This window comes from Streptomyces albospinus, assembly GCF_014648695.1.
Taxonomy (GTDB): Bacteria; Actinomycetota; Actinomycetes; order Streptomycetales; family Streptomycetaceae; genus Streptomyces; species Streptomyces albospinus.
Genome location: NZ_BMRP01000040.1, coordinates 1 through 50,296, shown reverse-complemented (window position 1 = coordinate 50,296; position 50,296 = coordinate 1). Strand labels below are relative to the sequence as shown.

41 protein-coding genes and 3 tRNA genes are annotated in these 50,296 nt (G+C 72.0%); 19 read left to right on the top strand and 25 right to left on the bottom strand.

The features are described from left to right. Positions 1-935: 935 nt before the first annotated feature. A complete protein-coding gene (locus IEZ17_RS33445; protein ID WP_189306796.1) occupies positions 936-1,343 on the bottom strand; it encodes a GntR family transcriptional regulator in 408 nt (135 codons plus the stop codon). 188 nt (positions 1,344-1,531) lie between these two features. On the opposite strand from IEZ17_RS33445, the gene IEZ17_RS33440 reads away from it, so the two are divergent. From IEZ17_RS33440 to IEZ17_RS33415, 6 genes are all read left to right on the top strand, one after another. Continuing rightward, on the top strand, positions 1,532-1,897 hold the full coding sequence (locus tag IEZ17_RS33440; RefSeq protein ID WP_189306794.1) for an SCO3933 family regulatory protein: 366 nt from the start codon (positions 1,532-1,534) through the stop codon (positions 1,895-1,897). Positions 1,898-2,094: 197 nt separating this feature from the next. Further along, positions 2,095-3,507 carry an FtsK/SpoIIIE domain-containing protein gene (locus tag IEZ17_RS33435; RefSeq protein ID WP_189306792.1) on the top strand — a complete coding sequence of 471 codons (1,413 nt, stop codon included), beginning with the start codon at positions 2,095-2,097 and terminating at the stop codon, positions 3,505-3,507. A gap of 48 nt (positions 3,508-3,555) precedes the next feature. After that, on the top strand, positions 3,556-4,287 hold the full coding sequence (locus tag IEZ17_RS33430; protein WP_189306790.1) for a DUF2637 domain-containing protein: 732 nt from the start codon (positions 3,556-3,558) through the stop codon (positions 4,285-4,287). Positions 4,288-4,427: 140 nt separating this feature from the next. Then, the gene (locus IEZ17_RS33425; protein WP_189306788.1) at positions 4,428-5,900 is read left to right on the top strand and encodes a replication initiator; all 1,473 of its coding nucleotides are present in this window, start codon (positions 4,428-4,430) and stop codon (positions 5,898-5,900) included. Further along, the gene (locus tag IEZ17_RS33420; protein WP_189306787.1) at positions 5,882-6,064 is read left to right on the top strand and encodes a helix-turn-helix domain-containing protein; all 183 of its coding nucleotides are present in this window, start codon (positions 5,882-5,884) and stop codon (positions 6,062-6,064) included. The genes IEZ17_RS33425 and IEZ17_RS33420 overlap by 19 nt, the downstream gene beginning before the upstream one ends. Continuing rightward, on the top strand, positions 6,064-7,350 hold the full coding sequence (locus IEZ17_RS33415; RefSeq protein ID WP_189306784.1) for a site-specific integrase: 1,287 nt from the start codon (positions 6,064-6,066) through the stop codon (positions 7,348-7,350). Before IEZ17_RS33420 ends, IEZ17_RS33415 begins: the two co-directional genes overlap by 1 nt. A 102-nt stretch (positions 7,351-7,452) precedes the next feature. Here IEZ17_RS33415 and IEZ17_RS33410 read toward each other — a convergent pair. The 3 genes from IEZ17_RS33410 to IEZ17_RS33400 all read right to left on the bottom strand — a co-directional run bounded on the left by IEZ17_RS33410 (position 7,453) and on the right by IEZ17_RS33400 (position 8,310). Further along, positions 7,453-7,525: transfer RNA gene (locus tag IEZ17_RS33410), tRNA-Arg, on the bottom strand. Between the two features lie 48 nt (positions 7,526-7,573). After that, the gene (locus IEZ17_RS33405) at positions 7,574-8,101 is read right to left on the bottom strand and encodes a hypothetical protein (RefSeq protein ID WP_189306782.1); all 528 of its coding nucleotides are present in this window, start codon (positions 8,099-8,101) and stop codon (positions 7,574-7,576) included. Positions 8,102-8,219: 118 nt separating this feature from the next. Next, positions 8,220-8,310: transfer RNA gene (locus tag IEZ17_RS33400), tRNA-Ser, on the bottom strand. 243 nt (positions 8,311-8,553) lie between these two features. Between IEZ17_RS33400 and IEZ17_RS33395 the strand changes: the two genes are divergently transcribed. Then, a complete protein-coding gene (locus IEZ17_RS33395) occupies positions 8,554-9,066 on the top strand; it encodes an SSI family serine proteinase inhibitor (protein WP_189306780.1) in 513 nt (170 codons plus the stop codon). A 191-nt stretch (positions 9,067-9,257) separates the two neighbouring features. Beyond that, complete coding sequence (locus tag IEZ17_RS33390) at positions 9,258-13,334, top strand: PAS domain-containing protein (RefSeq protein WP_189306778.1); 4,077 nt, start codon at positions 9,258-9,260, stop codon at positions 13,332-13,334. Positions 13,335-13,385: 51 nt separating this feature from the next. On the opposite strand, the gene IEZ17_RS33385 is transcribed toward IEZ17_RS33390, so the two are convergent. After that, on the bottom strand, positions 13,386-15,041 hold the full coding sequence (locus IEZ17_RS33385) for a long-chain fatty acid--CoA ligase (RefSeq protein ID WP_189306776.1): 1,656 nt from the start codon (positions 15,039-15,041) through the stop codon (positions 13,386-13,388). A gap of 202 nt (positions 15,042-15,243) precedes the next feature. Next, positions 15,244-17,094 carry a SpoIIE family protein phosphatase gene (locus IEZ17_RS33380; RefSeq protein ID WP_229852874.1) on the bottom strand — a complete coding sequence of 617 codons (1,851 nt, stop codon included), beginning with the start codon at positions 17,092-17,094 and terminating at the stop codon, positions 15,244-15,246. Between the two features lie 197 nt (positions 17,095-17,291). Here IEZ17_RS33380 and IEZ17_RS33375 point away from each other — a divergent pair, with 197 nt between their 5' ends. Further along, on the top strand, positions 17,292-21,764 hold the full coding sequence (locus tag IEZ17_RS33375; protein ID WP_229852873.1) for a HAMP domain-containing protein: 4,473 nt from the start codon (positions 17,292-17,294) through the stop codon (positions 21,762-21,764). Beyond that, a complete protein-coding gene (locus tag IEZ17_RS33370; protein ID WP_189306772.1) occupies positions 21,761-22,531 on the top strand; it encodes a response regulator in 771 nt (256 codons plus the stop codon). Before IEZ17_RS33375 ends, IEZ17_RS33370 begins: the two co-directional genes overlap by 4 nt. Before the next feature lie 75 nt (positions 22,532-22,606). Here the strand turns inward: IEZ17_RS33370 and IEZ17_RS33365 are convergent, their stop codons facing one another. The 7 genes from IEZ17_RS33365 to IEZ17_RS33335 all read right to left on the bottom strand — a co-directional run bounded on the left by IEZ17_RS33365 (position 22,607) and on the right by IEZ17_RS33335 (position 28,935). After that, on the bottom strand, positions 22,607-23,143 hold the full coding sequence (locus IEZ17_RS33365; RefSeq protein WP_189306770.1) for a SigE family RNA polymerase sigma factor: 537 nt from the start codon (positions 23,141-23,143) through the stop codon (positions 22,607-22,609). A 197-nt stretch (positions 23,144-23,340) separates the two neighbouring features. Next, positions 23,341-24,504: a lipid-transfer protein gene (locus tag IEZ17_RS33360; RefSeq protein WP_189306768.1), complete on the bottom strand. Its 1,164-nt coding sequence runs from the start codon at positions 24,502-24,504 to the stop codon at positions 23,341-23,343. Next, positions 24,501-24,944, bottom strand: coding sequence for a MaoC family dehydratase (locus IEZ17_RS33355; RefSeq protein WP_189306814.1), 444 nt, complete (start codon positions 24,942-24,944; stop codon positions 24,501-24,503). Before IEZ17_RS33355 ends, IEZ17_RS33360 begins: the two co-directional genes overlap by 4 nt. Positions 24,945-25,027: 83 nt before the next feature. Further along, positions 25,028-26,128, bottom strand: a complete 1,101-nt coding sequence (locus IEZ17_RS33350) for an acyl-CoA dehydrogenase family protein (protein ID WP_189306766.1) — start codon at positions 26,126-26,128, stop codon at positions 25,028-25,030. Further along, positions 26,128-27,138: a bifunctional MaoC family dehydratase N-terminal/OB-fold nucleic acid binding domain-containing protein gene (locus IEZ17_RS33345; protein WP_189306812.1), complete on the bottom strand. Its 1,011-nt coding sequence runs from the start codon at positions 27,136-27,138 to the stop codon at positions 26,128-26,130. Before IEZ17_RS33345 ends, IEZ17_RS33350 begins: the two co-directional genes overlap by 1 nt. A gap of 32 nt (positions 27,139-27,170) precedes the next feature. Then, positions 27,171-28,376 carry an acyl-CoA dehydrogenase family protein gene (locus tag IEZ17_RS33340; RefSeq protein ID WP_189306765.1) on the bottom strand — a complete coding sequence of 402 codons (1,206 nt, stop codon included), beginning with the start codon at positions 28,374-28,376 and terminating at the stop codon, positions 27,171-27,173. A 256-nt stretch (positions 28,377-28,632) separates the two neighbouring features. After that, on the bottom strand, positions 28,633-28,935 hold the full coding sequence (locus IEZ17_RS33335; protein WP_189306764.1) for a hypothetical protein: 303 nt from the start codon (positions 28,933-28,935) through the stop codon (positions 28,633-28,635). 687 nt (positions 28,936-29,622) lie between these two features. On the opposite strand from IEZ17_RS33335, the gene IEZ17_RS33330 reads away from it, so the two are divergent. Then, on the top strand, positions 29,623-30,465 hold the full coding sequence (locus IEZ17_RS33330) for a bifunctional DNA primase/polymerase (protein ID WP_229852878.1): 843 nt from the start codon (positions 29,623-29,625) through the stop codon (positions 30,463-30,465). Positions 30,466-30,511: 46 nt separating this feature from the next. Here IEZ17_RS33330 and IEZ17_RS33325 read toward each other — a convergent pair whose 3' ends face one another. Together IEZ17_RS33325 and IEZ17_RS33320 are read right to left on the bottom strand one after the other, a co-directional pair. Continuing rightward, complete coding sequence (locus tag IEZ17_RS33325; RefSeq protein ID WP_189306763.1) at positions 30,512-31,276, bottom strand: methyltransferase domain-containing protein; 765 nt, start codon at positions 31,274-31,276, stop codon at positions 30,512-30,514. A gap of 192 nt (positions 31,277-31,468) precedes the next feature. Further along, entirely contained in the window at positions 31,469-31,999 is a 531-nt protein-coding gene (locus tag IEZ17_RS33320; protein WP_189306762.1) for a GNAT family N-acetyltransferase, read from the bottom strand. Between the two features lie 201 nt (positions 32,000-32,200). Here IEZ17_RS33320 and IEZ17_RS33315 point away from each other — a divergent pair, with 201 nt between their 5' ends. Next, positions 32,201-32,581 (top strand): DUF8825 domain-containing protein, encoded by a 381-nt coding sequence (locus IEZ17_RS33315; RefSeq protein WP_189306761.1) that lies wholly within the window; start codon positions 32,201-32,203, stop codon positions 32,579-32,581. Positions 32,582-32,672: 91 nt separating this feature from the next. Here IEZ17_RS33315 and IEZ17_RS33310 read toward each other — a convergent pair. Continuing rightward, positions 32,673-32,759 (bottom strand) — tRNA-Ser (locus IEZ17_RS33310). Positions 32,760-32,802: 43 nt separating this feature from the next. Then, positions 32,803-34,335, bottom strand: a complete 1,533-nt coding sequence (locus IEZ17_RS33305; protein WP_189306760.1) for a S1C family serine protease — start codon at positions 34,333-34,335, stop codon at positions 32,803-32,805. A 509-nt stretch (positions 34,336-34,844) separates the two neighbouring features. On the opposite strand from IEZ17_RS33305, the gene IEZ17_RS33300 reads away from it, so the two are divergent. Next, the gene (locus tag IEZ17_RS33300; RefSeq protein WP_189306759.1) at positions 34,845-35,711 is read left to right on the top strand and encodes a glycerophosphodiester phosphodiesterase family protein; all 867 of its coding nucleotides are present in this window, start codon (positions 34,845-34,847) and stop codon (positions 35,709-35,711) included. Positions 35,712-35,769: 58 nt separating this feature from the next. Here IEZ17_RS33300 and IEZ17_RS43985 read toward each other — a convergent pair whose 3' ends face one another. Next, entirely contained in the window at positions 35,770-35,895 is a 126-nt protein-coding gene (locus tag IEZ17_RS43985) for a hypothetical protein (RefSeq protein WP_268249877.1), read from the bottom strand. On the opposite strand from IEZ17_RS43985, the gene IEZ17_RS33295 reads away from it, so the two are divergent. Both IEZ17_RS33295 and IEZ17_RS33290 read left to right on the top strand, forming a co-directional pair. Beyond that, positions 35,852-36,475 carry an ATP-binding protein gene (locus IEZ17_RS33295; RefSeq protein ID WP_229852872.1) on the top strand — a complete coding sequence of 208 codons (624 nt, stop codon included), beginning with the start codon at positions 35,852-35,854 and terminating at the stop codon, positions 36,473-36,475. The two genes, IEZ17_RS43985 and IEZ17_RS33295, sit on opposite strands and share 44 nt — an antisense overlap. 197 nt (positions 36,476-36,672) lie before the next feature. Continuing rightward, positions 36,673-37,641 carry a DUF5926 family protein gene (locus tag IEZ17_RS33290; RefSeq protein WP_189306755.1) on the top strand — a complete coding sequence of 323 codons (969 nt, stop codon included), beginning with the start codon at positions 36,673-36,675 and terminating at the stop codon, positions 37,639-37,641. Positions 37,642-37,877: 236 nt separating this feature from the next. Here IEZ17_RS33290 and IEZ17_RS33285 read toward each other — a convergent pair whose 3' ends face one another. Together IEZ17_RS33285 and IEZ17_RS33280 are read right to left on the bottom strand one after the other, a co-directional pair. Continuing rightward, on the bottom strand, positions 37,878-38,519 hold the full coding sequence (locus tag IEZ17_RS33285; protein WP_189306753.1) for a hypothetical protein: 642 nt from the start codon (positions 38,517-38,519) through the stop codon (positions 37,878-37,880). A gap of 240 nt (positions 38,520-38,759) precedes the next feature. After that, positions 38,760-39,470, bottom strand: a complete 711-nt coding sequence (locus IEZ17_RS33280; protein WP_189306751.1) for a bifunctional DNA primase/polymerase — start codon at positions 39,468-39,470, stop codon at positions 38,760-38,762. Between the two features lie 757 nt (positions 39,471-40,227). Here IEZ17_RS33280 and IEZ17_RS33275 point away from each other — a divergent pair. Then, positions 40,228-41,748, top strand: a complete 1,521-nt coding sequence (locus IEZ17_RS33275; protein WP_229852871.1) for a PP2C family protein-serine/threonine phosphatase — start codon at positions 40,228-40,230, stop codon at positions 41,746-41,748. A 128-nt stretch (positions 41,749-41,876) separates the two neighbouring features. Further along, positions 41,877-43,343: an aminopeptidase P family protein gene (locus IEZ17_RS33270; RefSeq protein ID WP_189306747.1), complete on the top strand. Its 1,467-nt coding sequence runs from the start codon at positions 41,877-41,879 to the stop codon at positions 43,341-43,343. Positions 43,344-43,379: 36 nt separating this feature from the next. Here IEZ17_RS33270 and IEZ17_RS33265 read toward each other — a convergent pair whose 3' ends face one another. From IEZ17_RS33265 to IEZ17_RS33250, 4 genes are all read right to left on the bottom strand, one after another. Beyond that, positions 43,380-44,000, bottom strand: coding sequence for a TetR/AcrR family transcriptional regulator (locus tag IEZ17_RS33265; protein WP_189306745.1), 621 nt, complete (start codon positions 43,998-44,000; stop codon positions 43,380-43,382). Positions 44,001-44,286: 286 nt separating this feature from the next. Continuing rightward, on the bottom strand, positions 44,287-45,099 hold the full coding sequence (locus IEZ17_RS33260) for an SDR family oxidoreductase (protein ID WP_189306743.1): 813 nt from the start codon (positions 45,097-45,099) through the stop codon (positions 44,287-44,289). Continuing rightward, complete coding sequence (locus tag IEZ17_RS33255) at positions 45,096-46,757, bottom strand: FAD-binding dehydrogenase (RefSeq protein ID WP_189306741.1); 1,662 nt, start codon at positions 46,755-46,757, stop codon at positions 45,096-45,098. Before IEZ17_RS33255 ends, IEZ17_RS33260 begins: the two co-directional genes overlap by 4 nt. Positions 46,758-46,766: 9 nt before the next feature. Then, complete coding sequence (locus IEZ17_RS33250) at positions 46,767-47,447, bottom strand: TetR/AcrR family transcriptional regulator (protein WP_189306739.1); 681 nt, start codon at positions 47,445-47,447, stop codon at positions 46,767-46,769. 54 nt (positions 47,448-47,501) lie between these two features. Between IEZ17_RS33250 and IEZ17_RS33245 the strand changes: the two genes are divergently transcribed. Then, positions 47,502-48,131, top strand: coding sequence for an MmyB family transcriptional regulator (locus tag IEZ17_RS33245; protein ID WP_308427738.1), 630 nt, complete (start codon positions 47,502-47,504; stop codon positions 48,129-48,131). A gap of 51 nt (positions 48,132-48,182) precedes the next feature. On the opposite strand, the gene IEZ17_RS33240 is transcribed toward IEZ17_RS33245, so the two are convergent. Further along, entirely contained in the window at positions 48,183-48,920 is a 738-nt protein-coding gene (locus IEZ17_RS33240; RefSeq protein WP_189306737.1) for a GbsR/MarR family transcriptional regulator, read from the bottom strand. Positions 48,921-49,201: 281 nt separating this feature from the next. Between IEZ17_RS33240 and IEZ17_RS33235 the strand changes: the two genes are divergently transcribed. Further along, complete coding sequence (locus tag IEZ17_RS33235; protein ID WP_189306735.1) at positions 49,202-50,200, top strand: hypothetical protein; 999 nt, start codon at positions 49,202-49,204, stop codon at positions 50,198-50,200. The last annotated feature ends 96 nt before the right edge of the window (positions 50,201-50,296 follow it).

The window sequence follows — 50,296 nt, the reverse complement described above, 5'->3', positions numbered from 1 at the left end:
GGCCCGCGAAGCGGGCCGCCTTGATCCAGTAAAGAAACTTTGCACAGCTCCACTGCGCTGCGCCCTGGTCAGCTGGCAAGCCTTGCGCCGACACAGCCTTCCACCCCGGATGCCGCAATCCACGCCTCTTGGCGCGTTAGATCAGCATTCACACCCATACGTCCTGGCAGTCGTCGGAATCTATCCACAGGCAGGGGATTGCAAGATGCCAGTGCGGGTCGTCCGGGGCTTACCGGGCCGTTCCGTGACCTGTTCGTGACCTTGGGTGGTCGCTCGTGGTGAGTGGGGTGGTGAGCGGTGAGTGCTGAGCTGGATTGCGTCGGCCAACTGGTGCGCCGGCCAGTTCTTCGGCGCCGATGGCCAGTGAACGCCCGGCGAGCCCTGGCGCCAGAAGAAGGGGACATGATGCGGATCACCAGGAAGAGGTGTCACACCGGCGCGCTTTTCGGGACCTCTATAGGCAGCTCGCGGCACACCGGCGGGCGAAACATAGACCACAAACGCCGGTTACCCAAACCGGCCGTTCTCCGGACTATTAATGCAGCGGCCCGAACCACTGAGAGGAGGCGAGTGATGTGTCCGTGTCGATGTGCATGACCGCCTGGCGGGAGGCGGAGAAAGGTTCTTGCTCTCCAGATGGGACTTCGATGCCGCGCGCCTCTAACGTGCCTGATGCGGCCGGAAGGTGTAGGGAAGCGCCCGCGGTGATGGCTTGCCAGACGGCATGGGCAAGCCCTGATCCGGCGGCGGGCAAGCGCTGGGCAAGCTTTTGGGCAAGCCCTGCGGCGTTGGATGTGGAGCACGAGGAACCGGCACGGAAGCAAGGCGGGGAACGGAAATGACGGAACACGAGATAGCGGTGCTGGAAGAGGAGTTGACGGACCTCTGCGTGTCCATTGCCCGCCTGGACGCGGCGGTCCGGCAACTGGCTGCCGCTATTTCTCCTGCTGCTGAGCCTGCACCATCGCAGCAAGACGCATCACAGTGGCCTCAAGCTGCTTGACGGCGTTCTTGAGGTCCTGGACGTCCTCGGCGAGGGCTTCCGCGGTGAGGCCGGAACTGGGAGAGGGGGCGGGCGACTGCTCCTGGCCCTCCTCGACCGGCGCGCCGATGTTGCGGACGAAGCTGCCCCGACCCTGGACGCTGTAGATCAGACCTTCGCTCTTGAGCAGCCGCAGCGCGTTCTGCACGGTGCCGCTGGCGATCCCGTACTGATCTTGCAGCGCCCTGGCCGACGGCAACTTGTCGCCGGGCTTCAAGCGGCCCGTGGCGATCTCCCGGCGTAGGACTTCGGCGGTCTGGATGTACGGCGGCCGGGAGTCGTCTTCGAGAGGCAGGGTCATGCCCGCAGGATACGGCGATACCGCCGCGGGCGACACACCTACTACGCCTAGGACACCTCTATGAGCCATGTGTATCAACACTCCTCTGTGGTCATGCGTGCGTGCAGGTGTTGCATCTGTATCAACCCTGTGGTTGCGTAGTGATCGCGGCCGGAGCCACCGGCCCACGTAGGAAAGGAAGTTCACCCATGGCGCGCATTCGCGTTGGCCTGCTCGACTCGACCCGTTTCATGGTCGGAACGATGCCGGTGCCGAAGTTCACGGACCCGGAGAAGACCCAGATGGCCACCGACCGTGAAAGCAACCAGCCGCTGTACACGGTGACGGTCTTCCTGATGGAGGACGAGCGGGCGGAGGCCCTGAAGATCACCGTTCCCAAGGACGGGCTCCCCGACGGGCTCATGCCGGGTGCCGCCGTGCGGCCGGTGGACCTGTTCGCCACTCCGTGGGCGCGGATCTTCAACGGCCAGCTCTCGGACGGCATCGCCTACCGCGCGGCCTCGTTCCAGTTGGCCGCGCCGCTCGTCCCGGATGCCGGGGCGATGGCTGCGTGACGGGCTTCATCGACGGCTGGGACCGGGCGTATCCGGTCCCGGCCTCCCTCCCCGATCACCGCTTCAGCGAAGAACTGGTGAACCAGGTGGCGGGCCGTGCTGGTCGACCACGGGTATCCGCCGGTCTCCAACCCCTTCGACTGGGGCGATCTTGACGTGGCCCTCGCGGCCTACCTCTACGGAATGAAGGAAACGGAATGACGCTCCAAGAGCTCTACGAAATTGCCCCGTACGTAGCGGTGGCGGTCCTGCCGGTGTTCGCCGTGCGGGCACTGGTCTGGGGCGTTCGCTACCTCACGGCGGATCCCATGATGCGGGCCAGCCTCCGACAGGCGGTGCGCGTGCGCCGGACCTGGAAGCGCTTGGCACAGATGGCCGGCTTGTCGGTCACGGACAAGATGCCCACTGCGCTGGCGGCCCTGACCACCGACACGGACAAGACGCCGAAGCCGCGGGTCCTGACACCTGCACTGAAGGTGAAGCCGGATAGGTTCGGGGTCGTGGCGCAGGCGAACTGCCTGCCCAAGGTGGGCTTGGAGGAATTCCAGAAAGCCGCGCCGTACCTGGCTGATGCCTGGCGCTGCGCCCGCGTCTCCGTCCTGCCTGATGGTCCGGGGCAGGTGGTGATCCGCGGCGTAAGGGTTGATCCCCTGCTGACGCCCACCGACCACGTTCCGACGGGAGAGGCGCCGGAAGATCTGGCGACCTGGTTTCTGGGAGTGGACGAGTACGCCCAGCCGGTAACGGTGGGCTTGAGCAATGTGCCGGGCGTGACCGTGGCCGGCCTCCCCGGGTATGGAAAGACCTCCCTGATCAACAAGTTCATCTGCGACTGCGCTCCCGCACCGGAGATCCAGTTCGCGGTGGCCGACGGGAAGGTGTCGGGTGCCCACGAGGGTGACTACGCCGACCTGATGGACCGCCTGTTCGCCTTCGTCGGTGACGATCTGGAGGAGGCGAACGCGCTGTTCAAGCGGCTGGTCAAGCTCCGCCGGGGGCGCTCGACCAGCATCCAGGAGGTGCTTGGCGTCAAGAACATGTGGCACGTCGGGCCCTCGGAGAACTGGCCGCTGACGGTGCTGATCATCGACGAGGCGCACACGTACTTCCGGGACTACAAGGGCAACGACCCGGCCACCAAGAAGTTGGCCGCCCTCGCGTCCGAGAACGCCCGGCTCGTCGAGGACCTGGTCAAGAAGGGCCGAAGCGTCGGCATCCTCGTCATCCTCGCCACGCAGAAGAGCACCGGGGATGCCATCCCCACCTTCATCCGCGACGTGTGCCCGGTCGGCCTGAGCTTTGCGCAGAAGACCGCCGAAGCTTCCGTTGCCGCACTGGGCGAGGACATCCGCAACTGGCCGGACGCCAACCCGGTGAACCTGCAAGACCCGGCCTACGTGGGCGTCGCCTCCATGACGGCACAGGATCGTCCCGGCTTCACTCGCATCCGCACCCCGTACGTGGACGACGCGCACGCCGCGAAGATCGCCAACGGCACCGCCCACCTCGCCTACGACCCACAGATCCTCCTCGACCACTACGCCGGGGCCTACCTCGAAACGGGTGTCGACCTGGACAAGGGAGAGGAGGGCCGCCCCGAAGCAGCCTGACCCCAACTGGCCCGGATCTGGACCCACTTGGAAGGAGGTGAATCCTCAATGTCTGAGGCTCGGATCACTCAGCGCACGGTGACCGTGGTCATGGGCATCATCGCCACCCTGGCGTTCGTCTTCTCCTTCGGCAACGTCTGGACGCTGGCCCTGCGCCTGGGCGTCCCCGGCCCCGTCGCGCCCGTGATCGCCCCCATGGTCGACCTGTCCGTCGTCGGGCTCCTGGTGGCCCTGCGCTACCTCTCCCTGCGTGGCGTCCCGCCCGAGCAGATGAAGGCGGCCTCGCGTCTGATGCACGTCTCCGGCCTGCTGACCCTGGCCCTCAACGTCGCAGAGCCCATCGTCGCCGGGCACTACGGTCGTGCTGCCGTGGATGCCGTGGCGCCCCTGCTGCTCCTGGGGTGGGGAGCGGTCGGTCCGCAACTCCTGCACTCCTTCCACGCGGTTGCCTCCAGTGCCACCGCACCGGCCACGACAGCCGACACAGCGCCGGTCCAAGAGCCCGCTCCGCGCCCCACCGGCCAGGAACCTGCCTCGGCACCCGCGTACTCCGTCGCCCCGGAACCGGCCCTGGCCGCTCCTCCCGTCGCCCCGGCCCCCGCCGCGACCGTGCCTGCGCCCGTACCTTCGGTCAAGGTCCCTGAGCCGCTGTTGGCCGAAGCACGCTCCATCGCCGCGTCGCACACCGCCGAACACGGCGAACCCATCACCGCGGCTCAGCTCAAGAGGCGGCTCGGTATCGGCCTCCCCATGGCCACCGCTCTCCACGCCGCCCTGTAGAGCCGCGCTCTCCGCCGACCTCCCGGCACCCCCCTCTCGCCCCCTGGGCCAGCCCTGCCATGCCTGCGGGCAGCAGCTCCGTGCCGGATCGCTGCTGCCCGCAGGCCCCAACCCCCGCGTCAGAAAGGACTCCGGCCCTCATGCACCACCCCCTCGACCTGAGCCACGTGATCAGCCCCGGCCTGCGGGACCTGGTCGAACTGGCCAACACCCACGGCTTCGACCGCGTCACCGAACAGGTCCGCAACCTGCGCGGCTGCACCAGCCCCATCAACCTCCAGGGCTGGAGCACCACCGCCGACCGGACCACCGGGGAAGTGATCCGCTCCTACCGCTCCGAGGACGAACCGTCCGGGCGCCTGCTGACCACCTGCGGCAACCGCCGCGCTTCCCGCTGCCCCGCCTGCTCCCGGCTGTACGCAGCCGACACCTACCACCTGATCAAGGCCGGCCTTTCGGGCGGCAAGAAGGTCGCCGAATCCGTCCGCCACCATCCCCGCGCCTTCGTCACCCTCACCGCCCCCTCCTTCGGCCCCGTCCACAACCGCGAGACCGACAACGGCAACACCCGCCGCTGCCGCTGCGGCACCCGTCACACCGAGAACGACCCGGCGTTGGGCACGCCGCTCAATCCGGCCACCTACGACTACACCGGCGCCGTGCTCTGGAACGCCCACGCCGGAGCCCTGTGGGCCCGCTTCACCACCTACCTGCGCCGCGCCCTGGCCGAACACCTCAAGAAGACACAGAGCACGCTCAACGCCGCGCTGCGCCTCTCCTTCGCCAAGGTCGCCGAGTACCAGAAGCGTGGCCTGGTCCACTTCCACGCCGTGATCCGCTTCGACGGACCCGACGGCCACTCCTCCCGGCCCCCGTCCTGGGCCACCTTCAAGGCCCTCCGTGTCGCCGTGGGCATGGCCGTCGAGCGCACCCGGCTCACCATCGAGTCCGATGCCGTCGGCGAACGCCACATCACCTGGGGCAAGCGCTTCAAGGTCGACCGCATCGCCGCCCTGGCCGACGGCGAACTCACCGATGCCAAGGTCGCCGGGTACATCGCCAAGTACGCGACCAAGAACGCCGAAGGCGCCGGCACGGTGGATCGCACCCTCGTGTGCCGCCCCTGCTCCGGACGCGGCTACGTGCGCGGCCCCGACCGATTCCACGGCCTGTGTGCCGACTGCGAAGGCACCGGGCAGGCCGAACTCCTCGCGTCCCTGCCCGTCCAGCAGCACGTCCGACAGATGATCCGCACCGCCTGGGCCCTCGGCCACCTACCGGAATTCGCAGACCTCAAGCTCTGGAAGTGGGCTCACATGCTCGGCTTCCGCGGCCACTTCTCCAGCAAGTCCCGGGCCTACTCCACCACCCTCGGCGCACTCCGCGAGGTACGCCGTGCCTGGCGCCTGGCCCAAGCCGAAGCGGCCCGCGTCCGCGCCGGCCTCCCCGGCCGCAACGACGCGACCACGCTCGTCACCGACTCCTCCTGGGCGTACCTCGCCTCCGGCTACCGCCCCGGCGAAGAACTACTCGCCGCACAGACCCGCCACGAAATCGAGCACCAACGCCGTTTCCGACACGAAGAAGGTGACCTGTGCCTACTTCCCTCCTGACCGTCGACCAGGTCGCCGGACGACTCCACGTGAGTCGCTGGACGGTCTACAACCTCATCCGCTCCCGCCAGTTGGCATCACTCACGGTCGGCCGCTGCCGCCGCATCACCGAAGCCGCCGTGGACGCCTACATATCCCTCCGCACCGAACAGGAAGCCGCCTGATGGCCGCCAAGCCGAAGAAGAACGCCAACAACGAGGGCACGATCTACCAGCGCAAGGACGGCCGCTGGGAGGGCAGCGCGTACGTGCTCACGAGCGACGGCACGTACAAGCGGCGCAGCGTCTACGGCAGGTCCTGGGACGACGCGCACGAGAAGCTGACCAAGCTCAAGGCCGACTCCCTCAACGGCCTCCCGGTGGCCACCAGCAAGATGACGCTGGGCCAGTACCTGACGTACTGGCTGACGAACGTCGCCAAGGGCAAGGTCCGCAGGACGACCTACGTCAACTACGAGTCGCTGATCCGGAACTACGTCACCCCGGATTTCGGCAGGAAGAAGCTGTCCCGGCTCACCGCCCGCGACATCCGCGCCTTCCTCGCGAAGACGGCGGCCACCTGCCAGTGCTGCGCGCAGGGCAAGGACAAGAACCGCCCGAAGCACAAGCAGCGCTGCTGCGCCCTCGGCAAGTGCTGCAAGAAGCTCCCGTCAGACCGGACCGTGCGCTTCCTGCTGGTGCTCCTGCGCGCCGCTCTCCAGCACGCCGTTAGAGAGGACGAGTTGCCGCGCAACGTGGCCCGGAACGTCGAGCTGGGCATGGGCACCAGGCGCGAGATAGAACCGCTCACGACCGAGGAGGGGCGTCGCCTGCTGGCAGCCGCTCGTGACAACCGGCTGTGGGCCGCGTACGAGCTGGCCGTCCGCATCGGACTGCGGCGCGGTGAGCTGTTGGGGCTGCGCTGGTCGGATGTCGACCTCTACGAAGGCGTCGTCACTGTTCGGCAGGCGCTTCAGCGGGTCGGCGGTGAGCTGCTGATCGTCGCGCCGAAGACTCAGCGCTCGGCCCGTCGCGTGGCGCTGCCGTCCGAGTGCGTGACGGCGCTCCGCGCTCAGCACGCCCAGCAGATCGCTGACAGGAAGGCCGCGGGCGACAGCTGGAAGGGGACGGGACACGGCCTGGTCTTCACCACGAAGAACGGGACGCCCATCGAACCGCGGAACCTGAACCGGTCCTTCGAAGTACTGTGCGGCCACGCCGGAGTGCGCAGAGTGCGCTTCCACGACCTGCGGCACACGTGCGCGTCCCTGCTCCACGAACAGGGCGCCGATGCCCGAATGATCATGGAAGTCCTGGGCCACAGCTCCATCCGCGTGACCATGGACGTCTACACCTTCGTGCGGCTCGACTCCCAGCGCTCTGCGTTCGACCGCGTCGGCGACGCGCTGAGGGGTGACGGCAACCCGCCGGACGGTGACGACAGCGCGGCCGGCGTCCCGGTGGTCGTCTGACCACCCTCGCCCCGCCCCTTCAAGGCGGTTGCCGTCAACCACCGCCGTCAACACATACGCCAGAGGCCCCGTCGATTCCTCGACGGGGCCTCTGACCTGCTGTGCGCTCGGCAGGATTCGAACCTGCAACCTTCTGATCCGTAGTCAGATGCTCTATCCGTTAAGCTACGAGCGCTTGGCTTTCCGGCGGTTTTTCTTGCCGGTCGGCGTTGCGGGAACAACATTACATGACCTGCGCCGTCACGCGAAATCCGATTCCCGCACCCGCCCTGACCTGCGGAAATGCTGTTGGGGACGGTGGGCGAGGGGCAGTGGCCCCGAGGCGAGTCCTCGATGATCTGGACGAAGTTCGGGCGGATGTAGCCCTCTTCGCGGCGGCCGGGACGTTCGCCTTGATGTTGCCGAGGGCGGCCCGGGCGCGATGGGCCGGCCCGGCGGGGAAGGCGTGGGGGATGCGGCGCCTGAAGTCGGGGCGGGGGCTGGCGGGGACGACGGCTTCGCGGATCTTGGCGGGCAGAGCGTCGTAGCGGATACCGATGCCGATACCGATGCCGAGGGCGTCGAACGTCTGGGCGGCTTCCGGGCGTATCGCCTCCGCGCGTATCGCCTCCGCGTAGTCGGCCGGGGTGGTGCCCGAGAGGCCGTAGGGCCGTGCTCGTGGGAGAGGCGGGGAGCGGCGGCAGGCGCAGGGGCGGTGGTCGCGTGCGGCCGGGAGCCGGAAGATCTCTGAGGGGTGGGGGTCGCGCGGCACAGGCCGACCGCGTCCCGGGGGAAGGGTCGTCCCGGGGCGAAGGGCCCGGGCCCGGGAAGGGGATAAAAAGACTCAGGCCCTGATCGTGATCGATCAGGGCCCGGAGCGGAAGAAAGAGCGGAGGCGGAGGGATTTGAACCCTCGATGGGTGGTAAGACCCAAACCGCATTAGCAGTGCGGCGCCATAGACCGGACTAGGCGACGCCTCCACACGCCTCACACGCGCAAGCGCGCTGTGGCGTGTCCAGATGATGGCACAGCTCCAGGGGCTGTCACCAATCGCCCCCTACGGTACTAGGCCCGCGGGCCACCCGGCAAAGACGTTCCTGCGGCGCAACGTCGGGGGCGGCTGCGCGTTAGGAGTGTCGGGGCCGTACGGCGATCCGCGTGTCGTGCGCCCCGGGTGCGTACCGACCGGGTACCGCCCCGCACTCGCCTCCCGGGAGCCCGTGATGCCGTATCGCCGGACGTCGTCCCTCTTCGCCGCGGCCACCGCCGCTGCCACCGCCGCCGTGACTGTCGTCTCCGCGCTCGCCCTGGCGCCCGCCGCCGCGGCTGCCCCGATCCCGCTGCCGCACCACCGCTCCGTGGAGGGCATGACGGGCGCGGGGCACCACATGCGCGCCCGGGACCGCGCCGATCACCTCAGCGTCACCGTCACCGACTCCGGTTCGGACCGCACGGACGGCACCTTCGAGCTCTACTGCCACCCCGCCCGCGGCACCCACTTCGACGCGGCGGGCGCCTGCGCCAGGCTCGACAAGATGACGCGCTGGGGCCGCGACCCGTTCGCCCCCGTACCGCAGGGGGCGCGGTGCACGATGATGTACGGCGGTCCGGCCAAGGCGCATGTCAGCGGGACCTGGGCCGGGCGCCCCGTCAACGCCGACTTCCGGCGCACCAATGGGTGTGAGATCGAACGCTGGGGCCGCTTCGAACCCATGCTCCCGTCGACCGTTTCATGACCCGGTTCGTGCCGTAGTAGCGCGCCAGGTCAGGACGAGGGGCACATGTCGGGCGTGCGGTGAGTCGCGCACCGGCGCGGCATAACCTCGCCGTCATCCGCCTCCGCGTCGCGGGGAAGTGCCCGTAGACTCCATCCCAGCGACCCGCCCGGCGGGTCGGCAAGGTGCGGTAACAGGGAGGAAGCGTCGTCGTGAGCAGCAGGCCATCCCGAGGCGCTGCTCGCCTCGCAGCCATACTCGACGCCCTCCCCGACGCGCTGTTGCTCGTCAACTGCAACGGCACGGTCGTCAACGCCAACACCATCGCGCTGGAGACCTTCGAGGCGCCGGGCACGGCCCTCGTCGGACGCGGTCTGCTCGACCTCCTGCCGTCCTTCGACTCCAAGCGGATCCCGGGCTCCATGCGGCGCCGGGACGAGGAGGTCGAGGGCCGGACGAAGCCGACGCGGATGGTGGCGCGGCGCACGGACGGGACCGAGCTGCTGGTCGAGGTGACCAGCGCCAATCTGGAGGACGGCCGCACCCCGTACGAGTCCGCCTTCGAGGCCGCGTACGCCGACCACCGCAACGGCTACACCGGCGACGAGCTGCTGATGCTCGTCGTGCGGGACCTGACCGGGACGCTGGACACCGAGACCGAGCTGGCCCGCCAGCAGCGGCAGACCGAGATGATCCTGCGGGCCGCGGCGGAGGGTGTCGTCGGCGTCGACTCCGAGGGCAAGGTCGTCCTCGTCAACCCGTCCGCCGCGCAGATCCTGGGCTACCGGGCGAGCGAGCTGGGCGGCAAGTCGCTGCATCCGCTGATCCACCACTCGCGGTCGGACGGCTCGGTGCTCCCGTGGGAGGACACACCGCTCGCCGACACCCTCAAGTCCGGGCGCAAGCACCGGGTGCGCGGGCAGGCGCTGTGGGCGAAGGACGGCCGTTCGGTCTCCGTCGACCTGACGACGGCGCCGGTGCGGGACGGCGATCAGCTCGTGGGCGCGGTGATGACGTTCACGGACCGGCGGCCGTACGACGCGCTGGCGGCGCGGCACGCACAGCTGCTGGCGGTGCTGGGGCAGTCGCTGCGCGGGCCGCTGGAGGAGCTGAGCGGAGAGCTGGGCACCCTCGCCTCCGACCCGGCGGGCCAGCTGTGGCCCGAGGCGAACCAGATCCTGCACCATCTCGCGGCCGGGCACGCCCGGATGACGACGCTGGTGGACAACGTCCTCAGCTACCAGCGGCTGGACTCCGGCACGGAGAAGCTCAACCGCTCGAAGGTCTCGCTGGACGCGGTGGTCGCGGCCGGTGTGGAGGGCGCGATCGAGCTGATCGGGCCCGGGCGGGCGCAGTTCGCGGTGCATGCGCCGCCGATAGCGGCGCTGGTGGACCCGGAGCGGCTGGCGCAGGCGCTGTCGCATCTGATCGCGGATGTCGCGGGGGTGGACTCCACGGGGCGGATGCCGGTCGGTGAGGCCGCTGTCGGGGCGGGTGGCCGTCCCGGGCAGGTCGCCGGTGACTCGACGATCGTGGTGGCGGCGGCCAAGCGCGGCGAGGTCGTACGGATCGAGGTGCGCGGGCCGTTCGGCGGCGGCGATCCGGTCCATGAGCCGCTGGTGCGCGGGATCGTACGGCTGCACGGCGGGCTGATGCAGACGCACGAGGTGCCGGGCGGCGCCGGTGCGGGCGGCAGCGCGTATGTGCTGGAGCTGCCGGTGCTCGTGGACGACGCGGCGTCGGACGAGCCGGCGGCGGGCGGCGAGGACGGCAAGGACAGCAAGGACAGCAAGGACAGCAAGAACGGCAAGAACGGCAAGAACGGCGAGGACGCTGCGGGGGGCAAGGCCGGTGGCGGGGACACCGGCGCCCCGGTGACCGCCGCGGGCGTGCCCGGGACGGACGGCCGCGGGCAGGGCGGCGGCACCGGCGGGGCCGGGGAGCCGCTCGCGGGCGCTCAGGACGCCACGGGCGCCGGGCAGCCGACCGGGCGCCGGCGGGCCCGGCATTCGGGCGCGGAGCAGGCGCCGGGCAGCGGTACGGGCGCCGGGGCCGTGCAGGGTCCCGCGGGAGACGGTACGCAGGGCGCGGGGCTGCCGTCGGGCATGGCGGGGGCCGAGGCGGTGCCGCCGAGCGGCCGGCGCCGGGCGCGGCCGGCGCGGGAGGGCCGGGCCGCGCTGCCCGCGCTGCCGTCCGGGGCACCGGCGACTTCCGGGCGTCCGGGGCAGGGGCCGGGTGCCGGTCCGGCCCCCGCGCTGGAGCCCGCCGGGGCGCCGGGGCACGGGCTGACGCCGGCGGTGGCGCCGGCTCTCGGGCCGGTACAGCCGCAGGGGCCGGCCCAGGGGCAGCTTCCGGGACAGCCGCAGGGTTCGGGGTCGGCGGGCCGGCGGGCGCGCCGGGCGCTGGCCGAGGCGCCCGGCCGGGCCGACGCCACGGCCGCGGGCCCGAACGCGCCGCAGCAGCCCGGTGGTTCCGCGGCGCAGCCGCCCGCCGGGCCGCGTACGCCGTTCGCGCTGCCGCCCGCCGCGGCGGACCAGAATCCACAGGACCGGGCCGGGCAGCCGGTGCCGGCGCTGCCCGCGGTCGCCGGGCAGCCGCCCGCGCAGTCCGCCGGCCCGCAGGACGGTGCCGGTACGGGGCGCCGCCGGGCGCGCCGTCCGGTGGCCGGCGGACCCGAGCCGGTGCCCGGCGCGCAGCCCGGCAGCGAGCCGGAGCCCGCCGTCAACTCCCCTGAAACACAAGGCGATTGGGATACCGCGCCGGCCGAGCCGACCGGCCGCCGCCGGGCCCGGCGGGCCGCGGCCGAGGAGCGTGCGGCGGCGGCGATGGCCGACGCCGCGGCGTCCGGCACGTTCGTGGCGGGCCCCGAGGGTCTTGTCGCGCAGCCGGCCGAGGCGACCGGTACGGCCACCGGCGCGGCGCCCGGCATCGCCCCCTCTCCCGAGGGCGGCCCCGGCGCGCCCGCCCCCACGGGCCGCAGGCGCGGTCGCCCCAGCCCCGCCGAGGAGGGTGCGGGCCGGCCCGCACCGGGCGCCGCCCCCGTGCCCCCGCAGGGTCCGCCGACCGTTCACCCGCACCGGCAGCCGCTGCCGCCGGCCGAGGCGGACGCCTCTCAGGGCCGGGCCTTCAGCGTGCGCACGCTCGGCCAGGGCGTGCCGTTCGCCCAGCAGCTCGCCGATCCGCAGCGTCCGGCACCGCAGCCCGGCGCCGCACCGACGGGCAGCACGCCGCCCGGCGGCACCTCCGCCGGTTCCGGCCGGCGCCGCAAGCTCGCCGCGCCCCCGCGGGACGGCGAGCGCGGTACGCCCGCCGAGGGCACCCCGAGTGAGGCGCGTCCGCACGCCGGCGCCCAGCCGCCCCAGCCGCCCGCCGGGCAGCAGCCGCCCGCCAAGCCGCAGTCCAAGCCCCAGTCGGGGCCGCAGCCGCATCTCATGGGCGTCGGCGAGGGCCGCGCGTTCGCCATCTCCGCGCCCGACGAGGGCAGCGAGGGGCCCGAGCCGCTGGACGGCCCGAACGGCGCCATAGAGGTGATGGAGCATCAGCAGCCGCCGATGGACGACGAGTTGCCGCCGGAGCCGCTGGACAACCCGCGCCGGCTGCTGGTCTGGCCGGCGCCGGACGTCTCCACCCAGCAGGCGCTCAGCGACCGCGGCTACCGCCCGGTGATCGTCAACTCCCGCGAGGAGGTGGACGCGCAGATCGCCGCGTACCCGGCGGCGCTCTTCGTCGACCCGCTGACCGGGCCGATCACCCGCACGGCGCTCCAGTCGCTGCGCCAGGCCGCGGGCGCGGCCGAGGTGCCCGTCCTGGTCACCGCCGGTCTGGGGCAGGCCACCCGGGAGGCCGCCTACGGTGCCGATCCGGCCGTGCTCCTCAAGGCGCTCGCCCCGCGCGACGGCGAGGACGTTGCGCCGCGGGTGCTGCTGATCGAGCAGAACGACGCCATCGCGGGCGCCCTGACGGCGTCGCTGGAGCGGCGCGGGATGCAGGTCGCGCGGGCCGGCGCGGACACCGACGCGGTCGCGCTCGCGACGCAGATGCGGCCGAATCTCGTCGTCATGGACCTGATGCAGGTGCGCCGCCGCCGGGCCGGCATCGTCGACTGGCTGCGCGCCAACGGGCTGCTCGACCGCACCCCGCTGGTCGTCTACACCTCCGCCGACATGGACCCGGCCCAGCTGCCGCGGCTCGCCGCCGGGGAGACGGTGCTGTTCCTGGCGGAGCGCTCCACCAGCGCCGAGGTGCAGGCCCGGATCGTCGACCTGCTGGCCAAGATCGGCACGAACTGACCGCCGGTGCGGGCCGGGACGTCCCGGCCCGCACCGCCCTCAGGGGCCGGCTCACCCCAGATGGGTCACGTCCAGCTCGCCGTCCGCGTACTGCCGCCGCAGCACCTTCTTGTCGAACTTCCCCACGCTCGTCTTCGGCACCGACGGGATGATCGCCCACCGCTCGGGCAGCTGCCAGCGCGCGATCCGCTCGCCGAGGAACGCCCGCAGCTCCTCGTACGTGATCGGCTTACCGTCCGTCAGGACCACGGTCGCCAGCGGCCGTTCGCCCCACTTCTCGTCCGGTACGGCCACCACGGCGGCCTCCGCGACACCCGGGTGCGCCATCAGATGGTTCTCCAGCTCGACCGACGAGATCCACTCGCCGCCCGACTTGATGACGTCCTTGGCCCGGTCGGTCAGCGTCAGATAGCCGTCCGCGGTGATCGTCCCGACGTCGCCGGTGCGCAGCCAGCCGTCCGGGCTGAACTTGTCCTCGGGGCGCAGCGGTTCGCCCTGTGCGCCGCCGTAGTACGCACCCGCGATCCACGGTCCGCGCACCTCCAGCTCGCCGGCCGCGACGCCGTCCCGGGGCAGCTCCTCGCCCCCCGGGCCGATCAGCCGGGCCTCGACCGAGGCCGGGAAGCGGCCCTGGGTGGCGCGGTAGGCCCACTCCTCCTCGCCGCTCACCCCGGCCGGCGGGTGCGAGACGCTGCCCAGCGGCGAGGTCTCGGTCATGCCCCAGGCGTGCACGACCCGGATCCCGTGCCGCTCCTCGAATCCGCGCATCAGGGCCGGCGGGCACGCCGATCCGCCGATGACGACGGTGTGCAGACAGGCCACGTCCCGCTTGTGGGCGTCGAGTTCGGCCAGCAGGCCCTGCCAGATGGTCGGTACGGCGGCGCCGATGGTGGGCCGGACCCGCTCGATCATCTCGGCGAGCGGCGCGGGCTGGAGAAAGCGGTCCGGCATCAGCAGCGAGGCACCGGCCATGAACGCGGCGTGCGGCAGCCCCCAGGCGTTCACATGGAACATCGGCACCACGGGCAGCGTGATGTCCCGCGAGCTGAGGGCGAACGCCTCCGCGCTGTTCACCTGCATCGAGTGCAGATACAGCGAACGGTGGCTGTACAGCACGCCCTTGGGGTCGCCGGTCGTCCCGGACGTGTAGCAGAGCGCCGCAGCCTCCCGCTCGTCGATCTCCGGCCAGTCGTAGTGCTCCGGCCGCCCGGCGATCAGCTCCTCGTAGACGTGCACCCGTACCCGGGGGTCCGCGAGGAGTGCCGGGTCGCCGCCCCCGCCGACGACGACCACGTGCTCCACCGCGGGCAGTTCCGGCAGCAGCGGCGCGAGCAACGGGATCAGCGTCCCGTTGACCAGCACGACCCGGTCCTCGGCGTGGTTGACGATCCACGTCAGCTGCTCGGCCGGCAGCCGCAGGTTGAGCGTGTGCAGCACCGCGCCCATGGCGGGAATCCCGAGGTACGCCTCCATGTGCTCGGCGTTGTTCCACATGAGCGTGGCGACCCGCTCCTCGCCGGCCACGCCGAGCTCGTCGCGCAGCGCGTGCGCCAGCTGGGCGGCCCGGCGGCCGATCTCGGCGAAGGTGCGGCGGTGCGGCTCGGCCTCGCCGGTCCAGGTGATCACCTGTGCCGTGCCGTGGACCGTCGATCCGTGGGCCAGGATTCGCGAGACCGTGAGCGGTACGTCCTGCATCGTGCTGAGCACCGGGTTGCCTCCGCTTGTTACGGGCGGGTAGTGGTGCTGCGATTGTCGAGGCATACCGCCGGGTATGTCACGCCTGTGTGGCGTGTTCTTTACCCCACGAGCCCGGAAACGGCCGGGATCGTGTCGCTCGAAAGGATGACCCCGACGGGCGGCGGTGAGCTGCGGCCCCGCCGATGCGGCGGCGGACCGTCCGGGACCGGCGCTACGCCTCCGGGTCCGCCGCCGGGTCCGTCTTCGGGGTCACCGCCTGGAGGACCAGCACCGAGAGGTCGTCCTCCACAGGTCCGGTGCCGAAGTCGTGGGCGGCCCGGCGCACGTGTTCCGCGAGGGCCTTGGCGCCCAGGCCGAGTCCCTCGCGCAGCACCTCGATCAGCCCGTCGTTGTCGTCCAACTGCCAGTTGCCGCACCGGCGTTCGGTGACCCCGTCGGTGACGCAGAGCAGCGTCTCGCCGGGGGCGAGGGCGAAGGTGCTGGCGTGGTACTCGGTGCCCTCGTCGATGCCCAGGAGCATCTGCGGATCGGAGGCGGGCTCGACGGTGCCGTCGGTGAACATGTGGAGCGGTGGCGGATGGCCGGCGCTGGCCACCGTGCAGCGGGCCCCGGGGACGCCGGAGTCGACGGCGAGTTCGCCGTACAGCAGGCTCAGGAAGCGGGAGCTGGCCTGTTCGCCGCCGATTTCCACCGCCTCGGCACTCTCCTCGGCCATGGCCAGATTCAGCCGCCCGAGGACGGATTCCACGCCATGGCCCTCACGGGCCAGCAGGCGCACCAGATGGCGGGCCAGCCCGGTCACCGACATCGCCTCGGGGTCCTTGCCCTGCACGTCCCCCAGGAGGAAGCACCAGCGGCATTCGCCCATCGGGAAGATGTCGTAGAAGTCGCCGCCGACGGTCTGCCCCTCGCCGTGCGGCTCGTAGACGATCGCGGTGTCCACGCCGACGATGCTGGCCAGCGACGCGGGCAGCTGGCGGCGCTGGAGGGCCAGGCTGATGGTGGTCTGGCGGGTGTACTGGCGGGCGGTGTAGACGGCCTGGGCGACCCGGCGCGCGACGTCCTCCACCATCCGTACGACGGTGTCGGTCATCTTCAGCTGGCCCGCCCGGCCGAGCAGCAGCACGCCCTGCTCGGTGTCCCGGGCGACCAGCGGGAAGGCCAGTGCCGACCCGCCACTGGGGGCCGCACCGGCACATTCCGGCCAGGGCCAGGGGGTGCCGGCGGTGCGGACGATGTCGGTGGGCGGGTCGCGTTCCAGGTCGGCGCGGAGCGGGGCGATCCGCCGCTCGTCCACGTGCCAGACGCGGGAGAGCTGCATCCCGCCGCCCTCGACGCTCAGCCAGATCGCGCACCAGTCGGCGAGCCGCGGCACCAGCAGCTGGGCCGCGAGCGCGGTGACCATGTCCTGGTCGAGCTGGCCGGCGAGCAGTTCGCTGGTCTCGGCGAGGAAGGACGGGCCGCCGCGGTCGGCCCATTCGGAGGCGTGGCCGTGCCGCGGGCGCCCATGGCCGCGGGGCGCGCTCACGGGGGTCTCGGCGGCGTGCGGGCGGGGCCCCGAGGTGACGTGCTCGATCCCGCGCACCCCCTCGGTGGCCTCCAGCCGGAACCACACCGTCTTGGTCGCCTTGCGGTAGGTCACGCCCCAGGACTCGGCGAGCGCGCTGACGAGCTGGAGGCCGTAGCCGGGCTCCCCGCCGCGGGCGTCGACCCCGCCGCGTACGACGCGGGAGGGGTGCCGGTCGGAGACTTCGAGGACGACGGCGACGGTGGCGGGGCAGCGCGGAGCGGTCCCGCCGCGCTGCCCCGCCGCGCCGCCCGCGGCGGGCTTGCTCCCGTACTCCAGCCGGCAGGTGACGTCGATCTCGGTCCCGGCGTACATGACGGCGTTGGTGACCAGTTCGCTCACCAGGAGCACGGCCTGGTCGATGAGTTCCTGGCTGATGGCCGCGGCGCCCGGTGCGGCGTCCGGTGCCGCCGCCCGTTCCGTCAGCAGCGTACGGACGAACCGGCGCGCCCCGGCGGCTGCCAGCTGGTTCGCCGGCAGCCCTTTGCGGGACACCGTTTCGGTGTCCTGGGGAACCGTCGTGCGTGGGGACAGCGGTGCCACTGCGCCCCCTGGCGTGCTGGGGGAAGGTCCAATTACGAGGCGCTTTATACTATGACATATCCGCCCAATTGGATCAGTTCCGGATCAGCTCGAAGGCTCCTTACAGGCTCCGTATCAGATCGATCTCGACCATGGGGGGATGGTGTGCCATGGCGCTCGACCCGACCCGCCCCAGGTCGGCTCCTCCCCCTGCTCCCCGCCCGGACGGCGAGTGGGTGCGGACGAGCGAGCTGCGCCCCCTGCTCGCTGCCATGAACGCCCTGCGGGACGGCGATTTCACCGCGCAGGTGGAGCGCCCCCAGGACGGCGCCCCGACCGACGGCGTCCTCGCCGACATGACCGGCGTCTTCTCCCAGATCGTCGCGCGCAACGCCCATCTCGCCGCCGAGCTCCAGCGCGTACGCCACGAGGTCATCCGGCAGGGCAGGCTGGACGAGCGGATCAGCGCGAGCCCCGGCCAGGGCGGCTGGACGACCAATGTCGAGGCGGCCAACACCGTGCTGGAAGCGCTGGTGGTCCCGGTCGCCAAGGCCACCCGGGTGCTGGACGCGGTCGCGGACGGCGATCTGACCCGGCACGTCGACCTGCACGACGGCAACCGCCAGCTCCGCGGCGATCTGCGCCGCCTGGGCAGCGGCGTGAACCGCATGGTCGACCAGCTCTCGCTGTTCACCGGCGAGGTCACCCGGGTCGCCCGCGAGGTCGGCACCGAGGGCCGGCTGGGCGGCCGGGCGAAGGTCCAGGGGCTGTCCGGCGACTGGCTGCACGTGACCGAGGCGGTCAACGCCATGGCGTCGCGGCTGACGGCGCAGGTGCGGGACATCGCGGTGGTGACGACGGCGGTGGCCCGCGGCGATCTGACCCAGCAGGTGACGGTCGAGGCCACCGGTGAGCTGCTGGAGCTGAAGCTCACCGTGAACACCATGGTCGACCAGCTGCGGGCCTTCGCCGACGAGGTGACGCGGGTGGCCCGCGAGGTCGGCACCGAAGGGCAGCTCGGCGGCCGGGCGCAGGTCCGCGGCGTGTCCGGGGTCTGGAAGGACCTCACCGACAACGTCAACCTCATGGCGTCCAACCTGACCTGGCAGGTCCGCAACATCGCCCAGGTGACCACCGCGGTCGCCAACGGCGACCTCAGCCAGAAGATCACCGTCGACGCGCAGGGCGAGATCCTGGAGCTCAAGTCGACGATCAACACCATGGTCGACCAGCTCTCCGCCTTCGCCGACGAGGTCACCCGGGTCGCCCGCGAGGTCGGCACCGAAGGCCGGCTGGGCGGCCGGGCGCAGGTCCGCGGCGTGTCCGGGGTCTGGAAGGACCTCACCGAGAGCGTCAACTTCATGGCGGACAACCTGACCTCCCAGGTCCGCAACATCGCCCAGGTCGCCACCGCCGTCGCGGAGGGCGACCTCGGCAAGACGATCACCGTGGAGGCCAAGGGCGAGATCCTGGAGCTCAAGTCGACGATCAACACCATGGTCGACCAGCTCTCCGCCTTCGCCGACGAGGTCACCCGGGTCGCCCGCGAGGTCGGCACCGAGGGCAACCTGGGCGGCCAGGCGCAGGTCCGCGGCGTGTCCGGGGTCTGGAAAGAGCTCACCGACAACGTCAACTCCATGGCGCTGAACCTGACCTCGCAGGTCCGCAACATCGCCCAGGTGACCACCGCGGTCGCCAACGGCGACCTGTCCAAGAAGATCGACGTCGACGCCCGCGGCGAGATCCTGGAGCTCAAGGACACCGTGAACACCATGGTCAAGCAGCTGCGGGCGTTCGCGGACGAGGTCACCAGGGTGGCCCGCGAGGTCGGTACGGAGGGCCGGCTGGGCGGTCGCGCACAGGTCCACGGTGTGTCCGGCGTCTGGAAGAACCTCACCGACAACGTCAACTCCATGGCGGACAACCTGACTTCGCAGGTCCGCAACATCGCCCAGGTGGCCACCGCCGTCGCCCGCGGGGACCTGTCCAAGAAGATCGACGTCGACGCCCGCGGCGAGATCCTGGAGCTGAAGACGACCATCAACACGATGGTCGACACCCTCTCCTCGTTCGCCTCCGAGGTGACCCGGGTGGCGCGCGAGGTGGGCAGCGAGGGCCAGCTGGGCGGCCAGGCCCGGGTCGAGGGCGTCTACGGGACCTGGAAGCAGCTGACCACCAGCGTCAACGAGCTGGCGCTGAACCTGACGACGCAGGTGCGGGCGATCGCCGAGGTGGCCAGCGCGGTCACCCAGGGCGATATGTCCGGGTCGATCACGGTGGACGCCCAGGGCGAGGTCGCCGCCCTGAAGAACAACGTCAACCTGATGGTCGCCAACCTGCGCGAGACCACCCGCGCCAAGGACTGGCTGGAGTCCAACCTCACCCGTATCGCGGGTCTGATGCAGGGCCACCGCGATCTGGTCGAGGTCGCGGACCTGATCCTGCGCGAGCTGACGCCGCTGGTGAACGCCCAGTTCGGCGCGTTCTTCCTGGCCGAGGCGGGGGCCGAGCCGGGCGAGGGGCTGGAGCTGATCGCCGGGTACGGGACCGGCCGGCCCGAAGGCCGCCGCGCGCTGCCGCGGCTGCGGATGGGCACCCCCGGCTGGGGCCTGATCACCCAGGCGGCGATGGAGAAGAAGCGCATCCTCGTCGAGGCCGTGCCCACGGACTACATCACCATCAGCTCCGGGCTCGGCGCATCGGCCCCGGCCAGCGTCGTCATCCTCCCGGTCCTCTTCGAGGACCAGGTGCTCGGCGTGATCGAGCTGGCCTCCTTCAGCCGCTTCAGCGAGGTGCACCTCGCCTTCATCGACCAGTTCGTGAACACCATCGGCGTCTCCATCAACACCATCATCGCCAACTCCCGTACCGAATCCCTGCTGTCGGAATCCCAGCGGCTGACCGCCGAGCTGCGCCAGCGCTCCGACGAACTCCAGCTCACCAACGCCGAGTTGGAGGAGAAGGCCGCACTGCTGGCGACCTCCTCCCAGTACAAGTCGGAATTCCTGGCGAACATGTCGCACGAGCTGCGCACCCCGCTCAATTCCCTGCTGGTCCTCTCCCGCCTCCTCGCCGACAACCCGGAAGGCCATCTCACCCCGCAGGAAGTGGAATTCGCCGTCACCATCCACCGCGCCGGCTCCGACCTCCTCCAGCTCATCAACGACATCCTCGACCTCTCCAAGATCGAGGCGGGCCGGATGGACGTCCACCCCAAGGCCCTGCCGCTGAAGAAGCTGCTCGACTACGTCCGGGCCACCTTCCGCCCGCTCACCGTCGACCGCGGCCTGAACTTCGAGGTCAAGGTCGGTGAGGACGTCCCCGAGGAACTCTTCTCCGACGAGCAGCGCCTCCAGCAGATCCTGCGCAACCTGCTCTCCAACGCGGTGAAGTTCACCTCCACCGGAGGCGTCGAACTGATCGTGGAACGCGTACCGGGCGACGATTTCGAAGAGGAGTCGCTGCGCACCGCCGACGCCGTGATCGCCATGTCCGTCAAGGACACCGGAATCGGAATTCCTCCGGAGAAACTCGACGGGATCTTCGAGGCGTTCCAGCAGTCCGACGGCACCACCAACCGCAAATACGGCGGCACCGGCCTCGGCCTCTCCATCAGCCGGGACATGGCCGCGCTGCTGGGCGGCCGGATCAAGGCGGAAAGCGAAGTGGACGTCGGATCGACCTTCACGCTCTATGTGCCCGCGCACTACACCGGGCCGTTCCCGGCGCCCGGTCCGACGGCCGCGGCCCGGCCGGTGGAGAGCGGGGCGCAGCCGGGCGCGGGCACCCTCCCGGGCGGCGCGGTGAGCGCGGCGGGCGCGGGCGGCGAGACGGCCGCGGCGGGCGCCGGAACCGAAGCCCTGGGCCGCCCGGTGCTGGCCGAGCAGCTCTCCGGCCCGCCCCCCGCCCTCACCCGGCGGCACGGCGACGTCTTCCCCAACCAGGAGAGCCCCGCTCCCCGTACGACGGTCCGGCCCGCCGACGGCGGTGACGTCACCTGGCCCGAGACCACCCGGCTCAAGGACTGGTTGAGCGGACGCGCCGGACGCGTCCTGGCCGACCGCCGCATTCTGATCGTCGACGACGACATCCGTAACGTCTTCGCGCTGACGCACGTACTGGGCCGGGTCGGCATCAGCGTGAAATACGCGGAGAACGGCCGCGAGGGCCTGGAAGTCCTCGACCGGGCACCCGATGTGACGCTGGTCCTGATGGACATCATGATGCCGGAAATGGACGGCTACGAAATGATCCGGGCCATCCGCCGGACCCCCCGGTTCGCCGACCTTCCCATTGTCGCGCTCACCGCCAAGGCCATGCCGGGCGACCGCGAAAAGGCCATCGAGAGCGGGGCCAACGACTACATCCCGAAACCGGTGGATGTGGACCGGCTGCTGTCGGTGATCTGCGGACTGCTGGATCCGGCGAACGGCCCCTTCGCGGCCCCCCGGCCGGATTCCGGTCTGTCCGATGCGGCGATGGCCGAAGCGGCAAAGGCGGACCCTGCGACTCCCGCGTCGGACGCCCCCGCGGCCGACGGCAGCGCGCACCTCCCGGAAACCAACGAGCAACCCCCGGATTCTCCCTCCTCCGACACCGTCGCCGGCACCGACGACGAGGGAACGGCAGGGCAGCAGTCATGACACCACCACAGGAGACATCGAGCATTCTCATCGTCGACGACATGGAGGAGAACCTCGTCGCCCTCGAAGCCGTACTGGGCTCCCTCACCCAGAAAGTCGTCCGCGCCCGCTCCGGTGAGGAAGCCCTCAAGGCCATGCTCCGCGAGGAATTCGCGGTCGTCCTCATCGACGTTCTGATGCCGGGCATGAACGGATTCGAGACGGCAGCCAACATCAAGGGCCTGGACCAGACGAAGGACGTCCCCATCATCCTGCTCACCGGCGCTTCCGTGGACCCGAATTACGCCTACCGCGGCTATACGGTCGGCGCCGCCGATTTCCTCATCAAGCCCTTCGACCCCTGGCTTCTGCGCACCAAGGTCAACGTCTTCCTCGACCTGCACCGCAAGAACAGCCAACTCGCCGCCCAGGCGGAGCAGTTGAAGCGCCTGCTGACGACGTCCGGGGAGCGCGCCGGAGAGCCGGCCGACTCCGCGTTGCCGCCCGCGGCGTCCCTCGCAACGGCGCCGGAGCCCGCGCCCGGGGCACCGGGCGCCGCCCCCCTGCCCCCTCCTCCGGCCGTTTCGGCCGCTGCCGGCGCTGCCACCGCTCCGGCCGCTCCCACCGACCAGGACGAAACCGCCCGCCTCGCCGAGATCGCCAGCCAGCTCGCCCAGGTCGAACTCCTGCTGCGCGACGCGAAGGACACCGAGCAGGCCGGACTGGCCGACCGCATCACGGCCCTGGAGCACGCGGTGGGCCGGCTGCTGGTGGACCGCAGCTCGTAGCGGCGTACGGCGGCGCGGCGGCGCGACGGTCGCCGGAACCGGCCCGGTGGAGCGGGGACGGAACGATTCGGCGGGTCAGGCCCCGATCATGGCCAGCTCCGGGTCCTCCCGGAGCTTGGCCAGCGCGCGGGAGACGGCGCTCTTGACCGTACCGACCGAGACCTCCATGACCTCGGCGGTCTGGGCCTCGCTGAGGTCCTCGTAATACCTCAGGACGACCATCGCCCGCTGCCGGGCGGGCAGCCGCATCACCGCCCGCCACATGGCATCCCGCAGCCCCTGGAGCTCGGCCGGGTCGGGCACCGGCGTCGGGTCCGGCTCCGGGAGCTCGTCGCAGGCGAACTCCTCCACCTTGCGCTTGCGCCACTGGGAGGTGCGGGTGTTGATCAGCGCGCGGCGGACATAGCCGTCCAGCGCGCGGTGGTCCTCGATGCGCTCCCAGGCCACGAAGGTCTTGGTGAGCGCGGTCTGGAGCAGGTCCTCCGCGTCGTTCGGGTTCGGGGACAGGGACCGCGCGGCGCGCAGCAGAACCGGTCCCCGGGCCCGTACGTAGGAGGAGAACGACGGGAACCCAGCGGGGGTCGAAGCGCTGGTGCACACAGACGTGGTCATGGGCTCAACGCTAGAAGCGAGGGCGGTCCCGATGGATCGGCCCCAGGTGCCGAAGCGGCGTCCCCCTCAAGTTGTACGGGTAGGGCCCGCCCCACCTCCTCAGGGGGGAGCGGGGCCGTCGTTCCCCTAGGGACCGCACGGCGGCCGGGGCCTTCCGGCCGGGCGGCGCCCACGAGGTCCCGGAGACCGCCCACGCCCTACCCCCGTCCCAGGACCAGACCCGAGGTCGGGACGCCCGTACCGGCCGTGACCAGGGCGTGGGCGGGGGCGCCGGCCTGGTTCACGCTGGTGCCGCGGAGTTGCCGCACCGCCTCGGCGATGCCGTTCATCCCGTGCAGATACGCCTCGCCGAGCTGACCGCCGTGCGTGTTGAGCGGGAGGCTGTCCGCGGCCACGAAGCGGGCAGCCTCCCCCGGGCCGCAGAAGCCGAACTCCTCCAGCTGCATCAGCACGAACGGGGTGAAGTGGTCGTAGAGGATGGCGACGTCGATGTCCGCGGGGGTGAGCCCGGAGGTGCGCCAGAGCTGGCGCGCGACGACGTTCATCTCGGGGAGGCCGGTGAGGTCGTCGCGGTAGAAGCTGGTCATCTGCTCCTGGGCGCGGCCGGCCCCCTGCGCCGCCGCCGTGATCAGCGCGGGCGGGTGCGGGAGGTCGCGGGCGCGTTCGGCGGACGTCACCACGATCGCCTGCGCGCCGTCCGTCTCCTGGCAGCAGTCCAGGAGGCGCAGCGGCTCGACGATCCAACGGGAGGCGGCGTGGTCGGCGAGGGTGATGGGCTTCCCGTAGAAGTACGCGGCCGGATTGCGGGCGGCATGGCGGCGGTCGGTGACCGCGACCGGGCCGAAGGCGTCCGGGGTCAGACCGTAGGCGTGCAGATAGCGCTGGGCGGCCATCGCCACCCAGGAGGCGGGGGTGAGCAGTCCGAAGGGGAGGTTCCAGCCGAGCGCGGCGCCCTCGGCGGACGGTTCGCGCTGCTGGACACCGGAGCCGAAGCGGCGGCCGGAACGCTCGTTGAAAGCGCGGTAGCAGACCACGGCCTCGGCGAGGCCGGCGGCGACCGCCAGGGCCGCCTGGAGGACGGTGGCGCAGGCCGCACCGCCTCCATAGTGGACCCGGGAGAAGAACGACAGCTCGCCGATGCCGGCCGCCTGGGCGACGGTGATCTCCGGGTTGGTGTCCATGGTGAACGTGACCAGGCCGTCGACGTCGGCGGGGGCCAGCCCGGCGTCGTCCAGGGCGGCGTGCACCGCCTCGACGGCGAGCTTGAGTTCGCTGCGGCCGGAGTCCTTGGAGAACTCGGTCGCGCCGATGCCGGCGATGGCGGCCCGGCCGCCGAGCGCGTCGGGGCGGTGGAGCGTCATCGCGTGCCCGCCCGGTCCTCGGAGGCGGGGGCCTGTACGGGAACGGTGACGACGACGGTGCCGGTGACGTGGTGGCCGAGGCCGTTGGCGCCGGTGACCCGTACGTGGGCGGTATCGCCGTCGACGGCGGTGACCGTACCGCGCAACACCATGGTGTCTCCTGGGTAGTTGGGCGCGCCGAGCCGGATGGCGACCTTGCGCAGGACGGACCGCGGGCCGAAGTGGTCGGTGATGTAGCGGCCGACCAGCCCGTTGGTGGTGAGGATGTTCATGAAGATGTCCGGGGAGCCCTTCTCCCTGGCCGCCTCGGCGTCGTGGTGCACGTCCTGGTAGTCCCGCGAGGCGATGGCCCCGGAGACGATCAGGGTGCGGGTGACGGGGAGTGTCAGGGGTGGCAGCTCGTCGCCCGGGGCGGCGAGGGGAGCGGCGGGGTCGGCCAGGTCGGTGCGCGCGGGGCCGGCAGGGCTCACAGCGCGTGCGCCCGTACCGCCGCTCGTGCCCGTGTCATCGCTCTCAGGGAGGGTCACGCCCGGTCCTCCTTCGTCAGCAAATCGCCCAGTTCTTCCAGGAGTTCGGCACCCGAGCCGAGGTACGCGGCCAGCTGCCGCCCCCAGAGGAAGTGCCGGTGTACGGGGTGCTCGACATCGGCGCCGATGCCGCCGTGCAGATGCTGACCGCTGTGCACGACGCGGGTACCCGCCTCGGAAGCCCACCAGGCGGCGGTCAGCGCATGCGTCCCGGCGTCCAGCCCCGCGTCCCGCCGCCAGGCCGCCTCATAGGCGGTGAGCCGGATCGCCTCGGTGTCCATGTAGGCGTCGGCGGCCCGCAGCAGCACCGCCTGGTTGGTGGAGAGCGGGCGGCCGAACTGCTCACGGGTGGTGGTGTGCGCCACCGCGCGGGCCAGCGATCCCGCGCACACCCCCGCCTGGAGGCCCGCGAAGGCCGTCCGGGCGGCGGCGAGCACGCCCTCGTAGGCACGGCCGCCGCCCTCGTCACCGAGGAGTTCGGCCGGGGCGTCCGCCAGGGTCAGCCGCCCCGCCGACCAGGGCGCGGTCGTCGCCACCGGCGCGATGACGACGCCGGGGCCGGCGGCCGGTACCAGCCACAGCCGGCGTTCCGCGTCCGGGACCAGCAGCAGCGTCGCCGCGCACAGCCAGGGAACGACCGGCACGGCACCGGACAGCAGCCCCCGCACGGGGGCGCCGGGCCCCGCCCCGGCAACGGGACGGACCACCTCGGCCCGTACGCCCGCGGCCCGCGGTCCCCCGGCACCCCGTACGAACGCCCCCGCGGCCACCTCCTCCCCCCGCCGCAGCCCCGGCAGCAACCGCTCCCGCTGCTCCTCGCTCCCGTAGGCGCCCACGGCCAGCAGCCCGTACACGCAGCCGGCCGCCAACGGCACCTGTGCGGTCGTCCGGCCCTGCTCCTCCAGCAGGAGCACCAGCCCCAGCAGCCCGATCTCCTCGACCGCGGCGGGCAGTCCGGCCGCGCACAGGGCCTTCCACAGTTCGGCGTCGGCGGCCGTCCCCAGAGTGGCCAGCCGTTCCGGTGTGGACAGGTCGGTGAGGATCTCCGCGGCCAGCCGGCTCGCGGCCCGCTGCTCCTCCGTAGGTGTGAAGTCCATCAGCCCTCGCCTCCCCCGGTGCTCCCCCCGGCCGGGTCCGCCCGGAACACCGGCAGCTCCCACTCCCCGTCCACCGCCAGGAACGCGAGCCGTACGGGCATCCCGATGCGCACCTCGTCGCAGGGCACCCCGATGACGTTGCTGACCATCCGCACGCCCTCCGCCAGCTCGATCAGCCCCACCGCGTACGGCGGTTCGAAGGCGGGGAACGGCGGATGGTGCATCACCACGTACGAGTAGACGGTGCCGGTGCCGCACGCCTCGACCGTGTCCCACTCCGCCGCACCGCAGGCGTTGCACCCGGGCAGCCAGGGGAACCGCAGCACCCCGCAGCCGCCGCAGCGCTGGATCAGCAGCTTGCGGGCGGCCACCCCGTCCCAGAAACCGGCGTTGTCCCGGTTGACGACCGGCCGCGGGCGCTTCCCCCTGGACGGACCGCCCCGGCCCGCTTCGGGAGCCGCCCCCGGGCCCTCGGGCGGCTGCGTACTCCGCGCCGCCGGGGCGTACTTGAGGATGCGGAAGCGGTGCGTCCCGGCCGGTTCGCCGTTCGCGCGGACGTCCATCCGGGTCGTGACGAAGTAGCCGGTGCCCAGCTTCGTGGTCTTGCGCCCGGAGACCGACTCGATCAGCGAGTCGAAGGTGATCGCGTCCCCAGGGCGCAGCGGACGGAGGTATTCCTGCTCGCAGTCGGTGGCGACGATCGAGGTGCAGCCCGCGCCGTCGAGCAGCGCGAAGAGCTCCTCGTGCGCCTCGTTGCGCCCCTGGTGCCCGGAGAGCCCGCCCATCGTCCACGCCTGGAGCATGGTCGGCGGGGCGACGCCATCGGGCCCCTGATAGGAGGGGTGGGTGTCCCCCATCGCCTCGCACCAGTGGCGGATCATCGGCTCGTTGACGGGGTCCTTGCCCGCACCGGTGGTGGTGGCGACCCGGCCCTCGTAGGTCTTGAGCTTCTCCTCGAAGGCGGCCCGCTCGTGCGCGCCCACCCCGGCAGCCTCGTTCACCTCGCGCATCTCCTCGCGCACCTCCTCGCGCACCTCTTCCCTCACCGCCGCCCCCTCCGCATCCCCAGCCGCATCGTGGCCACGATCTCCCGCTGGACCTCGCTCACTCCGCCCCCGAAGGTGTTGATCTGCGCGGCACGGTTCATCCGCTCCAACTCGCCGCCCTCATAGGCGCCCGGGGAGCCCGCCCGTATGAGGGCCGCGTCGCCGACCACCTCCTGGCACATCCGGTAGACCTCGACCGTGCTCTCCGTCCCGGCGAACTTGACGCCGCTGGCGTCCCCCGGGCTCAGCGTGCCGGCGCCCACATCGCCGACCAGCCGCCAGTTGAGCAGCCGGGTCGCGGCCAGCCGGGCGTGCGCCTCGGCGAGCCGGGTCCGCACCCAGGGCCGGCCGGCGGGCCGCTCCCCGGTCTGCGCGTCCGGTGTCCCGGCGTACGCCAGCGCCGCCTCGTACGCGTCCTCGGCCTGCATCCCGATCGCGGCCAACGCCACCCGCTCGTGGTTGAGTTGATCGGTGATCAGCCGCCAGCCGGCGTTCTCCTCCCCCACGAGGTTCCCGTACGGGACACGCACGCCGTCGTAGTACGTCGCGGTGGTCTTCAGCCCGCCGACCGTCTCGATGGGCGTCCAGGAGAAGCCGGGCGCGTCGGTCGGCACGAGGACGATCGAAATGCCCCGGTGCTTGGGGGCGTCGGGGTCCGTACGGCAGGCGAGCCAGATCCAGTCCGCCTGGTGGGCATTGCTGGTGAAGCTCTTGCTGCCGCTGATCAGCCAGTCGGGCCCCTCCTCACCGGAGGAGGACGGGGAGCCGATTGCACCCCCTCCCCCCTCCGCTTTCACCGCTCGGGTGCGGAGCGCCGCCAGATCGGTGCCGGCCTCCGGTTCCGTGTAGCCGATCGCGAAGACGATCTCGCCCGTGAGGATGCGCGGCAGGAAGAAGTCCTTCTGGCGGGAGGTCCCGTACTTCATCAGGGTCGGGCCGACCGTGTTCAGCGTGACCATCGAGACGGGGGCGCCCGCGCGGTACGCCTCGTCGAAGAAGACGAACTGCTCGTCGGGGCCGCGCCCCTGCCCTCCGTACGCGGCCGGCCAGCCCAGGCCCAGCATGCCGTCGGCGCCGATCCGGCGCAGCAGCGCACGCTGCGCCGCGGGATCCTCGGCGGGCCCGTCCGGCATCAACTCACGGAAGTACGTACGGAGTTCGGCGCGCAACCGCTGCTGGCGCGAGGTGGGGGCGAGGTGCACGACGGCGGGTCTCCCCTTCTGATGGCGGCCGTGCGCCAGAGGCGTGGCGCACCCCTGCGACCCCTCGGGCCCTCCCGGCAGCCCTTGCGGGCCGTTCCGGGCGCACGAACGAGCGAGCGGGTTTCTGACTGTTCGTCAGAAACCCGCTCGCTGTCAAGGTACGCGCGGCGAACCCCAGAGCAGCCCACCGTCCGCACACGCCGTACCTCGCCTCACCCTCCGGTCAGCCGCCGCACCACGGCGCGGCGGGCCGGGGTCACCGGATCTGGCCGAAGTCGTCGTCGGCACCCTGGTCGATGACCGTGAAGCCTTGACCGGTCACGCTGGCCGTTTTGGTCCGGTTGGACGCCCCGGGGCCGTTGGCCACCTGCTGGCCGGTCGTGGAGTTTCCGAGGTTTGCGCGGCCGGCGTCGGTCCCCACCTGGTTCGTGACGGCCGAGCTCGACCCGTTGCTCGCAAAGCCACCGTTGTCGGCCTGCGCCACGCCGGTGCAGAGCGCGGCGGCGAAGGGCAGCGCGAGGGCGACAGCAATGACACGGGCTGTACGGGTGCTTGCCATGTCTCTTCCTCCTACGGAATGCAATCTCTGGCTCCGAACCGCCGGCCCCGGCCGGACGGACCTGCCGTACCGGATCGGGCCCAGGGGCTCTCACCACGTGGTTCTGAACTGCTGGATCCGGTAACGGGATCCGGCCGCGGGACCGCGCATCCGGACCTGGACCCGATCTCCTGGATCCACCTCCGAACACCGGGCCCCGACCGACCCCTGTACCTCGAACTCCGTTTGCTCACCGGGTAGTTGGCCGACCACCGCGGTGCCTGCCTCGACGTCGCGACTCAGGATTGCCCACCGAATCCCCGGCGAACCAGCTGGCAACGGGCGATTCCCTCGCAAGCATGAGGAACCCCGGGTAAACCCCGACGCCCCCACTCACGCCCCACGAATGCCCTCGTGATCCACTACCGGCCACCCACCCCAGGAGAGAGCGCGCCACCCGCCCTTCCAACCCCCCGGCGCACTCCCCGATCACCCCACACGCCCCCCGATCACCCCCTTCCTTTTTTCGAACGTCCGTACGAAAATAGATCCATGGCCATGCCCCGCCGCCATACCGCACCGAGCACCCGGACACTGGCCGCCTCCGAGGTCCCGGAAGACGTCCCCGCCGGCCGCCGGCCCTCCCTGGGCGACACCCCCGCCACCGACCCGGCGGACGCGCACCACACCGCCCTCGCGCACGCCCTCATGGCCGCCGAGCGCGGCTACGCCGTCATCCCCCTGACCCGCACCAAGCTCCCCGCCATCCGGTCCCCGCACCGCGACGGCCACGACCGGCCCGGCACGCCGCCCTGCCACGGCGCCTGCGGCCGGCTCGGGCACGGCGTGCACGACGCGAGCACCGATCCGCTCACCGTCCGCCGGATGTTCGCCACCGCCCCCTGGGCCACCGGCTACGGCATCGCCTGCGGCCGACCCCCGCACCACCTCATCGGCGTCGACCTCGACACCAAGAACGGCGCCGACGGCCTCACCGCCCTCCACTTCGTCGCCGAGGCGCACGCCTTCCCGCTCCCGCCGACCGTCACCGTCCTCACCCCGAGCGGCGGCCGGCACCTCTGGTTCACCGGCCCGCCGGCGCCGCCCGTCGCCAACTCCGTCGGGCGGCTCGCCCCGGGCATCGACATCCGCGGCACCGGCGGCTATCTGGTCGGGCCCGGCTCGCTCACCACCCGCGGGCGGTACGTGCTCGCCCCGGGGACGCCGCGCCGCCCCGCCCCCGTACCGCAGGCACTGCTCACCCTCCTCACGCCCCCGCTCGGCGCCTCCCGCCGCACGCCCGCGCGCTCCGGCCCGTACGCGGCCCCCGGCGCCGACCCGCAGCACGCCGCCGCCCTCGTACGCTTCGTCCGCGCCTCCCCCAGGGGGCAGCGCAACGCCCGCCTCTTCTGGGCCGCTTGCCGCGCCTACGAGTCCGGGCTCGGCCGGGAGCTCGCCGAACGGCTGCTCGCGGCGGCCCGCCACACCGGACTGCCCGAGGACGAGGCCCGCGCCACCCTCGCGTCGGCGGCGCACCACGAGCCCCGCTGACCGCCTCGGCACACCCGCCCGCACACCCCGCCCCGCGCCCGCCGCCTTACGCCCCCGGCTTCCGCGCCTCGATCAGAAACCGTGTCGTATACGCCACGAAGGCGCCCTCACGCCGGATCAGGGCGTCCAACTCCCGCAGCCGGTCGCGGTACCGGTCGACCGTGAACCCGGGCACCATCCACACCACCTTCCGCAGGAAGTAGACCACCGCCCCGATGTCGAAGAACTCGGTCCGCAGCGACTCCTCCCGCACCTCGACCACGTCCAGCCCCGCCGCCTCCGCATCCCGCCGCGCACGGTCGGGGTGCCGGGCCCGGCGCACCTCCTCCGGCTGCGGCCCCAGGAAGTACTCCACCAGCTCGAACACGCTGGACGGGCCGACCTGTTGGGAGAAATACGTACCGCCCGGCCGCAGCACCCGGGCGATCTCGTCCCACCACACGGTCACCGGATGGCGACTGGTCACCAGATCGAATGCCGCGTCCCCGAACGGCAGCGGCGGCTCGTCCTCATCGGCCACCACCACCGCCCCCAGCGGATGCAGCAGCGCCGTCGCCCTGGCGACATTCGGCGGCCAGGACTCCGTGGCCGCCATCACCCGCGGGAATGCGCCCGCCCCGGCGAGCACTTCCCCGCCCCCGGTCTGGATGTCGAGCGCGGCGGACGCCCGCGCCAGCCGCTCTCCGAGCCGCCGCTGATAGCCCCACGAAGGCCGCTGCTCCGTGGCCCGCCCCTCCAGCCAGGAGAAGTCCCAGCCCGCCACGGAAACCGCGTCGGCCTCCGCCACCAATTCCTCGAAAGATCGCTCCATACCCGCACGATCCCCCGCAGAACATCTCCCCCGCCGGCGAATTGCGCGGAGCGGCACGCGGACCGGCACGCGGAGCAAAAGCGATCCACGACCGGACAGCGGCCCACGACCGGAATGCACCCCACATCAGGCAGCGTTGCAGCGTTCCTCGTCGGAACCCACTCCGCGCCCGTCCGGTGGATCAGCCCCCGCTCAGGCCGACTCCACCGCGTGCACCGGCCCCACCGACAGCGCCAGCTCCGGCCGGTCCCAGGCCACCGCCGGCGGATTCGCCGGCACCGTCCCGATACGCCGCGCCCCCACGCTCCGGTAGAAGCCCTCGGCCGGCGGATGCGACACGATCCGCACGCTGCCGGCACCGGCCCGCCGCGCCTCGCCCCGCAGATGCTCGATCAGCAGCCGGCCGATTCCCAGCCCCTGCGCCCGGTCCGCCACGAAAAGCAGATCCAGCTCCGCGGACGCGACCGGATCCACCATCAGCGCGTAGAAACCCATGACTTCGCCGTCGCCGCGCTCGCCTTCGGCAGCCACGAAAACCCGGTGCGCGGAGATGTAGTCGGGCCCCACCCGATACCCGTCCACCATTGCCGCATAAGGCGCCTCGTACGCCCCCGACGTGCGCACCATCCGCGTCAGCCGACCGGCGTCCCGCTCCACGGCCCGCCGTATGACGAGGGCACCGTCCCGGGCCCCACCCCGTATTCCGGACCTCCGCGAACCCATACCAGCACTTCCCGCCCTCAGCACCACGTGTTCGGCACCGCGCTTCGGCACGACGACCACTCGACCGGTATCGCGCCCCGTGCCGACACCGCTCACCCACGGTATCGCCCGCCCCTCCCCGCACCCCCACCACCCGAGCGACATCCGCCGCCACGCCCGCACCCTCCCAGGATTCGAACGAATGAGCGGTATCCTTCGGCTGTGGCTGACAAGCAGAAGACCTACGACTTCCCCCAGGACCTGCGGGAAGCCCAGCTGGAGCTGCACCAGGCCCAGGCCGCGCTCGCCGCCCTCTACAAGCGGCTGCCGTGGTCGGTCGCACCGCTGCCCGGCTGGACCCACACCAAGGAAAACGGTCACTTCCACGAGACCGAACGGGCCGACTCCCCCGGCTGGAACGACGAGGAACAGGCCGAGGTCGACACGTTGCGCGCCCGCCAACTCGACCTGTCGACACGCGTGGTCACCCACGACTACTGGACCACCTGCGACGACGCCCCCAACGCCCGCGCCGCCCTCAAACACCTCCAGGACGCCGACGCCCCCGCTCCCCAGGAGCAGCAGGAGCAGGGCGCCACGTAGGCGCCGCGTGCCCCTCCCGGACCACGGAACGACAGAAGGGGCGCCCGATTCCTCGGACACCCCTTCCGACCAGCCGATTCGCCGACCTCTGCGGAGGCTGTGGGATTTGAACCCACGGTGGCGTTGCCGCCACGACAGTTTTCAAGACTGTTCCCTTAGGCCGCTCGGGCAAGCCTCCCCGCGGCACCGGAGTGCGGTGTCGCGGGGATCAGACTAGCGCGTCACTTGTCGCCCGTGCGCTGGCCCAGGGTGACCTGGGCGGTGTGCTCCTTGCCGCCGCGCTTGTAGGTGAGGGTGACGTGGTCGCCGGGCTTGTGCTGCCAGATCTCGCTGATGAGGGTCGGGCCGCTGTCGATGATGGTGCTGTCGAGCTTGGTGATGGTGTCGCCCGGCTGGAGCCCCGCCTTGGCGGCCGGGCCGTTCGGGGTGACCGAGTCGGAGCCGCTGTTGCCGGTCTGGGCGATGGTCGCGCCGTCGCCGCTCTCCTTCATGCCGACCTGGACGCCTATCTGGGGATAGACCGGCTGGCCCGTCCTGATCAGGTCCTGGGCGACCCGCTTCGCCTGGTCGATGGGGATCGCGAAGCCCAGGCCGATGCTGCCGGACTGCTGGTCGCCGCCCAGGCCGCCGCTGTTCCCGGCCGACTGGATGGCGGAGTTGATGCCGATGACGTTGCCGCCGGCGTCCAGCAGCGGGCCGCCGGAGTTACCGGGGTTTATCGAGGCGTCCGTCTGGAGGGCGCTCATGTACGAGGCGCTGGTGCCGCCGCCGTCGCTGGAGGCCACCGGGCGGTCCTTGGCGCTGACGATGCCGGTGGTGACCGTGCCGGACAGGCCGAACGGTGCGCCGATCGCGATCGTGGCGTCGCCGACCTGCACATTGGCGGACTTGCCGAGCGGGAGCGGGTTGAGCGTGGCGCCCGAGGCGTTCTTGAGCTTGATGACGGCGACGTCGTAGCCCTGGGCGTGGCCGATGACCTCGGCGTCGTACTTCTTGCCGTTGGAGAACGTCGCGGTCAGCCGGCCGCCGCCGGCCGCACTGGCGACGACGTGGTTGTTGGTGAGGATGTGGCCCTGCTTGTCGTAGACGAAGCCGGTGCCGGTGCCGCCGTCGCCGCTGGCGCCCTGCGCCTCGATCGTGACGACGCTGGGCAGCGCCCGCTGCGCTATCCCGGAGACGGAGGTGGGCTTGCGGTTCAGCGCCTCGGAGTCGCCGGACGAGGAGACCGTCGTCGAGGCGTTGTCGTTGCGGCTCGCGGCCCAGTAGCCCACGCCGCCGCCGACACCGCCCGCGACCAGCGCGGCGACCAGCAGGGCGGCGACGAAGCCGCCGTTGCGCTTCGGGGCCGCCGGGTACGCGCCGGGCGCGGCCCAGGGGTCGCCGCCCTGCGGGGGCTGTCCCCAGCCGCCGCCCGCCGCACCGTGCCCGGCCGCGGCGTACGGGGTGGGGGGCGGGGGCAGCGGAGCGCCCTGGGCGCCGGGCGGCTGCGGCGGCTCGTGGGGCTGCGCCGGGGGGCCGGCGGGCGTCGGCGGCAGTTGCTGCGTACGGTCCTGGTCGGCCGGGCCGGCGCCCTCGGGCCCGCCGGCCTGCGGTGCGAAGTCCGGCGGCGGGGGCGCCGCGGGCGACGTGGCCGGGGCGGGCGGGGCGTCCTGAGTCCGGTCGCCGGAGGCGGACGCGGGGGCGCTGTCCGGCTGCGACCCGGTCGGCGGCTCGGCCTCCGACGGGACGCGGGCTCCCTCGTTCTCGGTGCTCACAGCTCTCTCCTCAGTCAGCTTGCTTCACGGCCCTTCTGGTCCGGGGGACCGGAGTCCGGTACTCCAGCATCCGGGATCCCGCCGCTCCGGGCGAGTCCCGGCCGTCCGCCCCCGTCTTTCCCGGTCCGTGCGCACGGACCGGCGTCCTGAGCCCGTGCCGGGCCCCGATCGCCCGGCCCGCCCCCGGCGCGGCAGCGCCGGAACGGCGCTCCGACCAGCACAGCCGAGTCTCCGTCCCAGCCTTTCCCATTGCCCGTCAGAGCACCGTAAGCCGAGCCTGTGACTTGCCTCCCACCCTTTACGCCAGACGTACCGAAGTGCCGGCATTGCCTGCATTGCCCCCATCAGCGATGTAATCGACATCACGGTCATCACGGTCATTGTGGGCATTGCCGGTATCAACGACATTCTGCGAGGACACTCGGCGAAAAAGCACCCGTGGTCGCGTACGGGCAGGCGGGGACCGTACGGGCGGGCGGGCCCGGCGCGGCGGATGGCACGATAACGCGGTGACCTATGCACGCCCCGCCCAGGACGTCCGTCCGGGTCGTCCCGCCATTTCCGTCATCGCCCATCGCGGCGCCTCCGAAGACGCGCCGGAGCACACCCTGGCCGCCTACCGCAAGGCGATCGAGGCCGGGGCGGACGCCCTGGAGTGCGATGTCCGGCTGACCGCGGACGGCCATCTGGTCTGCGTGCACGACCGGCGGGTGAACCGCACGTCCAACGGACGCGGCGCGGTCTCCGCGCTGGAACTGGCCGATCTCGCGGCGCTCGACTTCGGGTCCTGGAAGGACGACCTGGAGGCGGCGGGCCGGGCCGTGGACCCGACCGAGGAGCCGGACCGGCAGACCGACGACCCCGAGCGGACGTCCGTACTGACGCTGGAGCGGCTGCTGGAACTGGTCGCGGACGCGGACCGGCGGGTCGAATTGGCCATCGAGACCAAACATCCGACGCGCTGGGCCGGACAGGTGGAGGAGCGGCTGGTGGAACTGCTCGCCCGCTTCGGCCACACGAAACCGGCCACCGGCGCCGACTGGACCCCGCAGGTCCGGGTCATGAGCTTCTCGGCGCGCTCGCTGCACCGCGTACGGGCCGCGGCGCCCGACATCCCCGGCGTCTACCTGATGCAATTCCTCACCCCGCGCCACCGCGACGGCCGGCTGCCGCCCGGTGTGGGCATCGCGGGCCCCGGCGTCCGCATCCTGCGCGCGCACCCCGAATACGTCGCCAAGGCCCACCGTGCGGGCCACCAGGTCCACGTCTGGACGGTCAACGACCCGTCCGATGTCGAACTGTGCCAGGAGTTGGGCGTGGACGCGGTCATTACGAACCGGCCCAAAGAGGTACGAAGCCAACTGGGCCTTGGGTAGGGCTCATCACAGGGTGTGCTCCGGCGCATTCGGCCCGTATATGCCGGTATCGAGTGCGTCACCGCGTGCCGATTGGCCGGTTTCCGGTCCAGTCCATTGGGGCATTCATCCCGTGGCGTGGGGCAAAGGAGGTCTCGGGGGTGGCGTTGGTGGTGGCACAAGAGGTGCCGACGTCGTCGATCATGGCCGTACCTCATGGTCCAGCGGGTGTGGGCATGGCCAGGCGACGCATGCGAGAAGAGCTGTTGGCAAGTGGAGTTCAGGACACCGTCGTCGATGACGCGGTCCTGGTCCTTTCGGAACTGCTGAGCAATGCGTGCCGGCATGCGCGTCCGATATACGAGGACCGGTCGCCGGAGTCCGCACCGGACGCCGCCCGGGAACCGTCCCGGAACGCACCGTACGCATGCGTCCGCGCCTCCTGGCGCATCGACGGCCAGGGCCGGTTGACCGTCGCGGTCACCGACGGCGGCGGTCCGACCCGCCCGGTTCCGGCCACTCCTTCGGTCACCGCGCGCGGCGGCCGGGGCCTGGCGATCATCCGCTCGCTCGCCAAGGACTGGGGCGTGCGCGACACCGCGCCCGGCGAGGTGACGGTCTGGGCGGCACTCTCCCTTCAGGGCGCTTTCGCTACGCGCGTGGACCTGACAACCGATCTCCCGCTCTCGCTCCGGAAGAACGGGACGAACCGGAACGGCCACAACGCCCTGCGCCCGAACGGGACTCCGGGCCTGGCGTTCCCGGACTTCGACGATCTGACGTGACGGCGATCCGGCCCGCCGCCGCGCCGGTGTGACGGCGCGGCGAGCCGACGCACCGGGCCGACACGGCGGCAGGGCTGCCGCGATCGCGGCACGCCGCACCCGGTCGGCGCCTGCACCGCACCTTCGTACGCGATCCTCTAGGCTCGCGCCGAAACGCGTCCGTACGTGCAGGATCGACCAGGAGAGACACCGTCGCCATGGCCAAGAAACGCCGTCCCCAGCCGCAGGCCGCCGCAGCACAGTTCAAGGGCGGCGAGGTGCCCGTGGTCGGCGCCCGGGAACCCTGCCCGTGTGGTTCCGGCCGCCGTTACAAGGCATGTCACGGGCGGCAGGCGGCACATGCCGCCACCGAGCTCGTCCAGCGGCCCTTCGAGGGGCTGCCCGGTGAGTGCGACTGGGTGGCGCTGCGCGAGCTGGTGCCCGCCGCCACGGCCGAGTTGACGCTGAAGGGCGGGCTCCCGGAGGGCGTGCCCTCGGTGACGCTGGCCACCGTGCTCCCGATGGCCTGGCCCGCGCTGCGCCGGGACAACGGCGCGGTGCTGCTCGGCCTCCAGAACGACACCGCCTCGGGGGACATCAGCCGGGACCTCGCCGACACCCTCCAGCGCGCGCTGACCACCGAGCCGGGCAATCCGGTCACCGCCGGGCGGGCCGCCGCCGACGGGCCGCGGCTCCAGGATCTGCTCGACCTGGGCGCACCTTTTGAGCCGACCGTCCACACCGGCTTCGAGTTCTGGGTGGAGAACGCCGAGAACGCCACCGGCGAGGTCGCCGCCTCTCTGGAACGGGCCAACGCCGCGGCCATCCCGACCGCCCGGATCCCGGGTCTGGAGGGCGCGTACTGGTGCGAGGCCCCGGAGAAGAACCACCTGCGCTGGGTCACCTCGTACCCGGAGGAGAAGCTGCTCGACGCGCTCGCCCGGCTGCACGCGGCCGGCACCGCCTCGCTGGGCGAGGGCACCCGGCTGGTCGGCTCCTTCCGCGCCCACGGCCTGGTCGTCCCGGTCTGGGACCTGCCGTCCTCCATGAGCGCCGAGGACGTCGCCGGACCGGCCGCGGCCTTCGAGGAGCGGCTGGCCAAGGCACTCGCCACGGACACCCCGCTGACCCCGGAGGAGCGCCGGTCGCGCGGCGGCCTCACCAACCGTCAGGTCACCCTGAGCTGACAGTGACGCGGCGGTGACGACGAAGCGATCTTGGAAGTGACACCCGTCACAGCGCCCGGCGCAACTCCCGGTACCTACCGGTAAATCGGCGTCCGGAATTCCACGATCGAATTTGCGAACCGCCGATCTCTTGTTACGGTTCTAGAAGCCCGGTCGCTGGTGCATCCCCCGTCGCCAGCGACCGGGCGCTTCCATGCCCGGCGCCGGACGATCTTCCCGGGCGCCGGCCGCGGCCGTCAGCGCCCCCCGCCCGTCCCGCCCGGCCCCGAATCCCCGCCGCCCGGCGCCGAGTTGCCGCCGGAGCGCAGCAGCAGCCGCTCCCCCGCCGCATCGGAGATCTCCGCCACCGCTCCGTACAGGAGCCCCGCCTTGCGCACCGTCGCGCCGCTCGGCGTCTCACAGACGCCCGGCGCATCGCCCGCCGGCACCTCGCAGTTCACCTGGACCGTCCGGCCGTCCGGCCGCAGCAGCGTCAACACGGCGCGCAGGTCTTCACCCGTCGTGTTGCGGTAGTACGTGCGCCCCCAGGTCCGCCCGTTCTCGGCGAGGACGCAGGTCTGGGCCGTGACGCCCTGCGGGGCGGTGAGTTCGGGGCCGCAGTGGGTGGTGCGGGCGCCGGAGAGGAGCGGGAGGCCGAGGTCGGCGAGCGGGTCGGCGGGGCCCCGGGGCGCACCGGCCCGCCGGGCGGTCTTGGCATGCCCTGCCCCGGTATCGGCCGATGCGGCCTTCCCGGCGGGCCGTTCCGCGGAGGCGCCCGGTGCGTCCGAGGTGAGGAACGTATCCACCGGGCCCGCCGTCGCGGCGGCCAGAGGAACGACGAGGGCGAGCACGGCGGTGCCGGCGAGCCCGGTGAGGCGGAGAATCCGCGCACGCTGCATGGGACCCACTTGCGAGAGATACGAGGGATGCGGTGAACGCACAGGACGGCGAGGCAGGTGAAGAAAGTGAAGAAAATGCCGTCGGCACTGCCGGACGGTGCGCCGAACCTATCGGGCCGCGGGGGTGGCACCAGGTGCCCGCACACCCATTTTCCGTAGTCGGCCGGGCCCCTCACACCCGTACGGATGAATCGGATCCGCCCGCCTTCCGGCCACCCGGCGTCCCCGTACGACCTCCGCTCAGTACGCGAGCCGGCTGCCGCCGTCCGGCGTGCCGGTGCTCGCCATGACCAGCGCGTCGACGATCGTGGCCACCTTCGGCAGCCAGGGCGCGGCCGGGGTGGCGGCCGGCGGGCGCTCCCAGCGGACCTTCCCGGCGCCGGTCGGAGAGGGCGGGAGCACCAGATAGCCGCCCTCGCCGTGGAAGCGCAGCGAGCTGGGCACCCAGTCCTGGGAGTGCAGCAGCTCGCCCAACTCCGGTAGCCCGTACGGCGATACGAGCAGTGACCAGCGGGTGGGGGTGGCCACCACGGGGCCGGTGCGCACGCCGAAGTGGTCCAGGGCGGCCAGCGCGCGGGCCCCGGCGACGGCCGGGAGGCTGACCGCGCACGGCGCGCGGCCCCCGGTGGCGAGGACGATCGGGGCATCCGGGCGGTTGGCCCACCACCACCGCACCATCCGGGCATCGGTGGTGGCCGCCAGCAGGCCGGGGTCGAAGGGGTGCGCGCCGGGCACCGCGCAGTCCGGGTCGGGGCAGCTGCACCGGCGGGCGGCCCGCTCGCCGAGGCCGAGCCGGGCGCCGCCCGACGGGCGGCCGGCGGGCCGGAGCCCCACACCCGGGAGTACGGGCCATTGCCACTCGGTGGCGCAGTGGAGCGCCGCGCCGAGCAGCGCCGACCTGCCGCTGCGCCGGAACAGGGGCTTGCGTCGCCTTCCGAGGATCTCGCGCATGAGCGCTCGTTCCTTTCCGTAAACGCCGAGGGCTGGTCCATCGCACTGCATGCCGGTGCCTGGGCACCGTTGCGCATGCCGTTCACATGCCGTTGTGCTGCTTCAGGCCGGTACGTCGTCGTGCTGCGGCCTGGGTCGTGCGGTTCGGTCGGCCGACCTGGTTGTGCGACCCGGAGGTCGTTCGCGCATCGATCACCACACGTGGATCTCTGGTCACCCCGTGTACGAGGCAGCGCATCACGCCGTACGCCGAGCGTGGAACGTGGCGGGGGGTGGCGCGCGCATGGCGCTTGCGCTTCCTGAGTGCCATCCCGCCACCAGGGAGTGCGTCGCGGTCGTCGCCGTATAGGACGCCGGTGCCCGCCGGAGAGTTCCGGTGCGGCCCCAACTGGCCCGGCACCTCTCCGAGTACGTACCCGCCACGGTGGATATGACGCGCTGTTGATCGCCGTCAGTCGACCTCAAATTGACGCTCGGGGGGCTGTTTTCAGGCCAATCTACAGACCTCGTTGACACCACAAACCCCATCGGGACAATGCTGGACATCACATCACCGGTGCGTGTACATGTGGAGGCATTGATAGCGGAGCAGCATGACATGGGGGTTTGCGATGCTATTGAGGAAATTGAGCGGCCAAACGTACCGCACAACATCACTCAACGAATTGCCGCACTCCCTACGAATCTGCGGCCTGACCTGGGGTTTCGTCTGGCACGACGTGGGTTGTCGGCCATGAGCGCCCCACACGTACCGAAAGTGGCTGGAATCGAACCAGCTCTCCCCGCTCCCGCGCACACTAGCGACCCGCGCGCGACGAACAACCCTGCTGACACCTCTGCCGACAGCTCTTCTGACAGCCCGTCCGACGCCTCCGCGCACACCCCCCGGGACGGCTCCCCCGACCTCTCCTCCGTCGACCGGATCGCCGCCGTACAGGACCGACTGGCCGGTTGGATCTCCGACCTCAGCACCCTGCACGACCTCACCGAACAGCTCGCCCGCACCCGCACCTTGGAGGACGCCCTCCACGAACTCCTGCGGGCCGGCGCCGCGCTCGTCGGCGCGCGCCGCGGACTGGTCGTGCTGGCGCCGGCCGACGGGCTCGGCCCCGAAACCACCGTCGGCCTCGGCCTGGGCCACGCCGAGATCGGCCACATCGAGACCGTGCCGCGCCGCGCGCTGTCGTACGCGCGGATACTGGACGGCCTCCCCGAGCCCGGCGACGACACCGGGCCGGGCGCGTGTACCGAGATCGCCGAACCGGACATCCCCGGCGAGAAGGACCTCGACCCCCGCCTCCGCGAGGTCGCCGCGCGCCTCGGATACGCCGCCAGTTACGCCGTATCGCTCACCGCCGACCCCGTCGGCCGGACCGGCGCCGCGGTCTGGCTCTACGACGAGCCCGCCGAGCCCAGCGAACGCCAGCGCCATCTCGTCGGCCTCTACCGCACCCACGCCTCCGAGCACCTCGCCCGGCTCCTGGAGCTCCACCGCAGCCGGCGGGCCGCCCGCACGCTGCGCGCGGAGCTGCTGCCCAGCCGGCTGCCGCGGATCCCGGGCGTGCGGCTGGCGGTGCGGCACGGCACCGGGCCGCGCGGCGGCGGCGACTGGTACGACGCGCTGCCGCTGCCGGACGGCGCGCTGGGCCTGGCCGTCGGCTCGGTCACCGGGTCCGGGCCGAGCGCGGTGGCCGCCATGGGACGGCTGCGGGCGTCGCTGCGCGCCTACGCCGTCATGGAGGGCGAGGACCCGGTCGCGGTGCTCTCCGATCTCGAACTGCTGATGCGGCTGACCGAGCCCGCCCGCAGCGCCACCGCGCTGTTCGCCTTCAGCGAGCCGCCGGGCGCGGCGCCCGCGGCCGTGCTGCCGGACGGGGTCGACGGTGTCGGGGGGCCCGCCCCTCGCAAGCTGCTGCTGGCCGGGGCCGGGCACTGCCCGCCGGTGATCCTCGGCGATCTGCGGACCGAGTTCGTGGAGACCTCGCTGTCCGCGCCGCTGGGCATGCTGGCCTGCTGGGAGGCGCCCAGCGTGGAGATCGAACCGGCCCCCGGCGAGACCCTGCTCCTCTACAGCGACGGGCTGCTGCACCGCACCGGCGAGCCCATGGACCGCGCCTTCGCCCGGCTGCACTCCGCAGCCGCGGGCGTACCCCGGGCGATCCGGCACGACCCGGAGGCGGTCGTCGACCACATCCTGCGGGTGATGCTGCCCCAGGGGCTGGACGACCCCTCCTCGGAGGAGGATGTGGTGCTGCTCGCGGCACATTTCGAGGAGTAGCGGCCACGCAGCCGGGCATCCCAAGGCCACAATGCCGGAGAAGTCACACCTTCATGCCTCTGGACGGTTTTCCGTACGCACTTACGATGGAATGCGGTTCAGTCTTGAAATCCTTAAAAGGAGGCATGGTGACCGACGAGCTCACGCCGGAGACCCCGGACGAGGAAGAGCAGCCGATCAAGCAGCGCAAGAACGGCCTGTACCCGGGCGTATCGGACGAGCTCGCGGCGAACATGAAAAGCGGCTGGGCCGACACCGAGCTGCGCGACCTACAGCCGATCGAGCAGGCGCCGAACGCCGCCCGCCGCCGCGCGGCGCTGTCCGCCCGCTTCCCCGGCGAGCGCCTGGTGATCCCGGCGGGCAACCTCAAGACCCGCTCCAACGACACCGAGTACGCCTTCCGCGCCTCGACGGAGTACGTCTACCTCACCGGCGACCAGACCGATGACAGCGTCCTCGTCCTGGAGCCCCGCGACGGGGCCGACGGCCACGACGCGACGATCTACCGGCTGCCCCGCTCGAACCGCGAGAACGGCGAGTTCTGGCTGAACGGAATGGGCGAGCTGTGGGTGGGCCGCCGGCACGGCCTGAGCGAGTCCGCGGCGCTGCTGGGCGTCGCCTGCAAGGACGTCCGGGAGCTGACCGGCGCGCTCAAGGAGGCCACCGGCCCGGTCCGCGTCGTCCGCGGCCATGACGCCGGGGTCCAGGAGGCGCTGCGCGACAAGGTGACCGCGGAGCGCGACGAAGAGCTGCGGGTGTATCTCTCCGAAGCACGGGCGGTCAAGGACGAGTTCGAGATCGGCGAGCTCCAGAAGGCCGTGGACTCGACCGTGCGCGGCTTCGAGGACGTCGTCAAGGTCCTGGACAGGGCCGAGGCGACCAGCGAGCGCTACATCGAGGGCACCTTCTTCCTGCGCGCCCGCGTCGAGGGCAACGACATCGGCTACGGCTCCATCTGCGCCGCCGGGCCGCACGCCACCACCCTGCACTGGGTCCGCAACGACGGCGCGGTCCGCTCCGGCGAGCTGCTGCTGCTGGACGCGGGCGTGGAGACCACCACCCTCTACACCGCGGACGTCACCCGCACCCTGCCGATCAACGGCCGGTACACCGACCTCCAGCGCAAGATCTACGACGCGGTGTACGAGGCCCAGGAGGCGGGCATCGCGGCGGTCAAGCCGGGCGCCGCCTACCGCGACTTCCACGACGCGGCGCAGCGGGTGCTCGCCGAGAAGCTGGTCGAGTGGGGCCTGGTCGAGGGACCGGTCGAGCGCGTCCTGGAGCTGGGTCTCCAGCGCCGCTGGACGCTGCACGGCACCGGCCACATGCTCGGCCTGGACGTCCACGACTGCGCCGCGGCCCGTACCGAGGCGTACGTCAACGGCACGCTGGAGCCCGGCATGGTGCTGACCGTCGAGCCGGGTCTGTACTTCCAGGCGGACGACCTGACCGTCCCGGAGGAGTACCGCGGCATCGGCGTCCGGATCGAGGACGACCTCCTGGTGACGGAGGACGGCAACCGCAACCTGTCGGCGGCGCTGCCGCGCCGGTCGGACGAGGTCGAGGCGTGGATGGCCGGGCTGCTCGGCAAGTAGGCCCGTCATGCGGCGCGTAGGGGTGGTGGCCCGCCCCTACGCGCCGTTCTTCGTGCGGTACGCGCCCGCCTGTGCCGCCGCCCAGGTGGCGGTCGCCGCGGACTCCCCGAGGTCGGGGTCCACGGGGTGGCGTTCGATCAGGATCCGGTAGTAGAAGGGTGCGCCGAGGGCCGCCATGACGGCCTTCGGGTCGGTGTCCGCGGGCAGTTCGCCGCGGGCGATGCCGCGCTCCACCATCGCGCCGGCCAGCCCCAGCCGCTCGTCGAAGAAGTCCCGCAGCGCGGTGGCCGCCTGCGGATCGCGGGCCGCGGCGGCGACCACCGCCTCGATCAGGCTGCGCATCCGGGGGTCCCCGTAGAACGCCGCTATCGCGCGGGCCAGTGCGTGCAGGTCGCCGGGGAGGGTGCCGGTGTCCGGCAGCGGGACGCTCCCGCTCAGATCGGTGAGCAGCTCGCAGACCAGTCCCTCGATGCCGCGCCACCGGCGGTAGAGCGTCGCGAGGTGGACCCCCGAGCGCTGGGCGACCCGCTCCATGGTGAGCGTGGCGAAGCCGCCCTCGCCCAACTCCGCGAAGACGGCGTCGAGTACGGCCTGACGGGTACGGGCCGTCCGGCCTCCGGGGCGGGTCTCGCCCGGGGGGTGGTGCGCGGTCGTCACGGCGGCTCCGTTGTGCGGTGCGTAGTGCGGTCCGTAGTGCGGTCCGTAGTGCGGATTGCAGTGCGGGTTCAGGCCAAGTATTGTCCGACAAAGATAAACGCGAGCAAGTTCGCGTTAATCCTGGTGCGCGCTGGTCTCGCTGGAAAAGGGGACGCCGCGGGGGAGGTCCTCCCACCACGAGACCGCGCTGCCCACCAGCTTTCAAGGGCGATTTCCAGCCACTCCCGATGGTCTTCCGGGTTGCTGATGTCCGCCCGGCCTGAGAGGGGCGACCGGCCGCCGCCGCTCAGCGCAGCCCGTGCCGCCGCGCCACCATCCGCTCCACCGCTCCGTCGGACAGCAGCCGGCGGAGCAGGAAGACCACGGGGGCGTTGCTGCCGACCGCGTAGTGCGGCTTCGGGCGGGCGGCCTCGATCGCCTTGAGGACGGTCGCGGCGACGGTGGCGGCGGAGATCCCGTTCGCCTCGTTGGCGTTCAGGGCGGCCAGCATCGTGCGGTAGCCGTCCGCGAACGGCGAGTCGGCGGCGAGGTACTGGGTCCGCCGCTCGCTGATGCCGGTGGCGATCGACCCCGGTTCGACGGTGGTGACGGCCACGCCGTACGGGGCGACCTCGCGGCGGGCGGCGCTCGCGAAGCCCTTGAGGGCGGCCTTGGACGCCACGTACGAGGAGCGGTAGGCGAGCGGGAAGCTGGCCAGCATCGAGCCGACCATGACCACCCTGCCGAAGCCGCGTTCGCGCATGCCGGGCAGCACGAGCTGGCTGAGCCGCACCGCGCCGAAGACGTTCAGCTCGAAGAGCCGCCGCACCGCCTCCATGGGCAGCTCCTCGAAGGGGCCGCTCTGGCTCTCGCCGGCGTTGTTGACCAGTACGTCGACCGGGCCCGCGGCGGCGGCGCACGCCGCGATGGCGGCCTCGTCGGTGAGGTCCAGCGCGAGGTAGGAGACGCCGGGGACGGGCGCGCGGACCGCCGACGGGTCGCGGCTGGTGCCCAGCACGCGGTAGCCGCGGGCGACCAGCGCCGCCGCCACCGCCGCCCCGATTCCGGAGGAGGCGCCCGTCACCAGAGCGGTCCGGCCGGTCGCCGGCGCCCCGGTCACGCCAGGCTCCGGGCGAGCGCGCGCCCGGCCGCCCGGCCGGAGAAGATGCAGCCGCCCAGGAAGGTGCCCTCCAGCGCGTTGTAGCCGTGCACCCCGCCGCCGCCGAATCCGGCGACCTCGCCCGCCGCGTACAGTCCGTCGAAGACCGACCCGTCCGGCCGCACCACCTGCGCATCGAGGGTGGTCTCCAGCCCGCCCAGCGTCTTGCGGGTCAGCAGATGCAGCCGTACCGCGATCAGCGGGCCGTGCGCCGGGTCGAGCAGGCGGTGCGGTTTGGCGACCCGGGTGAGCCGGTCCGGCCAGTACTCCCGCGCGTTGCGCACCGCCATCAGCTGGAGGTCCTTGGAGAAGGCATGCCCCACCGCCCGGTCCCGGGCCACCACCTCCCGCTCAACCCGCGCGAAATCCAGAGGGGTTGAGGGTTCCAGCGCGTTCATCCCGGCGACCAGCTCCCGCAGGGTCCGCCGTACGACGAAGTCCTCGCCCCGGTCGAGGAACGCCTGGACGGGGCCCGGCGCCCCCTTCTTCACCCGCGACAGCGCGAGCTTGAGGTCCTTGCCCGTGATGTCCGGGTTCTGCTCGGACCCCGACAGCGCGAACTCCTTCTCCACGATCGCCCGGGTCAGTACGAACCAGGTGTGGTCGTGCCCGGTGTGCACGATGTGGCGCAGGGTGGCGAGCGTGTCGTGCCCGGGGAAGAGGGGGGCGGGCAGCCGCCGCCCGGTCGCGTCCAGCCACAGCGACGACGGGCCGGGGATGATCCGGATGGCGTGGTCGGGCCAGACCGGGTCCCAGTTCTTGATGCCCTCGGTGTAGTGCCACATCCTGTCGCGGTTGACGACCGAGCCGCCGGCGCCCTCGGTGATCTCCAGCATCCGCCCGTCCACGTAGGCGGGCACCCCGGTGATCATCGACGTGGGGACCGGACCGATCCGGTCCACCGGCCAGTTCTTGCGGACCAGTTCCTGATTGCCGCCGATCCCGCCGGAGGTGACCACCACCGCCTGCGCCCGGAACGCGAACTCGCCCGCCGCCTCCCGCGACGACGCCACCCCGCGCGGCCGGTCCGACGGCACCAGCGTCGTCCCGCGCACCCCGACGGCGGCCCCGTCCTCCACGATCAGCTCGTCGACCCGGTGCCGGTGCCGGAAGACCACCAGCCCGCGCTCGGCCGCCGCCCGCACCGGCTCGGCGAACACCCGGACGACCTCGGGCCCGGTCCCCCAGGTGAGGTGGAAGCGGGGGACGGAGTTGCCGTGTCCGGTCGCGGTGCCCGCCCCGCGCTCGGCCCAGCCGACGGTAGGCGTCACCCGCAGCCCGAGCCGGTACAGATAGTCGCGCTTCTCCCCGGCGGCGAAGTCCACGTAGGCGTGGGCCCATTGGCGCGGCCAGTGGTCCTCGCGCTCGCGGTCGAAGCCCGCCGAGTCCAGCCAGTCGGCCAGCGCCAGCTCCGCGGAGTCCCGGATGCCCACCCGCCGCTGCTCCGGGCTGTCGACCAGGAACAGCCCGCCCAGCGACCAGAACGCCTGGCCGCCCAGGTTGGCCTCGCTCTCCTGGTCGACGACGATCACCCGGCGCCCCGCGCGGGTCAGTTCGTACGTCGCGACCAGGCCGGCGAGCCCGGCTCCTACGACGATGACATCGGCGTCGTCGCTCATGACGGCTCCTCAGGACGGTGACGTGGGTGGTGCGGTGGGCGGTCGGTCGGGCGGTGCGGGGGTGCTGTAGGCGTCCAGCACGTTCAGGAAGAGCGCGGCGCGGCGCTCGTGGACGGCGGCGGCGTCCGGCTCCAGCAGGACCTGGACGGCGGTCCCGTCGTGGACGGCGACCAGGGCATGGCCGAGCGCGGCCGGATCGGCGACCCGGCGGCCGGCCCGCTCCAGCGCGGCCACCACGACGGGCAGCACGGTGTCCTGGATGGCCTGTTCGCGGGCGACCACGACATCGCGGAGGGACGGATTCCGCAGCGCGTGCGCGGTGAACTCCGCCGAGACCCGGTACCAGGCGTCCTCGACGGGTATCGCCGCCAGCGCCGCCTGCACCGCTTCCCGCGGGGGCGCCGACGGGACGTCCGCCAGCGCCGCCCGCAGATCGTCGAGCATGCGCGCCGAACGCTCCTCCCACATGGCGAGGAACAGCTCGTCCAACGAGACGAAGTTGGAGTAGAACGCGCCGCGCGTATAGCCCGCCCGCTCACAGATCTGCTCGACGGTGGACCGCCCGAAGCCGGTCTCGGCGAACACCTCCAGCGCGGCGTCCAGCAGCCGCCGCCGGGTCCGGCCGCGGCGGGCGGTGACGCGCTGCGGGGCGGCGTGCCGCGCGCTCGCCTGCTCAGGGGTTGTCGGCATCGGGCCCGTCCTCGTCCGGCTTTCGATACATGAACGTATCCGATGCACTGATGTATCGACAAGGAGTGGACAGCACCTGTACCGGCTGGCCCGCCCGGCACCCCGGCCGGCACCGGGGCATGGCGAAGGCTCACCCCGCCCGCAGCAGATACGGCCGGGCCTGCGCCGCTCCTGGACTCGACGCCCGACGTCCCGGCGTACATCGTCGGCCGCAACACCGACGTCCTGGCCTGGAACCGCCTCGCGGCAGCATCGATCACCGAATTCGGCGCGCTCCCTCCCCGGCAGCGGAACCTGGCCCGCCTCGTCTTCCTGGACGAGGGGATGCGCAGCCTGTACGCCGACTGGCGCGGCAAGGCCGGTGACGTGGCCGCCTACCTCCGTCTCGACGCCGCACGCCACCCCGACGATCCGCACACGGCGGAGCTGATCGACGAACTCACCGCCGCCGGCCCGGAGTTCCAGGAGCTCCGGTCGGAGCACCGCCTCAAGGACAAGACCCACGGGCGCTACGTCTACCGGCATCCCGTGGTGGGCGCGCTGGACCTCTGCTTCGAGACCCTGCGCCTGCCGGACGACCCGGACCAGACCCTGATCGCCCACACCGCGGAGGAAGGCTCGCCCTCGGACACCGCGCCGCGGTTGCCGGCCGCCTGGGCCGGGGAAGGCGCGCACGTCGGCTGACCCACCGCGCCACGCTGTCGGGGCGGTGCGGTGCGGTGCCCCGTTGTCACGTCAAAGCCCCTGCCGGTCCTGGGCCGTTCGCTGTGCGGCGTGGTCCTGTTGCCATTTTTCGGCTGCCTGGCGCATGGCCCGGCCGACGTGCTCGAAGAACTCGCCGATGTCGTGCAGTCGGGCGCCGGCGGGTGAGGCGGTACCGAGGGTTCGGGCTCCGCCGCGGGCGAAGTCGGCCAGAGCCGCGTTCTGGCGGGCGCTGGCCATCCAGCCGCGGAACCAGGCATCGGCGTCGATCACGTAGCGGTCGCGCCGCCGGCGGGGGTCGCGTTCGCGGCAGATGAGTTCCTGCTGTTCGAGCTGGCCGATGGCCTTGGAGACGGAGGCGGGGCTGACCTGGAGGCGCTGGACGAGTTCGGCGGCGGAGAGGCTGCCGCTGTCGGTGAGGTAGAGGCTGGTGAGCACGCGGGCGGTCATGCGGGGCAGTCCGGTGCCGATCAGGACGGCGGTGAACTGCTCCTCCAGTTCCTGGACGGCGTCCGGGGCGGGCCGCTGCGCGTCGGTGTCCGGCGACGCCTGACGCGCCGGCGCCGGCCGACGCCGGCGGGCGCGGTCCTGGGCGGCCCGATGCGCCCGGTCGGCCTGGTAGCCGTCGGGGCCGCCGTTGCGGCTCACTTCGCGTGTGACGGTGGACAGCGGGCGGCCCAGGCGGCCGGCGATCTCGGTGTAGATGAGCCCTTCGGCCAGTCCTTCGGCGATCTGCTGCCGGTCCTGGTGGGTCAGCCTGCCTCCGGGCACGGGGCGCCTCCTGCTGCTCTGGCCTGTTCGACGGATGCGGGGTCGCTGGACAGTCTTACGTTCACCCTCACTTCATTGCAAGTCGCAGCGAGGAATCCTTGCATTCAGCCATACACTCATTGCAATATTCCGAGAACACACCCTGCTTACAAGGGAATCGAGAGCCATCCAGCGTTGACGAATGCATGAATGCAAGTTAGCGTTCAGCAATACATAAACGCTGACCAAGCGATCGGGGACCCCGGAACGGGCTCTTGATCGCTGCCTGGGATGGGATTCCGATGACGTCCTTGCTCGCCCTCGCGCGCACCTCCTGGCGCACCTGGCACCGCCCCCTGATGGTCTGCTCGGGCCTGATGGCCGGGCTCGTCCTCGTCTGCGGCGCAGGGCTGGCCGTCGACAGCCGGACGCTGCTGGGTGAGCCGGTCTGGTACAAGCCGCTGAAGTTCGGCTTCGCGTTCGGCCTCTACGCCGGAACGCTGGCGTGGCTGCTCGCCGAACTGCACAAGGGAAGGCGCCTGGCCCGGTGGATCGGCACCGTCTTCGCGGTGACCTCGGTCGCCGAGGTCGGCGCCATCACCGTCCAGGCGGCCCGTGGCACCATCAGCCACTTCAATGCCGACCAGACCGATCCGGTCACCACGGCCCTGACCCCGGTCCTCACCTTCGGCGTGATGGTCATCGTGATCGCCCAACTGGTCATCGGCGTCGTCGTGCTGATCCAGCGCACCGGGAGCGCGGCGCTGAACCGGGCGATCCGCGCCGGGATCGGCCTCACGCTCGCCGGGATGCTCATCCCGGTCTACTGGATGGTCACCGAGATCCACCCACGCACCGTCACCGACGCCAACGGCACCCGCATACCGATGTATCAAGGCCACGGCATCGGCGACCCCGACGGCAACGGCATGCCCCTCACCCACTGGAGCGTGACCGGCGGCGACTTCCGTGTCCCGCACTTCTTCGCCCTGCACGGCATCCAGGTGCTGCTGGCACTCGTCGTGGTACTGGGCGCCCTGTCGGCCGACCGGGCATGGCTGCGCAGCGAGCAGGTACAGGCCCGCCTGGTCGGCAGTGCCGCCCTCGGCTACTGCGGGCTCGTCGCCGTGGTGACCTGGCAGGCCGGACGCGGCCAGTCCCTCATCCACCCGGACACCGAGACACTCGCGGCCTTCGCCACGGTGCTGCTGATCACGACCATCGCGATCGCCCGAGTCGTCGTCACCGCCAGGCGCACGGGCACGAAGGACGCGAAGCCCCTGCCGTCGGCTTACCGCTGAACCCCTCGCCGGCCCACCGCTCCGGTCCGGTCCGGACCCGGGGCCCGGAGCGGACCGGCCGAGGCAGATCTCAAACCGCTTGCAGTACAGCCGAGT

Excerpts from the sequence above, each read along its gene's own strand:
- IEZ17_RS33280 (WP_189306751.1), bottom strand. The coding sequence starts at position 39,470 with ATGCGCGAGATCCTCGGAAGGCGACGCAAGCCCCTGTTCCGGCGCAGC.
- IEZ17_RS33445 (WP_189306796.1), bottom strand. The coding sequence starts at position 1,343 with ATGACCCTGCCTCTCGAAGACGACTCCCGGCCGCCGTACATCCAGACC.
- IEZ17_RS33360 (WP_189306768.1), bottom strand. The coding sequence starts at position 24,504 with ATGACGCTCCACCGCCCCGACGCGCTCGGCGGCCGGGCCGCCATCGCC.
- IEZ17_RS33440 (WP_189306794.1), top strand. The coding sequence starts at position 1,532 with ATGGCGCGCATTCGCGTTGGCCTGCTCGACTCGACCCGTTTCATGGTC.
- IEZ17_RS33290 (WP_189306755.1), top strand. The coding sequence starts at position 36,673 with ATGGCCAAGAAACGCCGTCCCCAGCCGCAGGCCGCCGCAGCACAGTTC.
- IEZ17_RS33395 (WP_189306780.1), top strand. The coding sequence starts at position 8,554 with ATGCCGTATCGCCGGACGTCGTCCCTCTTCGCCGCGGCCACCGCCGCT.
- IEZ17_RS33285 (WP_189306753.1), bottom strand. The coding sequence starts at position 38,519 with ATGCAGCGTGCGCGGATTCTCCGCCTCACCGGGCTCGCCGGCACCGCC.
- IEZ17_RS43985 (WP_268249877.1), bottom strand. The coding sequence starts at position 35,895 with ATGATCGACGACGTCGGCACCTCTTGTGCCACCACCAACGCCACCCCC.
- IEZ17_RS33370 (WP_189306772.1), top strand. The coding sequence starts at position 21,761 with ATGACACCACCACAGGAGACATCGAGCATTCTCATCGTCGACGACATG.
- IEZ17_RS33250 (WP_189306739.1), bottom strand. The coding sequence starts at position 47,447 with ATGCCGACAACCCCTGAGCAGGCGAGCGCGCGGCACGCCGCCCCGCAG.
- IEZ17_RS33430 (WP_189306790.1), top strand. The coding sequence starts at position 3,556 with ATGTCTGAGGCTCGGATCACTCAGCGCACGGTGACCGTGGTCATGGGC.
- IEZ17_RS33255 (WP_189306741.1), bottom strand. The coding sequence starts at position 46,757 with ATGAGCGACGACGCCGATGTCATCGTCGTAGGAGCCGGGCTCGCCGGC.
- IEZ17_RS33335 (WP_189306764.1), bottom strand. The coding sequence starts at position 28,935 with ATGGCAAGCACCCGTACAGCCCGTGTCATTGCTGTCGCCCTCGCGCTG.
- IEZ17_RS33425 (WP_189306788.1), top strand. The coding sequence starts at position 4,428 with ATGCACCACCCCCTCGACCTGAGCCACGTGATCAGCCCCGGCCTGCGG.
- IEZ17_RS33365 (WP_189306770.1), bottom strand. The coding sequence starts at position 23,143 with ATGACCACGTCTGTGTGCACCAGCGCTTCGACCCCCGCTGGGTTCCCG.
- IEZ17_RS33350 (WP_189306766.1), bottom strand. The coding sequence starts at position 26,128 with ATGGACTTCACACCTACGGAGGAGCAGCGGGCCGCGAGCCGGCTGGCC.
- IEZ17_RS33345 (WP_189306812.1), bottom strand. The coding sequence starts at position 27,138 with ATGCGCGAGGTGAACGAGGCTGCCGGGGTGGGCGCGCACGAGCGGGCC.
- IEZ17_RS33320 (WP_189306762.1), bottom strand. The coding sequence starts at position 31,999 with ATGGGTTCGCGGAGGTCCGGAATACGGGGTGGGGCCCGGGACGGTGCC.
- IEZ17_RS33325 (WP_189306763.1), bottom strand. The coding sequence starts at position 31,276 with ATGGAGCGATCTTTCGAGGAATTGGTGGCGGAGGCCGACGCGGTTTCC.
- IEZ17_RS33435 (WP_189306792.1), top strand. The coding sequence starts at position 2,095 with ATGACGCTCCAAGAGCTCTACGAAATTGCCCCGTACGTAGCGGTGGCG.
- IEZ17_RS33375 (WP_229852873.1), top strand. The coding sequence starts at position 17,292 with ATGGCGCTCGACCCGACCCGCCCCAGGTCGGCTCCTCCCCCTGCTCCC.
- IEZ17_RS33235 (WP_189306735.1), top strand. The coding sequence starts at position 49,202 with ATGACGTCCTTGCTCGCCCTCGCGCGCACCTCCTGGCGCACCTGGCAC.
- IEZ17_RS33330 (WP_229852878.1), top strand. The coding sequence starts at position 29,623 with ATGGCCGCCGAGCGCGGCTACGCCGTCATCCCCCTGACCCGCACCAAG.
- IEZ17_RS33415 (WP_189306784.1), top strand. The coding sequence starts at position 6,064 with ATGGCCGCCAAGCCGAAGAAGAACGCCAACAACGAGGGCACGATCTAC.